Below are 56,434 nucleotides of genomic sequence, written 5' to 3'. Positions count from 1 at the left end.
TCGCCACTACTAACGGAGTCTCTGTTGATGTCCTTTCCTCCAGGTACTTAGATGTTTCAGTTCCCTGGGTTTGCTTGAAACCTCCTATGTATTCAGAAGTCTCATACCTTCTCTTGATAACCGGAAATCCAAAACCTCGCGGTCATGGTCCCGATCATTTCTGGTCGAACACCAAGACACAAGGTCTTGGAGTTCCGGCTATCGAAGGTGGGTTTCCCCATTCGGAAATCCGCGGATCAAAGCTTCTTCGCAGCTCCCCACGGCTTATCGCAGCGTAGCACGTCCTTCATCGCCTCTCAGCGCCAAGGCATCCACCGAACACCCTTAAGGCACTTGATTGCTCTCATTATCAATGTCCACACACTCGGCAGAATGTTGTCCGTACGATTGCCTTGCGGCGCGCACCCTCGATGAATGCTACGTACAGCCGGACATTGACTAGAAAGACCAGCTTGCTTCGTAAGATCGTTCCGATAGCGAGGCGGTCAAGCTTCGCTAAAAGGATCATTTACAACTCGCTTGTCTCTCAAGCGCAGCCTTGTGAGCTACCTTTGAAAGACGCACGAGCGCCGAAATGATCCGGAGATAATGAAGGTTCGCGTAGCAATTGCTTGCTGCACGACCCAACTCGGATCGATCTCCTCTTTACGATGTCAGAAAACACGCAGTTCACTGTCTATCCAGACTAGTGAATGCGAAGTGATGTTTCGCGGACGACGGTGCATGACCTCGGTGATCAAACCATCTGGTGGAGCCAGACGGGATCGAACCGACGACCTCATGCTTGCAAAGCACGCGCTCTCCCAGCTGAGCTATGGCCCCGTAACCAGAAGACGAATGCTCACTCGATGTAAGTGGTGGGCCTGGGAAGACTTGAACTTCCGACCTCACGCTTATCAAGCGCGCGCTCTAACCAACTGAGCTACAAGCCCCTAACGCATATCCCGTTAAGGACCCCGGATCCTGCCATTGCAGGCCCAGCGCGTGTTCGTCCGCGAAGAAAGAGAAACGAAGACGGCGAAATCCCGCCAATGCAGCTCAACGATCTGGCGATCTGTTGGCCACTGATGTTTCTAAAACGATCCGATAGTGAGCCGAAGCTCGCTGAAGGATCATCCTTAGAAAGGAGGTGATCCAGCCGCAGGTTCCCCTACGGCTACCTTGTTACGACTTCACCCCAGTCGCTGACCCTACCGTGGCCGGCTGCCTCCCTTGCGGGTTAGCGCACCGTCTTCAGGTAAAACCAACTCCCATGGTGTGACGGGCGGTGTGTACAAGGCCCGGGAACGTATTCACCGTGGCGTGCTGATCCACGATTACTAGCGATTCCAACTTCATGGGCTCGAGTTGCAGAGCCCAATCCGAACTGAGACGGCTTTTTGAGATTTGCTAGGGGTTGCCCCTTCGCATCCCATTGTCACCGCCATTGTAGCACGTGTGTAGCCCAGCCCGTAAGGGCCATGAGGACTTGACGTCATCCCCACCTTCCTCGCGGCTTATCACCGGCAGTCTCCTTAGAGTGCTCAACTAAATGGTAGCAACTAAGGACGGGGGTTGCGCTCGTTGCGGGACTTAACCCAACATCTCACGACACGAGCTGACGACAGCCATGCAGCACCTGTGTTCCAGGCTCCGAAGAGAAGGTCACGTCTCTGCGACCGGTCCTGGACATGTCAAGGGCTGGTAAGGTTCTGCGCGTTGCGTCGAATTAAACCACATGCTCCACCGCTTGTGCGGGCCCCCGTCAATTCCTTTGAGTTTTAATCTTGCGACCGTACTCCCCAGGCGGAATGCTTAAAGCGTTAGCTGCGCCACTAGTGAGTAAACCCACTAACGGCTGGCATTCATCGTTTACGGCGTGGACTACCAGGGTATCTAATCCTGTTTGCTCCCCACGCTTTCGTGCCTCAGCGTCAGTATCGGGCCAGTGAGCCGCCTTCGCCACTGGTGTTCTTGCGAATATCTACGAATTTCACCTCTACACTCGCAGTTCCACTCACCTCTCCCGAACTCAAGATCTTCAGTATCAAAGGCAGTTCTGGAGTTGAGCTCCAGGATTTCACCCCTGACTTAAAGACCCGCCTACGCACCCTTTACGCCCAGTGATTCCGAGCAACGCTAGCCCCCTTCGTATTACCGCGGCTGCTGGCACGAAGTTAGCCGGGGCTTATTCTTGCGGTACCGTCATTATCTTCCCGCACAAAAGAGCTTTACAACCCTAGGGCCTTCATCACTCACGCGGCATGGCTGGATCAGGGTTGCCCCCATTGTCCAATATTCCCCACTGCTGCCTCCCGTAGGAGTTTGGGCCGTGTCTCAGTCCCAATGTGGCTGATCATCCTCTCAGACCAGCTACTGATCGTCGCCTTGGTAGGCCATTACCCTACCAACTAGCTAATCAGACGCGGGCCGATCTTTCGGCGATAAATCTTTCCCCGTAAGGGCTTATCCGGTATTAGCACAAGTTTCCCTGTGTTGTTCCGAACCAAAAGGTACGTTCCCACGCGTTACTCACCCGTCTGCCGCTGACGTATTGCTACGCCCGCTCGACTTGCATGTGTTAAGCCTGCCGCCAGCGTTCGCTCTGAGCCAGGATCAAACTCTCAAGTTGGACTTGAACTTTGAACCGGCTGATCACAACGTTTGACGAGGTCCCACCATTATCGACCGAAGTCGATGTGCTGCCTGCGATTCACATCGCTGGCAACGATGGTGTTTCCTTTGAAACGTGTACCGCCGAAGTCTTTCGTCCGGTCTCGATCAGAAAAGCCGAAGCCTTTCAGAAGCGAGACCCGCAAGGACTCCGCCGTCCACGTTTCTCTTTCTTCATCTTCACTTGTCAAACAGCCCGGGACCGGAGAGGCCCCAACCTTCCTGAGAGGAAGGGTTCCGACACCCTTACCGACGATGGATGAACTCCAACCGACTGGTGTCGGCTGTTGTGTCACTCAACGAGGTGAGGAGCATCAGTGGCGCGTTCGCTCGCCTTGGTCAGTGACCCGGCGGCGCCGCGCTCAGTGATTGGGGTTATAGGCCCCACCTTCCGGGCTGTCAACGCCAATCGTCAACAAATCGTCGCACAGTGGATCATCGGAAAAATTCTAGCGATTCCAGTCGATTAGAGGAGGCGCCAACGCGCGGATCGAAGCCACCCCGCAGAAAATCTCAAAAAAAGTTTGCGCGCCGGCGGGCTCCGGAGGCCGCTTTGGGGCCCCTCCAGACGCCTCCCCCTGCCCCTTCCCAACGCCACCCAGCGCCCAAGCAGGCAGAGTCCCATCCTAAGCCAGACTGAGCTCGACCTGGACCGGGCCGAGCTCCCGCGCCAGCCACACGGGCCTCTCGGGCCCGGCCGTTCATGAAACTTTTTCCGTATTAGGCGCCGTACTAGAGCCACAATCCCGCGGCGTTCTGATACAGACAAGCTTGAATCGCGGGGATGCCAGTGGGGGCTGCCGGCGGTTTGCGTGGGGTCAGAGGAGGGCGATCAGACGATGAAGCGGCCTTCTTCGGACATTCGAGAGACATCGAGAGATCTTTTTCCGCTTAGCTGTTCGTAAATTCGGCCGGCCCGTCATCGGGGCCTTCTGACCGCGGACGCCTGTGCGGCTTGCCCATTCCTGCGATGCCCCTCGAAGAGGGCGGTCAGGAAGGGGTTTGAAACCGGGCTCTTGGAAATTGGGCTCTTGGAATTGGCCTCTTGGGTCGTTGATTGGGGGACTTGGGTTGAACCACAGGACGTCACGCGGCGCTTATGGGCGTGAGACCGGGATCATCGATCTCGGCCACGAGCCGCCGCTGTCCGTCGATGGTTCGGAAGCCGCCGTCATCGACCGCCGTCGCGTCTCGGTACAATGGTTCAGCGGGACAATTTTGACCGGACTTTGCGGCGCAGCCCTGATCGGCGGCGCCGTTTTCGCTTCCCTCGACGGCGAGATGACCTTCGCCAAGGTTCCGGAACGGGTCGAAGGCGCGCTGCGTGGGGCATTCGGCGCAGCTGACCGCGCCGCCACGCTGCACAAGAGCGATCGCCTGCCGCCACCCAGTGAATCCACCGCCTCGCGCAACATCATGCGCGTCTCGACGGTCGCCCGCGTCGGCAACCGCGACGTGATGCGGGTGCGCCCCTTCGTCCGGATCGCCGGCAATCTGTCGATGACGACGAGCGATCTGTCGGCGAAGATTCCGCCGTTCAACGCCCAGCGTCTTCTCACCGACGTCGGCTCCGATCCGAAGAGTGCGTCGGAAGATCCGAACAATCCCGAAGCCGTCGAGCCCGACGCCGAGGTCTCCTTCGTGACCAAGGACCTGTCGCCGGTGCTGCCGAAAGCCAAGATCTCCGCGGTGGTGGCGCTCGACGACATCCTGATGCGGGTGCGCGATGCCGCCAACTGGCGCGGCAATGGCGGGGTGCGCTACGCCTCGCTTGCCAATGCCGCCGCCGACGTCTCCGGCGCGACCGGTCCGTCCGACATGAAGATGGCCTACGCCACCGAGGTGTCGCCGTCCGATCCCTATGCCGGCTTCGAGACGCGCGTGGTGCCGGAAAACGTCACGCTGCTGCCGAAGACCAAGGAACAGATCACCGGCGGCAATCCCAATGGCGAACGCGTCCATCTGGTCAAGAAGGGCGACAGCGTCGGCTCCGTGCTGCGCGATCTCGGCGCGACGCCTGAGGAGATCAAGGCGATCACTGCGACGCTCGGCCCGCGCGGCCGCGACGGCGGCCTGAAGGAAGGCGAAAAGCTCCGCATCCTGATGGCGCCCGCAAGCCCCGGCGCCCGGCTCCAGCCCTATCGCGTCGTGGTTGCAAACGACACCATGGTGGAAGCGATCGCGGCGCTGTCCGATCTCGGCAAATACGTCGCGGTCGACGTCTCCAGCATGAACACCGTCGCCGACGCTGCGGCCAACGCCAACAGCGACGACGATGACGACGATGACGGTACCGGCGTCCGGCTCTACCAGAGCATCTACGAGACCGCGATGCGCAACAAGGTCCCGATGCCGGTCATCGAGGACATGATCAAGATCTATTCCTACGACGTCGATTTCCAGCGCAAGGTGCAGCCGGGCGATTCCTTCGACGTGTTCTACGCCGGCGAGGACGAGGGCGTGACGTCGAGCGAAAAGAACGACGTGCTGTTCGCTTCGCTCACCGTCGGCGGCGAGACCAAGAAATATTATCGCTATCAGAGCCCCGACGACGGCGTCGTCGACTACTACGACGAGACCGGCAAGAGCGCGAAGAAGTTCCTGGTCAGGAAGCCCGTCAACAACGCCATCATGCGCTCGGGCTTCGGCGGCCGCCGCCACCCGATCCTGGGCTATGTGAAGATGCACACCGGCGTCGACTGGGCCACCGCCTACGGCACGCCGATCTTCGCCTCCGGCAACGGCGTGATCGAAAAGATCGGCACTGAGGGCGGCTACGGCAAGTATGTCCGCATCAAGCACAATAACGGCTACGAGACGGCCTACGGCCACATGTCGGCCTACGCCAAGGGCATGGAAGCCGGCAGGAAGGTCCGCCAGGGCCAGGTCATCGGCTTCGTCGGATCGACCGGCGCGTCGACCGGCCCGCACGTGCACTACGAAATCCTGGTGAACGGCCGCTTCGTCGATCCGCTGCGTGTGAAATTGCCGCGGGGGCGCTCGCTGGAAGGCCCGATGCTCGCAGGCTTCGAGAAGGAACGTGACCGGCTCGATGGCATGATGAGCGGCCGAGGCGGCGCCATCGCGCGCATGTCGGATGCAACGGGCGGACCGTTGCAGGTGACAAACCGCTAAGTCGGCGACCGCCCGACACTGTCCGGACATCTTCGAACATGATTGAACGGAACGCTGCGAAACAGCGGCCGCTTCATCGCGTCACAACGTCAAGTTTCGTTTGCCAAAGCCGTGTGACGGGCGAATACTTTCCAAAAAAACGGGAGGTCTCGCCATGAAGAACAGGCTCGCCTGCGCGGCCCTGATTGCTGCGGTTTTCTGCATCCCGCGCGCATCCGCTGAAAACTGGGAGGTTAGCAGGCTCGTTCCGGGCTCGGCGTTCCATGGCGTGCACGGGCTCGGGATCGACAACGCCGGCCATTTGTTCGCCGGCAGCGTCGCCGGCGCTGCGCTCTATGAGGTCGACATCGCCGGCGGTACCGCCAAGGTTGCAATCCCCGCCCCGGTCGGAATGGCCGACGACATTGCATTCGCGCCCGACGGCACCATGGCCTGGACCGGCTTCCTGGCCGGCGATCTCTACGCGCGCAAGGGCGACGGCCCGATCAGGAAGCTCGCCTCGGGCCTTCCCGGTATCAATTCCCTCGCCTTCCGCAAGGACGGCAGGCTCTACGCCACCACCGTCTTTCTCGGCGACACGCTCTATGAGATCGACGTCGAAGGCGTCAAACCGCCCCGCCAGATCATGGAGAAGATGGGCGGCCTCAACGGCTTCGAATTCGGCCCCGACGACAAGCTCTACGGTCCGCTCTGGTTCAAGGGACAGGTCGCAAAGGTCGACGTCGACAAGGCCGAGCTGACGGTGGTTGCCGACGGCTTCAAGGTCCCGGCGGCAGTGAATTTCGATTCCAAGGGCAATCTCTTTGTGGTCGATACCGCGCTCGGCCAGCTCGTGCGGGTCGATCCCAGGTCGGGCGCCAAGACCGTGGTCGCGCAGCTGAAGCCGTCGCTGGACAACCTCGCCATCGACGACAAGGACCGCATCTACGTCTCCAACATGGCCGACAACGGCATCCAGGAGGTCGATCCGGCGACCGGCCAGGCCAAGCAGATCATCATCGGCAAGCTCGCCCTGCCCGGCGGCATCGGTGTCACCTCGGAGAACGGCAAGGACACGATTCACGTCGCCGACGTGTTCGCCTATCGCACGGTGGACGGGGTGACCGGCGAGGTCACCGAGAAGGCGCGCATGCACGCCGCCGGCGTCACGCTCGAATATCCGATGAGTGCGACGGCGAAGGGCAACGACGTGATCCTGTCGAGCTGGTTCACCGGCACGGTGCAGGTGATCGACGGCAAGACCGGCGCAACGCGCGACATGCTGCATGGCTTCAAGGCGCCGCATGACGCCATCGTGCTCGCGGACGGCAACATCCTGGTGGCCGAGCTTGGCACCAAATCGCTGGTCCGCGTCAGCGGCGAGCACGGCAAGGATCGCACCACACTGATCGGCGACCTCGAGGGCCCGGTGGGGCTCGTCGGTGGGCCGAGCGGCGAGGTCTATGTCACCGAGGCCTTTGCCGGCACCGTCGCCAGGGTCGACAGCAACGGCGAAAAGACCGTGCTCGTCAGGGAGCTGAAAATGCCCGAAGGCATCGCGCGCGCGAGCGACGGCAGGCTGATCGTGGCCGAGGTCGGCGCGAAGCGGTTGATCGCGATCGAGCCGGAGAGCGGCAAGGCTACCGAGATCGCGGCTAACCTTCCAATCGGCCTGACCGGGGCACCTGGAGGGCTGCCGACGCATATTCCGACGGGTGTCGCGATCGGTGCGACTGGCGTCATCTACGTCTCCTCGGACGTGGAGAATGCGATCTACAAGGTAGTGAAGAAATAAGTTTTCGGCGCGTTCCAGTCAGGCGGACTTGGCGAGCCCGCCCGCGGGTTGTTCCTCTGGCCCACGCTGGGCTATGCTTTCCGCACCCGCTGCCCGCGCGTGATAATGAAGTACAGGACCGAGCAGACGCAATCGCGCGAAGCCACGCCGAGCCGCGCACCGGCGTGTCGCCTGCGCGGGTGACGCTGGTTGCGGTCGTTAGTCCCCTTAAGGTTCGCTACTACGTGGCTGTTACGGTCCATTTACCGGCGTCGCTTCTCTCGATGGTTATTTTGGATTTTCCATCGTCAATGGCTTTGGCCGCATCCGTCTTGGCCGTATCCATTGTTCCGTCTCCCACTGCCTCGGGCGCAGGCGGATCATTAAAGGTGACTGCCCCGGCAAACACGCCATTCGTCACGGTAATTTCTATTTTTGCGACTTGCTCATCTTGATCAACAAAGGTCTGCACAAGCGCTTTTGCGTCATCTTTATTCGAAATATCGACGTTCGTAGTAGTCATCGTCATCCCCCATATATACGAACGCAACTACATCGGATCGTGCGTCTTTGCGTGCTCAATCATCTGCAATCTGACGCTCCGATTGCCCGATCCAATTGCATACGCCAAAGCATTTGGAGGACCGCCCTTCGGGGAGCGTAAACCCATTTCAAACAGTCGCGCACTCATTCGTTGCAATCGCTGGGTGCGTTTCGCTCCGCTCGAGAAATACGCGACTACCCTCTTTGTAGTGGGTCCGTTAGGGTCATAGGCACCATGTTTGTGATACTGAGACATGTTCGCCTCCATCAATTGATCGAAACTACATCGGATCTTTGTTTTCACTCGCGCACTTCATCATGTTCAATCGCGCACCCCGGTTATTTGCTCCTATGGAAAAACTGAGGGCGCTCGGAGCGCCTCCCGAAGGACTACGGAATCCTACCGCGAACAAGCATTCGCTCATTCTTGCGAGCCGGTCAGCACGCTTCGGGCCTGGCGCAAAGTACGCCAGCACACGCTTGGTCGTATCTTCGCTCGGTTGGAAAGCGCCTCCCTGGAGAACCATCGCGGCTTCCTTCTGGGTGGCAGCTTCCTTGGCAGCTTCTCCCGCCTCGGCGCTCGCTTTGATCAAGCCGGCCGTCAGTGTGCCCGCACGATAGTAGTCTTCAAGATCATGTAGGGCAGCGGAGAGAGGATAGGTACGTGGAGCGAAGTTCACCTTTGAGATGATGCGGGAGGCGACGATGTCGCGCTTTGCTTCCATCTGGGCCTGCACGATTTGAATGGTCTTGTTTACAAGCAACTCTGAATCGTAAAAGCCCCTGCTTGCATTCACGCCCCCCGCGAGCGCACTCAGGGTTCGCACGGTATTAGCCGGCGTGAACACGGCCCCGGCGGTCGTCAATCCTTGCGTGACCACCGCCGTCGTAAAGCCAAACTCGCCCCGTTCCTTCGTCAGAGCGGTCTCGAACTCGGTGAATTCTGCGTCGATGATGTACATCCGGCGAGCGATGTACTCGTTGCGATAGAATATCCGATCATTGTCGGACCTGGCGAACTCGTAGCTGGTCGCGATACCAGGCAATGCTTCCCGCGCGTTCGCCACCTCTTCGGCAACAGTGTAAATTCGATCTGGCCTTCCGCGGAAGGTTTCGCACCCCGCCAATAACAGTCCAACCAGCGCAATGCCGGCAAACGACCGCCCCACGCGACGCAACTCCGCCACACCACGCATCGCACGCCCCCTTAACTCCCCGGTAAGGATTGTGGCGACGATGGGGCAGGTTGTTCAAGAGGATTCAGACATCCTCCGCGTTAAAGCGTTCTCCGTGTCGCTTTCGAACAACACCCTTTTTGCGTGCGACGCGTCAAAATTGTAGGGACGCGGCCGATTGCGGTAAGGATGCACCGTCGAGGCTGTGCGATCTCCCACCCGGCATCTGCCCCATGCGCAGATCGGCCTGCCAATTGGGGAACTGACACGATGGTCATTTGGTTGAAGTGTCCGGTGCAGCGGCAAAGGGGATGAATGCCATGCAGCCTTTGACACGAGACGACGTCATCAAGGCCGTCGGTGGAGCTGACGACCTGACCATCGCCAGCATCATTGGCACCGGCGCCACCATGGACGAGCTCGCCGAAGCCCAAGCCTGGCTCGCCAACGACGAGCCCATGATCAACGATTTGCGGCCACTGGCGCAGGGGCGGGTACGCGAGCTTGTCGATATCCTGTCGGAACTCGAAGAGGACGACGCCGAAGTTGGACCGGCCGAGCCCGACTCCGCGTTCCCAGCCGGCTAGGGCGTCAACCGGACCGACGAAAACAATTCGCCCCGGAGAAGTGAACCTCTCCGGGGCGATCTGTCGTTTCAGGCCGCGATGACGCTCAGTTCAGCTTCCGCTTCGACACCGGCGCCTCGAACTGGGCGATCTCCGCGGTCTGCGGCGCCTTGCCGTTGAAGGTCAGCACGTTGCCTTCGGAGGAGATCGCGACGGTGTCGCCGTCCCTGACGTCGCCGCCGAGGATCATCTCGGCGAGCGGATCCTGGAGGTAGCGCTGGATCACCCGCTTCAGAGGCCTTGCGCCGTAGGCGGGGTCCCAGCCCTTGGCGGCGAGCCAGTCGCGGCCGGCGGCATCGAGGCTCAGAACGATCTTGCGATCGGCCAAAAGCTTCTGCAGCCGGGCGAACTGGATCTCGACGATCCGGCCCATCTCGCTCTTCTGCAAGCGGTGGAACAGGATGATCTCGTCGACGCGGTTGAGGAATTCGGGGCGGAAATGCGCCCGCACCGTTCCCATCACCTGCTCGCGCACGGCGGCTGTGTCCTCGCCCTCCGGCTGGTTCACCAAAAATTCCGAACCGAGGTTCGAGGTCATGATGATCAGCGTGTTGCGGAAGTCGACGGTGCGGCCCTGGCCATCGGTCAGGCGGCCGTCGTCGAGCACCTGCAGCAGGACGTTGAAGACGTCGGGATGCGCCTTCTCGATCTCGTCGAACAGCACCACCTGGTAGGGCCGGCGCCGCACCGCTTCGGTGAGCGCGCCGCCCTCGTCATAGCCGACATAGCCCGGAGGCGCACCGATCAGCCGCGAGACCGAGTGCTTCTCCATGTATTCGGACATGTCGAGGCGGACCATCGCGGTCTCGTCGTTGAACAGGTACTCCGCGAGCGCCTTGGTCAGCTCGGTCTTGCCGACGCCGGTAGGCCCTAAGAACATGAACGAGCCTGTGGGGCGGTTCGGGTCCTGCAGGCCCGCACGCGAACGGCGCACGGCGGTTGCGACCGCACGCACGGCCTCAGCCTGGCCGACGACGCGGGTGCCGAGCTGCTCCTCCATCTTCAGGAGCTTCTCCTTCTCGCCCTCCAGCATCTTGTCGACGGGCACGCCGGTCCAGCGCGAGACCACCTGCGCGATGTGGTTGGCGGTGACCGCCTCCTCCATCATCTCGCCGGAGCCTTCACGCGCCTCGATCTCCGCGAGCTTCTTCTCCAGCTCCGGAATGCGGCCATAGGCCAGCTCGCCGGCCTTCTGGAATTCGCCGCGCCGCTGCGCATTGGCGAGCTCGACACGAAGTGCGTCGAGCTCGGACTTCAGCTTCTGGGCGTTGGAGAGCTTGTTCTTCTCCGCGCTCCAGCGCGACGTCAGCGCCGCAGACTTCTCCTCGAGCTCAGCCAGCTCCCTCTCCAGAGATTCGAGACGAGTCTTGGAGCCGAGGTCGCTTTCCTTCTTCAGCGCCTCCTGCTCGATCTTGAGCCGGATGATCTCACGGTCGAGCGAATCCAGCTCTTCCGGCTTGGAATCGACCTGCATCTTCAGCCGCGCCGCGGCTTCGTCCATGAGGTCGATCGCCTTGTCCGGCAGGAAGCGGTCGGTGATGTAGCGGTTGGACAGGGTCGTGGCTGCCACAAGCGCAGAATCGGTGATCCGCACGCCGTGATGCTGCTCGTACTTGTCCTTCAGGCCGCGCAGGATCGAGATGGTGTCCTCGACCGAGGGCTCGCTGACGAAGATCGGCTGGAAGCGCCGCGCCAGCGCCGCGTCCTTTTCGACGTGCTTCTGGTACTCGTCGAGCGTGGTCGCGCCGATGCAGTGCAGCTCGCCGCGGGCGAGCGCCGGCTTGAGCAGGTTGGAGGCGTCCATCGCGCCGTCGCCCTTGCCGGCCCCGATCAGCGTGTGCATCTCGTCGATGAAGAGGATGAAAGTGCCTTCGCTGCCGGTCACCTCCTGCAGCACGGCCTTCAGCCGCTCCTCGAACTCGCCGCGGTATTTGGCACCCGCGATCAGGGCGCCGAGGTCGAGCGACAGCAGCTTCTTGTCCTTCAGGCTCTCGGGCACGTCACCGTTGACGATGCGCAGCGCGAGGCCTTCCGCGATGGCGGTCTTGCCGACGCCGGGCTCGCCGATCAGGACGGGATTGTTCTTGGTCCGGCGCGAGAGCACCTGGATGGTGCGGCGGATCTCCTCGTCGCGGCCGATGACCGGATCGAGCTTGCCGTCGCGCGCAGCCTGGGTGAGGTCGCGGGCATATTTCTTCAGGGCGTCATAGGCGTTCTCGGCGGTCGCCGAATCCGCGGTGCGGCCCTTGCGCAGCGCCTCGATCGCCGCATTGAGGTTTTGCGGGGTGACGCCGCCTTTGCTGAGGATCGCGCCTGCCTCGCTGGTCTTCTCCAGCGTGAGACCGAGCAGCAGCCGCTCGACGGTGACGAAGCTGTCGCCGGCCTTCTCGCCGGCCTTCTCGGCCGCGTCGAAGGTGCGGGCGAGCTCGGGCGCGAGGTAGATCTGGCCGGCGCCGCCGCCGGAGACCTTCGGCACCTTGTTCAGGGCCTCCTCGGTCGCCTTCAGGATCGCACGGGAATTGCCGCCGGCACGGTCGATCAGACCGGCCGCGAGCCCTTCATTGTCGTCCAGGAGGACTTTCAGGACGTGAAGGGTGGAGAACTGCTGGTGCCCCTCGCGGACCGCGAGCGACTGCGCGGACTGGATGAAGCCCCTGGAGCGTTCGGTGTATTTGTCGATATTCATCTTTTCTTTCCCTCGGCCTGCCCCTGGGGCCCTCTAAGGCACCCCAAATGGCATCTTCATTGGGTTTCCGATTACCGCATTGACGTTTCTCAACCGGTAACGGTCGTCGTGGACCGGCGTGGCCGCCAGCCTGAGGCAGATGTGGGAAGCGGGTTGCGGATGCGAAAGAGGCGACTTCACAATTTCGTGCGCTGATCGGCCGGCTTGGCGGAGCTGCGTCGAATCCCCTAAGTAGCGGCATGAAAGCCAGCCAGACCGCCGAAATCACCGGCCTCTACCGCTACCCGATCAAGGGCCTGACACCGGAGGCCCTGCCCCGCGTCCCCTTGCGGCGCGGGGAGACGCTGCCCGCCGACCGCCGCTACGCCATCGAGAACGGCCCGAGCGGCTTCGACCCCGAGGCGCCCGAATGGAAGCCAAAAATCCTGTTCCTGATGCTGGCGCGCAATGAGCGCCTGGCCTCCCTCGACAGCCGCTTCGAGGATGCGACCAACCGCCTGACCATCCGCAAGGACGGCCAGATCGTCGCCAGCGGCGATCTGGAGACCGCCGCCGGGCGCGCCGCCATCGAGAGCTATTTCACCGAGAATTTTCAGCCGGAACTGAAGGGTCCGCCGAAGGTGCTCTCGGGCCGCGACCACAGCTTCTCCGACGTCGCCCGCAAGGTCGTGTCGATCATCAATCTCGACAGCGTCCGCGCCATCGAGACCATGCTCGGCGGCACCGCCGTGCACCCGCTGCGCTTCCGCGGCAATCTCTACGTCAAGGGCTGGCCGGCCTGGTCCGAGCTCGACCTCGTCGGCCAGACGCTCGCGATCGGCGAGGCCCGGCTGAAGGTGGTCAAGCGCATCGTCCGCTGCCCGGCCACCAATGTCGACCCGGTGACGGCCAAGCGCGATCTCGAGATCCCGCCGACGCTCTCGCGCCACCTCGGCCACATGGACTGCGGCATCTATGCCGAGGTGATCGAAGGTGGCGAGATCGGGGTGGGCGATGCGGTTGCGGTGGAAGCGCCGAGACTGGTGTGAGCCGACGTCGGCTCGACACACTCCGTCATTGCGAGCGCAGCGAAGCAATCCAGAGATCTGTCCGCTGAGGCAGCCTGGATTGCTTCGTCGCTTCGCTCCTCGCAATGACGACGGCGATGAGCGTCAATTCGGCATCACATACGCATAGATCCGGCCGCGCGAGACCGGCGCCTCGCGGACGCGGTTGCCGTTGTTGCCGGAGATCATGATCGGATTGCCCTGCGCGTCGATGCCGGTGATGATGCCGACATGACCGCCGCGGCGGCCGCGCGACATCACCGCGATGGCGCCGACCTGCGGGCCGGAGACGCGCGTGCCGTACCGTGCGAACGAGTTCGCCATGTCCGAGCCCGTGCCACGATGGCCGGTGTGCTCCAGCACCATGTTCATGAAGCGCGCGCACCACAGGCTGCCGCGCCCGGTCGGATTGCCGCCGAGATAGCGGCGCGCCTCGGACACGAGGCCCGATCCGCCGCCGAAGCCGCCGCTGGCAGCCATGCCGTTATTGCCCGCACCGCCGGCGCTGGCATTCGGATCATAGCTGGCCTGCGTGTCGGCGAAGCCGCCCGCCTGCAACTGCGCCGCGCTGCGCTCGAAGCGCGAGCTGCGTGCATGATGGCGATAGTGATGATGTCTGGCGTGGTGCACGTGAGTGTGCCGCTCTGCGCTATGACGATGATGCGGCCGCGCCGAGGCCGGAGAAACGAATGCGGCGACCGCCGCGAAGAAAACCGCCAGCGCGACAACACAACGCGACAGGCGGAACACAAACAACTCAAACATTCTTCATCCTTCGTTGACACCCCTCTTTCCCGCCGGCCCGTGCCGTGGCCGACATCCGCTGGGGCGTAAAGCTTCCGGATGTGGCGAGAAAAAGACGCAACGCCCGCGAATAGCTGCGATGATTTTGTGCCGGTGCTGGTGCGAAGCTGCCGCATTGCGGACATCAGCATTAACTGCAATCCTGCAAAGGCGGCCCGAAGAGAGGGAAACAGTTAATGCCCCACGCCACGACCTGGGATGACGTCCGCATCTATTTCGAAGAGGCGGGTCAGGGAACGCCGATTATTTTTCTGCACGAGTTCGCGGCCGACCACACCAATTGGGAGCCGCAGATGCGCTACTTCTCGCGCGGCCACCGTTGCATCACCTATTCGGCGCGCGGCTACACGCCGTCGGACGTGCCTGATGGCGAGGTCTACACCTACACGCATTTCTACACCGATGCGCTGGCCGTGCTCGACCATCTCAAGATCGAGCGCGCGCATCTCGTCGGGCTCTCGATGGGCGCCTACTCCTCGCTCCAGATCGGCGTGACCGCGCCGCATCGCGCGCTGTCGATGACGCTCGCCGGCGTCGGCTCCGGCTCGGAGCTCGAGAACTTAGAGGCCTGGCGCAAGCAGTGCCGCGCCAATGCCGAGCAGTTCGAGACGCTGGGCTCCGCTGAAGTGGCGAAGGTCACGCGCGAGGCGCCGAGCCGGATTCCCTTCCTGGTCAAGGATCCGCGCGGCCACGCCGATTTCTACGCCGCGCTGGCGCGCCACGATGCGAAGGGCTCGGCCAACACGATGCGCGGCTTCCAGGGCGGCCGTCCCTCGATCTACACGATGGCGGACACGATCGCGAAGGTCGCTACGCCCGCGCTGATCATCTGCGGCGACGAGGACGACCCTTGCGTCGGGCCGAGCCTGTTCCTGAAGAAGCATCTGCCGGCGGCAGGGCTCGCGATGTTTCCGAAATCGGGCCACGTGCTCAATCTCGAGGAGCCCGCGCTGTTCAACGAAAGCGTGGAGCGGTTCGTGACGCTGGTTGAGGCCGGGCGCTGGCCGGTGCGCGATCCGCGGTCGCTGGCGGCGCATTAGAGCGAGGGCGCCGCCAAGTATTCCGTCATTGCGAGCGCAGCGAAGCAATCCAGAATCCCGCCGCGGGGACAGCCTGGATTGCTTCGTCGCAAGAGCTCCTCGCAATGACGGAGAAACTACTTCCCTCCGCCCCGGCTGAGCAGAAATACGCCCTGCTCGCCGAACATGTTCCACACCCACCAGGGCAGGTTCAGCGGCACCGGGCGGCCGTAGAGATCGAGCGCCACCGAGCGCTCCATCTTGACGTTGATGGCGTCGCACAGCTCGACGAAATCCTTGATGGTGCAGAAGTGGATGTTGGCGGTGTCGTACCAGGTCGCCGGCAAATTCTCCGTGCGCGGCATGTGCCCCCCGATCAGCAGCTGCAGCCGCATCTTCCAGAAGCCGAAATTCGGGAACGAGACGATGGCGCGATGGCCGATGCGCAGCAAATTCTCCAGCACGACCTTCGGCTGCCGCGTCGCCTGCAGCGTCTGCGACAGGATCACGTAGTCGAAGGCATCATCGGGATAGTTGACGAGGTCGGTATCGGCGTCGCCCTGCACCACCGCGAGGCCCTTGGCGACGCAGCGGTTGACGCCCTCGCGCGACAGCTCGATGCCGCGGCCGTCGATGCCGCGAGCCTCGAGCAGCTGAAGCAGGTCGCCGTCGCCGCAGCCGACATCGAGCACTTTCGAGCCCGGCTTGACCATCTCGGCCACCAGCAGATGGTCGGCGCGAACCTGGCCGGACTGCCCGGCCGCAACGCCGCCCAGCGGCAGAACTTCCTGCACTGACATTGCTAGTCACCCCCACCATTCAGTCCGCGCGCCTTGCCGGCCGATTGCAGGAAGGCGCGGGAGATGTCGAAGAACTCGGGCACGTCGAGCAGGAAGGCATCGTGGCCGCGATCGGTCTCGATCTCGGCAAACGACACCCGCGCGCTCGAGGCGTTCAACGCATGCACCAGCGCGCGCGATTCCGAGGTCGGAAACAGCCAGTCGCTGGTGAAGGAGACGACGCAGAACCGCGTCTGGATGCCGGCGAAGGCCTTCGCCAGCACGCCGTCATGGTCGGCGGCGATGTCGAAATAGTCCATCGCGCGCGTCAGATAGAGATAGGCGTTGGCGTCGAAGCGCTCGACGAAGGACGAGCCCTGGTAACGCAGATAGGACTCGACCTGGAAGTCGGCGTCGAACGAGAAAGTCGGAAGCTCGCGATCCTGCATGCGCCGGCCGAACTTCCGATGCAGCGCCGCGTCCGAGAGATAGGTGATGTGCGCCGCCATGCGTGCCACCGCGAGGCCGCGATGCGGATGGATGCCGCGATCGGCATAGCCGCCGTTGTGCCAGTCGGGATCGGCCATCACGGCCTGGCGGCCGAGCTCGTGGAATGCGATGTTCTGCGCCGAGTGCCGCGTCGAGCAGGCGATCGCGAGCGCAGAGAACACGCGGCTCGGATAGGCCGCGGTCCATTGCAGCACCTGCATGCCGCCCATCGAGCCGCCGACCACGGCGAACAGCGTGTCGATGCCGAGCCGGTCGATCAGCATCGCCTGTGCGCGCACCATGTCCGGAATGGTGATGACGGGGAATTCCAGGCCCCACACCTTGCCGGTGGCGGGATTGATCGAGGCGGGCCCGGTCGAGCCCATGCAGCCGCCGATCACGTTGGAGCAGATGATGAAGTACCTGTCGGGATCGAGCGGCCGGCCCGGGCCGACCAGGGTCTCCCACCAGCCGGGCTTGCCGGTGACGGGATGCACATTGGCGACGTGCTGATCGCCGGTCAGCGCATGACAGATCAGGATCGCGTTGGAGCGATCGGCGTTGAGCTCGCCATAGGTCTGGTAGGCGATCTGGAACGGGGAGAGATCGACGCCGCAATCGAGCCGCAGCGGCTGCTCAGCGCCGAAATGCGCGACCAGCGAGCTCGGATGATCGACCTCGTGCGATCGATCGTCGGCACTGATCGCGGGACTTGGAATGGACTTGACGCCAACCATCTGACCATCGACCTCGTTTGCGATCGGACTTCAGACCGCATTGACATCAGGCCATGAAAAACCCGGCCTGAACGATAGGTTCGGCCGGGATCGGAAGCGTCCCCGGCCTGTTTAGCGAGTTTTTTAACGTGGCTGCAAGCCGGCCGGCTCAAATGACCACGGAACAGGCAAAAACCTACCGGCTTGGACGGTTTTCGTCAAGTCGCGGCCCGGATCAGCCAAATTCATCCCTGCCGCGCCGGCCGAGCAGGCCTAATTTCCCTTTGCATTTCTCTTTGCTTTCGTCGCCCTGACTGCCTAATCAGGACGTTGATCGCAGCGGATCGGACCTTACCAATCTCGTTGGCCGGCCCGCATTGGAACGCCTCTCAACAACCACTGTCAGATATGTCCCAACGTCCGCCCGCGCCACCATCATTGCAGGAATTGCGCAAGGAGATCGATGCGATCGACGAGAGCATGCATCGCCTGCTGATGCAGCGCGGCGACATCATCGACCGCCTGATCCAGGTGAAGCAGACCCAGGAGGTCGGCTCGGCCTTCCGCCCCGCGCGCGAGGCCTCCATGATGCGCGAAATCGTGCAACGTCATCGCGGCATCCTGCCGCTCGACACCGTCGAGAGCATCTGGCGCGTCATCATCTCGACCTTCACCTATGTGCAGGCGCCGTTCTCCGTGCATGCCGACATCTCGGTGAGCGAGCCCGCGATGCGCGATTCCGTCCGCTTCCATTTTGGTTTCACGGTGCCCTACGTCGCGCATTTCAGCGCGCAGGCCGCAGTCGAGGCGGTGGCGAAATCCAAGGGCGACCTGGCGCTGGTCTCGGCGACCTCCAGCCGCACACCGTGGTGGCTGGAGCTGGAGGCAGAAGGCGCGCCGAAGATCATCGCGCGGATGCCCTTCGTCGAGCGCGCCGACCATCCGGCCGCGCTGCCCGTATTCGCGATCTCGCGCGTCGCCGACAGCGCCCTGGTGACGGAGGTCGAGACCTTCAGCGTTCGCGTGTCGGGGTGGAATGCCGAGGTCGCGCGCACCCTGTCGCCGCTCGCCGACATCGTGGCGGTGCCCGATACCGCCTTCGACGGCGCGGCGCTGCTGGTCTCGGTCACGGCTGCGAGCAGCATCGACAAAATCAAGGCTGCCCTGATCGAGGCGGGGGCCTCGGTGCGCTCCACGGCCCTCGTCGGCAGCCACGCAACGCGCTATACGGTGGCCCCGACCGGGTCGAAATCGTAAATCGCGTACCGCCTAAAGCCTATCCGGAGTTGAAGATGTCCCGCCCCGTGCCGAACCCCGGCATTCTCGATATTGCGCCCTACACGCCCGGCAAGACCCCGGTGCCGGAGCCGGGCCGCAAGGTGTTCAAGCTCTCGGCCAACGAGACGCCGTTCGGGCCCTCGCCCAAGGCGATCGAAGCCTTCAAGAACGTGGCGGGTCATCTGGAAGACTATCCGGAAGGCACCTCGCGCGTGCTGCGCGAAGCGATCGGCCGCTCGTTCGGCCTCGATCCGAACCGCATCATCTGCGGCGCCGGCTCGGACGAGATCCTCAACCTGCTCGCCCACACCTATCTCGGCCAGGGCGACGAGGCGATCTCCACCACCCACGGCTTCCTGGTCTATCCGATCGCGACCATGGCGGTCGGCGCCAGGAACGTGATCGCGGAGGAGACCAACCTCACCTGCAACGTCGACGCCATCCTGAAGGCGGTGACGCCGAAGACGAAGCTGGTCTGGCTCGCCAACCCCAACAACCCGACCGGCACCTACATCCCGTTCGACGAGGTCAAGCGGCTACGCGCCGGCCTGCCCTCGCATGTGCTGCTGGTGCTGGACGCCGCCTATTGCGACTACGTCTCGCGCAACGATTACGAAATGGGGATCGAGCTCGTCGCCACCACCGAGAACACGGTGGTGACGCACACCTTCTCCAAGATCCACGGCCTTGCGGCGCTGCGCATCGGCTGGATGTTCGGCCCCGAGCACATCATCGATGCGGTCAACCGCATCCGCGGTCCCTTCAACGTGTCGACGCCGGCGATGTATGCCGCGGTCGCCGCGATCGAGGACACCGCGCATCAGGCGATGTCGAAGCAGTTCACCGAGACCTGGCGCAACTGGCTCACGGAGGAGATCACCAAGCTCGGGCTGAAGGTGACGCCGAGCGTCGCCAATTTCGTGCTGATCCACTTCCCGACCGACAAGGGCAGGACCTCGGACGACGCCGATGCCTTCCTCACCAAGCGCGGCCTCGTGCTGCGCGCGCTGAAGAACTACGGCCTGCCGCATTCCCTGCGCATGACCATCGGCACCGAAGAGGCCAACCGCCTCGTCGTCGATGCCTTGCACGACTTCATGGCCGGCAAATGAGCGCGAACCCGCATTTCCAGCGCGTCGCCCTGATCGGCTTCGGCCTGATCGGCGGCTCGATCGCGCGCGCTGCGAAGCTCCAGGGCCTGGCTTCCGAGATCGTCACCACCGCGCGCTCGGAGAAGACGCGCGCGCGGGTGATCGAGCTCGGCATCGTCGACCAGGTGGTGGCCACCAATGCGGAAGCGGTGAAGGATGCCGATCTCGTCATCCTCTGCATTCCCGTCGGCGCCTGCGGGCCGGTGGCGCAGGAGATCGCGCCGCATCTCAAGCCCGGCGCAATCATCTCCGACGTCGGCTCGGTCAAGGGCGCGATCGTCAGGGACATGGCGCCGCACCTGCCGAAGAACGTCCACTTCGTGCCGGCGCATCCGGTCGCGGGCACCGAGCATTCGGGGCCGGATTCCGGCTTCGCCGAGCTCTTCATCAACCGCTGGTGCATTCTCACGCCGCCGGAAGGCGTCGATGCCGCTGCCACCGATCGCCTGCGCGCGTTCTGGGCCGCGATGGGCGCCAAGGTCGAGATCATGACGCCGGATCATCATGATCTGGTACTCGCGATCACCAGCCATCTGCCGCATCTGATCGCCTACACCATCGTCGGCACCGCCGACGAGCTGGCGCAGGTGACAGAGTCCGAGGTGATCAAATTCTCCGCCGGCGGCTTCCGCGATTTCACCCGCATCGCGGCCTCCGATCCGACGATGTGGCGCGACGTATTCCTTGCCAACAAGGAGGCGGTGCTAGAGATGCTCGGCACCTTCACCGAGGATCTCGCCAAGCTGACCCGCGCGATCCGGCGCGGCGATGGCGAGGCACTGTTCGATCACTTCACCCGCACCCGCGCGATCCGCCGCGGCATCGTCGAGATCGGCCAGGATTCGGCCGCAGCCGATTTCGGCCGCCAGCACGGGCAGCTCGCGAAGAAGCCTTAGCCACCCCTCTCTCCTCCGTCATTGCGAGGAGCATAGCGACGAAGCAATCCAGACTGTTTCCGAGGAGAAAGTCTGGATTGCTTCGCTTCGCTCGCAATGACGAGGGCATCAATACAGCTGCGTAGCCCGGATGGAGCGCAAGCGTAATCCGGGACAGTGCCAGCCGTATCGAAGAACCCGGATTGCGCTTCGCTCCATCCGGGCTACGGGAGCCAATCAATACAACGGCGGGATCTGGCCAACCTTGACCGGGCCGAGCAGCACGGCACCGTCGACGAATTTCAGCGGAAAGCTTCTCGCCTTCTTGCCTTCGAGCGTGCTCTCGGTGCCGATCGAGTTGATGCCGGCGGCAACGCCGGCGTTGGCGTTCTGCTTGATGACCTTGCCGAGGCCGGGAACGGCACGGTCGAGCGCGCCAAAGAGATTGTTGAGGTCCTGCGACTTCACACCGGGCGCGACGCGATCCAGCGTTGCCTGCGGCACGCCCTCTTCCAGCATCTTCTCGATCCCGAGCGCGGGGATCACGCGCTCTAGGCCGGTCACCGTCATCTGCAGCTCGCCGTCGAGTCGGCCATTGGCCGACAGGCCGAGCGTGCCGGCCGCGACCGCGATCATCTCACCCTGCTGGATGCGCGACTGCACGATCTCGATATGACCGCCGGCAGCCTGGATCTCGCGGAAGCGCTGCGGCCATGGCTTTGGCGTGAGGTCGGAGAGGCCCGTGATCTTGGCGCGCGTGTCGGCCTCGAACGGCTCGGCGAGCAGGGGGTGAACGCCCTGGATGCTGCCCTGCGCGACATGGAGCACGGTCTCGATCACGGGATGATCGGCCGGCGAGCCATCCGCAAGGCGGCCATGCAGCTCGATCTGCTTGGCGCGCGCGAGCGGCACCTGCACGCTGCCGTCCAGCCGGTTGATGTTGGGATCGTCGAACACGAGGGAGGCGCGCTCCGGCACGGCCGGCAGGCCGACGACGCTGCTGCGGCCCTTGCTCCAGTTCACCACGAAGGTGTTTTGCGTGACGCCGTCGGTGAGCGTCGCCGGTGCCGAAAACTCGGCGATCACGAGCTTGGGATCGTAGACCTGCGCAACGACCAGGATGTTGTCGAGCTTGGCCGTGAACGGCGTCTTGCTGGCGTTCTGCGAGACCAGGGCGACGCTGGCGCCGGAGCACTGGACCTCAAAGCGGAACGGGAAGCCTGCGATCGAGCGCTTGGCGCAATCATAGATGCGGCCGGACTTGGCCTCCTGCGCGCGCCAGGCGTCCGCGGCGACCTCGGCCTGCGACGCGGCATAGAACCAGAAGCAGGTCCACGCGACGGCGAGGATCAGCAGGAGAACGGGTGCGATGAAAAGGCCCCAACGGGAGCGGCGGCCTGTGGCAACGGTCATATCGGACATGCGGCGACCCTTTGGCCCCAGATTCAGGCAAATGTAAGCGGAGCCGGCCCCCGACGAAAGACGGAGAATTCGCTTCGCTTGGGGCCGGGGTTCTGGTAGCCGTGCCCGAAATGTCGGAAATCACCCTCCCCTCCGTCACCACAGCCAAGGGCGACCTCTGGGTGTTCGGCTACGGCTCGCTGATGTGGCGGCCGGGCTTCGAATTCGAGGAGCGCGTCCCGGCGCGGCTGGTCGGCGAGCATCGCGCGCTCTGCGTCTATTCCTTCGTGCATCGCGGCACGCCGGAGAAGCCCGGCCTGGTGCTCGGGCTCGATCGCGGCGGCGCCTGCCGCGGCATCGCCTTCCGCATCGCCGAGAAGAACCGTGTCGACGTCGTCGCCTATTTGCGCGAACGCGAGCAGGTCACGTCGGTCTATCGCGAGGTGATGCGCTCGGTGTGGCTGGAGAATGATGCGCGCCAGCGCGTCTCGGCGCTCGCCTATGTCGTCGACCGCGGCCATGTGCAATATGCCGGACGCCTGTCGCTTGCCGATCAGCACCGCCACGTCGTCCAGGGCCACGGCCAGTCCGGCGCCAACCGCGACTATGTGACGGCAACGGTGAAAGCCATCGAGGCCGAAGGTTTTCGCGACACGCAATTGCATCAGCTCGCGACGATGCTGCATGGTGATGCGCATCCCCTGCACGCGCCAGCTCCCGAAGATCGAGAGAGCCGCTAACTCTCCGACGGCGCGTAGCTCGGCGCGCTGCCGATCATCTGCTCCTGCTCTTTCCGCCCCGCTTCGACGAGGCGGCCAGTCGCGTCCTCGATGACCGTCTGCACGCGGGAAAGAAACTCGTCCTTCGGCAAGCCCGGCGGCAGCGGATCGAGGAACTCGACCACCAGCGTGCCGGGATAGCGCATGAAGGTACGGCGCGGCCAGAACAGGCCGGAGTTGAGCGCGATCGGCAGGCATTGCACGCCGCAGGACGAATAGATCTGCGCAAAACCTGTCTTGTAGTCGGGCGGCGCGCCCGGCGCGCGGCGCGTGCCTTCCGGAAAGATCACGAGCTGCTTTCCGCTGCGGACCGCATCGCGCGCCCGCCGCGTCATGTCGAGCAGCGCCTTCACGCCGGCATTGCGATCGATCGCGATCATCCCGGTCTTGACCAGGAACTGGCCGAACACCGGGATCTGCATGAGCTGGCGCTTGAGGATGAAGATCGGACGATTGAAGAAGCCTGGCAAAACGAACGTTTCCCAGAACGACTGGTGCTTCGCTGCGATCACCAGCGGTCCCTGCGGGATCTTCTCAGTCCCCCGGAATTCCACCTTGATGTTGCAGATCACGCGCATCAGGAAAAGCGTCGCCTTCGCCCACCATTGCGCGACCGTGAGCATGGCACGCGGCGGCAATGCGAAGGTCGGCAGCGCCACGATCGCGAGGCAGACCAATACGGCGTAGAACAGCACGTTGAACACGAGCGAGCGCAGGAAAATCAGAAACATCGACGATCCGATTAATTTGCCGGTCAATTGGCTTGGGCGGTGGCGGGCCGCTTCGGCTGGTGACCTGCAGGCTGCTCCGACATCTCGGGCGAAAGGTCAATCCCGAAATCCTCCAGCCGCACCCTGAGCTCGGCGGCGATGTACTTGACATATTCGGACAAGAGCAGCCGCAGGGTGGACGCCGAGGTCCACCACGGCTCCTCGCGCCATTTGTCGCCGACCACCACGAACGGAATCAGCGTGATCTCCGGCATCGCGTGCGAGAATTCCACCAGCGCGCGCGGCATGTGATAATTCGAGGTGACCACGATCAGCGACTTGAATCGTCGCCCCTCGGCCCAGCGCCGCGCCTCCGCAGCATTGCCGCGGGTCGTCAGCGCGGTGCGATCGAGGTCGACGCAGCAGGTCATGAAGGCCTGGTTCTCCGGCAAGGTCCGCGAGATGTCGTTTGCCGTCGAGGTCGGATGCACGCCGGAGATCAGCAGCCGCTTGCCGTAGCCGGCGGCCAACAGCTCCATCGCGTCCGACACCCGCGAGGAACCGCCGGTCAGGACGACGATGCCATCGGCCTTGCGGTCCGGCGCAATTTCGGCGCCGCGCATCTGCGACAGGAACGCGACGAAGCCCGCCGCCGCAGCGACGAAAGCGAGCGCAATCGTCGACACGATTGTCGCGCGCAGCCAGCCGCGCGGCAGTTTCGGCGATCGATCGTCGGTCGGCGAGGTCATGCGATGTCGGTGATCCCTTCCCTGGATGATTTTAGGACGTTTTGAGGCGAAGTGGAGTCCGGTTTCTTCACCCTCTCCCCTTGTTGTGGGAGAGGGTGGCTCGCCGCAAAGCGGCGAGACGGGTGAGGGGTCTGTCTCCGCAAACACGATGTGCGCGCGCGGATACAGACCCCTCATCCGGCGCCGTAGCCGAAGCTTCGCTTCGGCGTTCTTTAAGAACGGCGGCCGAAGGCCGCCTATGCCACCTTCTCCCACAAGGGGAGGAGGAAGAAAGCAACTCAATCGATATCATTCAACGTCGCGAACAGCGTCTGGCGCGAGGCTACCGCCGTGATGGCGCCGATCAGGACCGCCTGCACTGCGAGCACGACATAGCCGGACGGCCGCAGCGAGAAGGTGCCCAGCAAGGCCGCGAACTGATCCCCGACCGGGGTGCCCGAGAACCAGCCGGCGACCGACTCGGAGAAGCCGAACACCAGCATGGCGGCGCCGCCGCCGATCACGCCGCCTTCGAGGCCGAGTCTGAGGAAATGCCGCAGGAAGCGGTTGGCGATGTAGCGGTCGCCGGCGCCGACAAAATGCAGCACCTCGACGATCGGACGGTTCGCCGCCATGGCGCCGCGGGTCGCGAACGACACCGAGATGATGGTCGCGATGATGACGAGCGCGAGGATGCCGAGGCCGGCGAGCACGGTGGCATTGGTCATCGAGCGCATGCGCTCGATCCAGGCGCGGTGATCGTCGACGCTGGCGCCCGGCGCCACTTGCGTCACGCGGGCGCGCAGGGCGCCGAGATCGAGCGGCGTTCCCGGCTGCACCCGCGCGATGATCATGCGCGGCACCGGCAGATCGTCCATCGACAGCCCCGTGCCGAGCCACGGCTCGAGCAGCTTGCCGCTCTCGTCCTTGCTGAACGGCTTGACCTCGACGATGCCGGGCTGCGCGCGCATCGCCTCGGTCACGGCCGCGCTGTCGCGGTCGAGATCACGCCCCGATTGCGGGCGGACCTGGATGGTGATCTCGCTTGCGACCTCCGACTGCCATTCCGCGGCGGAGGCGCTGACCAGCAGCACGGTGCCAGTGGTCATCGACGCCAGGAAGGTCATGATGGCGACGACGGCGACCAGCGCGCGGCCCTGGATCGAGGCGCGCGGCACGATCGGCGACATGTTGCGCGCCTTGGCCGGAAGCTGCGGACGCTCCTGTCCGAGGTCGACCAGCACGCCGCGCTCGTCGGTCTTACTCATAGACGTGCAGCCGTCCCTGATGCAGCACCAGCCGCCGCGCCTCGTACTGGTCCATCAGGCCGATGTCGTGGGTTGCGATGATGACGGCGGTGCCGGATTTGTTGAGCTCGATGAAAAGCCGCAGCAGGCGGCGGCCGAGCGTCGGATCGACGCTGCCGGTCGGCTCGTCCGCGAGCAGCAGCTGCGGCCGCGAGATCACCGCGCGCGCGATCGCGGCGCGCTGCTTCTCGCCGCCGGAGAGAATGGGCGGCAGTGCATCCATGCGGTCGCCGAGGCCGACCCAGCGCAAGAGATCGATGACCTCCTTGCGATAGCTCGACTCGCTGCGGCCCATGACGCGGAACGGCAGCGCGACATTCTCGTAGGTCGTCATGTGGTCGAGCAGGCGGAAATCCTGGAGCACGATGCCGATACGCTTGCGCAAGTCCGCGATCTCGTCCTTGCCGAGCTGCGAGATGTCGTGGCCGAACAGATTGACGAGGCCGCGCGTCGGCCGATGCGACAGGAACAACAGGCGCAGCAGCGAGGTCTTGCCGGCGCCGGACGGGCCGGTGAGGAACTGGAAGGAATGCGCCGGGATCTGGAAACTGAGGTCGCGCAGGATCTCCGGCCCCAGACCGTAACGCAATCCGACATTTTCGAACCGAACCAAGCTCAGCTCCGTTCGAGAGGGGGCGATAGACGCGACGCGGCGCGCTGCCTTACGCGATCAACGGTTTTTGCGACCGTTATGGTTTCCGGTTCGTTAACGGTCGCCTTGTAGCATCCAGTGCAACCGGCGCTCCGGCTCATCAAGACCAGTCCATGCATCAAGGCTCGTCCATGCATATCGTCTGCCCCCATTGTACGACATCCTACGCCATCAAGCCCGCGAGCCTGGGGGCGAACGGACGGACGGTCCGCTGCTCCCGCTGCAAGGAGACCTGGGTCGCCTATGCCGAGGATGCCATCGAGGAGGCGTCCGTCCCGGCCATGGCCGCGGCCAGCCGGGCCGACGACCAGTCCGACCTCGCCGAGCAGTGGAACTCCTACGCCAAGGACGACGGCGCCACCGATGCGCCCGTGGTCGACAGCCCGTCGATTGCCTGCGACTGGCCCGACGAAGGCGCCAGGGAGATTGAGGACGAGTGGTCAGCGGCGGCCCGGGCCGCCGAGGAAGAAGCCGCGGGCGCACAGCACCAATCCTGGTTCCGCAGCCTGTTCAGCCGGCGCGGCGCGCGGGTCCAGCGTCCGGTCCCGACTGGGGCGCCGCGAAAATCCTATTTCGGCCTGCCGACCGCCTGCGCCGCCATGGCCGCGCTGGTGCTGGCCCTGATCATGTGGCGCGGCGACGTGGTGCGGCTGCTGCCGCAGACGGCGGCCTTCTACAAGATGGTCGGGCTCGAGGTGAATTTGCGCGGGCTGGCCTTCAAGGACGTCAAGCTCTCCAGCGAGACCGTCGACGGTAAGCAGGTGCTGGTAATCGAGGGCGTGATCGTCGGCCAGGGCAAGAAGCCGCTCGATATCCCGCGGCTGCGCTTTGCCGTGCGCGACGCCCAGGGCGCGGAGATCTACGCCTGGAATACCGTGCTGGAACAGACCGTGCTGCAGCCCGGCGAGCGCGCCTTCTTCCGTTCGCGCCTGGCCTCGCCGCCGCCGGAGGGCCGCAATATCGACGTTCGCTTCTTCAACCGGCGCGACATCGCCGGCGGCAGCGTATAGTCGCCGCGCGGGAGGTTGATCCCAAGGTTGGTCTCATGTCGAAAATCCTGATCGCCGACGACGAGGATTCGATGCGCACGCTGGTGGCGCGCGCCATCGCCATGGATGGCCACGAGACCGTGACCGCACAGGACGGCGCCGAGGCGCTGGAGATCCTGACCCGCGAGGACGGGGCGTTCGACCTGCTGCTGACCGACATTCAGATGCCCGTCATGGACGGCATCGCACTGGCGCTGTCCGCCGCGCGCGATTTCCCCGACCTCACCATCCTGCTGATGACCGGCTTTGCCGACCAGCGCGAGCGCGCCTCGAACCTCAATGCGCTGGTGCATGACGTCGTGACAAAACCGTTCTCGGTCGCGGATATCCGTACGGCGGTAGCGGACGCACTGGCGGCGAAGAAGGGGTAGCGGTCGACGGTATCGCCACATCGTCATTGCGAGGGTTGTGGCACGGTCGTAGCCCGCATGAGCGCAGCGACATGCGGGACCGGCGGCCCCGGATATCGCTTCGCTCATCCGGGCTACAAGAAGGCTATCGCCTCAAAAATCCTTCAGCAGCCGCTCGATGTAGTCGAGCTCGATCTGCGGGCGCGAGGGATCGCCTAGGCGGCGGCGGAGCTCTTCGAGGATGCGGCGGACACGTTGGGCGTCGATCTCGCCGGGGATCTTGACGGTGTAATCGTCGCCGAACTCACGGCCATGAAGCGGCCGGCCGAGCGGGTCGGTCTGATTGCCGCCGCTCTGCTGGCGGCCGGCCCGGTTGCCGGGACCATCGCCCTGCCCGTCGCCATCGCCCTGCTGCATCGCCTCGGCCATCTTCTGCGCGCCCTTGCGCAGCGCATCGAGCGCCTTGCCCTGCGAATCCACGGCACCGTCCGCGTTGCCCTCGCCGAGCTTCGATCCGGCATCGCCCATGGCGCCGTCGGCGGCGTCGAGGCTGCCGTCATCGTCGCCCTGGTCGCCGTCCTGATCGCCATCCTGGCCGGACTGTCCCGGATCGCCCTGCTGGCCCTTCTGCCCCGGCTGACCCTTCTGGCTCTTTTGTCCCTTCTGCGTGAGGCCGCGTTTGGCGAGCTCGTCCTGCAGCTTCTTCAGGCGGTCGCGCAGCGCCTGCTGGTCCTGCTGCAGGTCCGACATCGACTGGTCGCCCTGCTTGCCGCGCGAGCGGTCACGCCGGGAATCCTGGCCCTGCTTGAACGTCTTGTCGCGCAATTGCTGCTGCTTGCGGATCATGTCGCTGAGCTCGTTCAGCGCCTGCTCCATGTCGCTGTCGCCGGACTGCCCGGGCTGCGCCATCTGGAGATTTTCCATGATCTGCGCGAGCTGCTCGAGCATGCGCTGGGCCGCCTCGCGATTGCCCTCGCGCGCCGCCTTCTCGATCTGCTTCAGCAGCTCGTCGAGATCGCGCTGCGTGATGACGTTGCGATCACGGCTGGAGGATTGGCTCCGTTCCGTCGCCCGCTTGTATTCCTCGAGCTTCTGGATGGAGTCGGACTGATTGCTCAGGCTCTTGCCGGATTCCTTCTGCCTGAGGCTGTCGCCGGAATCCTGCATCGCCTTCTCGGCGCTGTCGAGCAGCGCATCGGGATCCTGATCCAGCTGGGCAGCGGCCGGCGAGACGCCGCCCAACAGGACGGCGAGGCAGGCGATCGAGATCGCCTTGAAGACTGGCACGCGCGCTAGCTTCCGCATTTCCGGTCCCGCGTAAACTGGTTGGCCCCGTCATTGCCCGCCTTGGCCCGGTTGCTCGCCGACTTCCGATAGGCCTGGAGCTGCTGGCGAAGCGCGTCCTGCTGCTGCGCCAGCTCCTCGAGCTGCTCCGCCGTCGCCTTCTGGGTCTTCTGTCGCAGCTCGATCGCCTTGTCGAGGATGAGCTGAACCTCCGCCGGGAACGGCTGCCGGGGGCCGAGCGGATTCTGCTCGGCGCGCCGGGCGAGATCGCGCACCTTGCCGGCCATGGCCTCGCGGAGCTTCTGCGTCAGCACCTTGATCTCGTCCTCGCTGGCGCCGCGCTCCAGCGCCCGCTTCAGCGCGTCCTGCGCCGAGCGCAGCGCGGCGTTGACGCTGCCGGCGACACCGTCATCCTCGATGGTGACCGCGAACGCCCACATGCTCGCCACCACCTCGCGCAGCGCATCGTCGGTGCGGGCCGCCTCGAGCTGGGCAGCGAGGCTACGCAGGCCGAGATAGCAGCCGGCATCCGGCGTGAACAATTCGGGCGCGATCATCAGCGCGTCGAGCGCGGCGTAGACGTCGGAATTCTTGTTGGCGTCGAGCGCGAGGATGCGGCGCTGCTCGATCAGCGCGCGCGCGAGCGAGTTGGTGAACAGGCGCTCGGGCAGGCGCATGTTGAACGGCTCGCTCCTCGCCTCGTTGCCGGCCTCGTCCTTGGCCGTGAGCGTCAGCGTCACGTCGGCGCCGGCATAGGGATCCTCGCTGAGGTCCTTCACCGTCTGGCCGACGCCGTTGCGGGTGCGCGCGTTCGGCAGCACCAGCGGGAATTGCGGCGGCTGGAACAGCGGCCGCGCCGCGGCCTTGCTGTCGTCCTTGCCATCGCGCAAACCGATTTGCGCCTCGGCGCCGGTGACGCCGTAATCGTCCTCGATCTTGTAGGAGAGCTGGAGTCCGCCGCGGGCCTGGCGCTCGGGATCCTTGGCGAGCGCGATCGTCGGCGCACGATCGGGCGTCGCGGCAAACGCCCATTGCGGCTGGCCGGAGGGCGCACGGACATGCGCGGTGCCGTCGGCGGTGATGGCGAAATGCTTCTCGTTGGTGCCCTTGGGCGTGGCTTCGGTGGGGGCGACCTCCTTGAGGCCGCCGGAGACGACGACATCGAGGCTGCCGCCGGACGAGCGCACGATCAGCGTCGAGCCGGCGGGCACGGCGAGCGGACCGCTCGCCGGCAGCGCTGCAGCTTCCTTGTTGGCGGCCGACAGGATCACCGGCGGCTTGCCGGTGTAGAGCGGCGGCGTGACCCAGGCATCGACGCGAACATTGGTCGGCGCCAGCACACCGTTCCAGTCGAAGGCGGCCCCGACGCGCATCGCGCGTTCGTCGCCGGCCGCGAAGAAGGTTGCAACCAGCATCACCATGACCAGCGCCCGTAGCGCCCAGGGATCGTGAAGCGCGAGCCGCGGGCGCGGCAGACCGGCCCGGATGCGCTTCAGCGAAGCCAGCGTACGCTCGCGCTGCGCCTGCCACAGCGCCTTCGCGATCGGATCCTGCGAGGTCAGGGTGTCTGTTAGCGTGGTCGCCGGGCGGTGACGGATGCCGGAGCCGCGGTCAAGCCGGCTCAGCGCTTCCTCGCGGCTCGGCCAGCGGAACCGAAGCAGGGGGAACAGCGCGGCGATCGCAATGCCGGCAAAAATGACGAGACCGACGGCGCGGGCCAGGAACGGCAGCGCCAGCCAGAGACCGGCCCAGGACACCACCAGGAACAGGCCGATGACGGTCAGCAGCCGCGCGAGATTTGGCCAGGCACGCTCCCACGCGATGGCATAGATGGCCCTGTCGAGGGCCTGCGCCAGCTTCAGCCGCGACAGAGCGTCGCCATCGCGGTTCGGGTCTGACGGGTCGGGGGTGACGCCGTTCAATCAGCTCTCCAGGTTGCCCGGTAGAGAGAAGCGTACCACAACGGCAGCACTGAGGCATCCGTTCCTGTACGGGAGACACCCCTTTTCCCGCATAACACGAGGACGTGACTGGTCCGCCGCAACCCCGTAATTTCCGCGGCGCCACCTGAGGGAGACGAGAGGAAACGCCATGGATAAGAAAATGCACGACAAGGGCCTCGAGGTCCGCAAAGCGGTACTGGGAGAAGCCTATGTCAACAACGCCCTGAAGAACGTCGACGATTTCAACCGTCCGTTCCAGGAGATGCTGAACGAATATTGCTGGGGCACGGTGTGGGGCCGCGAGGAGCTGCCGCGCAAGACCCGCAGCATGCTCAACATCGCGATGATCGCGATCCTCAACCGCCAGCACGAGTTTCGCGCGCATCTGAAGGGCGCGCTGACCAACGGCGTCACCCGCGACGAGATCCGCGAGATCCTGATGCAGGTCGCCATCTACGGCGGCATGCCGGCCGCCGTCGACAGCTTTCGCATCGCGCGCGAGGTGTTCGCGGAGATTGATGGGAAGGCGTGAGGCAGGCGTGTGAGTGAGGGACGCAACGTTCCTCCTCATCGTCGTCCCGGACAAGCGAAGCGCAGCGTGGCGCTGATCCGGGACCCATAACCACAGGGAGATGTGGTTACGGGGACTCGGAGTGACCGCTTACGCGCAACGACTTCTCCCTGGGGTTATGGGTCCCGGGCTCATCGCTTCGCGATGCCCCGGGACGACGAACGGAAAATGTGACTCCGCTCTCACGCGCAACAACAAACAAAGGGAAACACCATGGACATCGGATTCATCGGGCTCGGAAACATGGGTTTCCCGATGGCGCGGCGGCTGATCGAGGCGGGACACAGGCTCGTTGTGTTCGATGCGCGCAAGGAGGTCACGGACAAGCTGGTGGCGCGCGGCGCCATCGCTGCGACCTCGCCGAAGGACGTCGCCGATCAGGTCGAGACCGTGATGGCGAGCCTGCCGTCGCTGCAGGCTTCGCTTGACGTTGCAACCGGCGCGAACGGCGTGATCGAGGGGAGCCGCGCAAAGCGCTTCATCGATCTCTCCACCGTCGGCTCGGCGATGGCTTCGAAGATTCACGGCCTGCTCGCCAAGCGCGGCATCGTGCAGATCGACTCTCCCGTCTCCGGCGGCGTCGGCGGCGCCGAGAAAGGCACGCTGGCGGTGATGGTCTCAGGGCCGAAGGCGGAGTTCGCGCTGCTCAAGCCCGCGCTCGACGTGATCGGAAAAGTGTTCTTCATCGGCGAGAAGCCGGGCGCGGCGCAGACCATGAAGCTCGCCAACAATTTCCTGTCGGCCACGGCGATCGTGGCGACCTCGGAAGCCGTGGTGATGGGCGTGAAGGCCGGGCTCGATCCCGCCGTCATGATCGACGTCATCAATGCCGGCTCCGGCATGAACACCGCGAGCCGCGACAAGTTTCCGCGCTCGGTGCTGCCGCGCACGTTCGATTTCGGCTTCGCCACGGGATTGATGGTGAAGGACGTGCGGCTGGCGCTGGAAGAGATGAAGCAGCTCGGCCTGTCGATGGAGGTCGCCGACGCCGTAGGGCGGCTGTGGGAGACCGTGATCAGCGCGGAAGGCGCGGAGTCGGATTTCACCGCGGCGATCAAGCCGATCGAAAAGAAGGCGGGGGTCGTGGTAGGCGGGAAAACGGGCGGATTGGCGGGGAAGTAGCGCCTCAAATTCTCCTCGTCGTCCCGGGGCGCGCGCAGCGCGAGCCCGGGACCCATAACCACAGGGAGACGTTTGGCGAAGACTCGAAGTTACCGGCTTCGCGCGACAACCGCTCCCTGTGGTTATGGGTCCCGGCCTTCGCCGGGAGCGGCCTTATCGCCCCTCACCGCCTCACAGCCACGGCGCGGGCGTATCCATCGCGATCAGCTGCTCGACCTCGATGCGCGGGCGCACCACGGCGTACTGGTCGCCCTTCACCAAGACCTCGGGCACCAGCGGGCGCGTGTTGTAGGTGCCGGCCTGCACGGCGCCGTAGGCGCCGGCGGTCATGATGGCGAGGAGATCGCCCGCCTTCGGCGTCGGCAGCGTGCGGTCGAGCGCGAGATAGTCGCCGGTCTCGCAGACCGGCCCGACCACGTCAGCCGTGATCGTGGCCGCATCCTTCGCCGGTTGCGTCACCGGCAGGATGTCGTGATGGGCCTCATACAGCGTGGGGCGGATCAGATCGTTCATCGCGGCGTCGATGATGACGAAATTCTTGCCGTCGCCGTGCTTCACATAGATCACCTTGGCGACCAGGATGCCCGCATTGCCGACGATCATGCGGCCCGGCTCGAACATCAGCGTGCAGCCGAGATTGTGGCTGACGCGCTTGACCATGGCGGCATAGGCGGCGGGCGCCGGCGGCGCCTCGCGGTCCATGTAATAGGGAATGCCGAGACCGCCGCCGAAATCGACGTGGCTGATGTCGTGGCCATCGCTACGCAGCGTCTGCACGAATTCGGAGAGAATGCGGAACGCCGTCTCCATGCCGGAGAGATCGGTGATCTGGCTGCCGATATGCACGTCGGTGCCGGTCACCTGGATTCCAGGCAGCTTTGCCGCGCGCGCATAGACCTCGCGGGCATGCACGATCGGGATGCCGAACTTGTTCTCGGACTTGCCGGTGGAAATCTTGGCATGCGTGCCGGCATCGACATCGGGATTGACGCGCAACGAGATCCGCGCGGTCTTGCCCGTCTCGGTCGCAAGGCGCGAGAGCAGTTCGAGCTCCGGCTCGGATTCGACGTTGAGACAGAGGATGTCGGCGGCCAGTGCGGCCCTCAGTTCGTCTTCCGTCTTGCCGACGCCGGAGAACACGATCTTGCTGGCGGGAATGCCGGCGGCCAGCGCGCGCTTCAATTCACCGCCCGAGACCACGTCGGCGCCGGCGCCGAGCTTTGCCAGCGTGCGCAGCACCGACTGGTTGGAGTTCGCCTTCATGGCGTAGCAGACCAGCACCTTCTCGCCGGCGAAAGCCTCGGTGAAGACGCGGTAATGCCGCTCCAGCGTCGCGGTCGAATAGCAATAGAACGGCGTGCCGACCGTTGCGGCCAGCTCGGACAGATTCACCGCCTCGGCGTGCAGCACGCCGTTGCGATAGTCGAAATGGTTCATGGCGTTGGCTCAGTTACCCCAGCCTACCGGCCGGGCTTGTCGTCCAGGAGCGGGTCGAGAATAAACGATTTCTTGCTGCCCTTGGGAGCCGCAGGCGCGGCGTCCGCACCATAGGTGGGATTGAACAGGCTCGGCGTCCTCTGGGCTTCGGTCTCGGTGTCGGTGGGCGCGGCGACATTGGCCGTGGACGCGCTGGACGCGGTCGGCGGCAGGTCGAGCGGCCCTTTGCGGCCGCAGCCGGCAAGCGCGAGCGCCGTCAGGCTCAAGACAATGATGGCCCACCCCGAGCCGGCCGGGCGAAACTTTGACGTCACGACGAAATCCCCACTACGCGGGCCGCACCATACAGAGATTGGCGCGCTCTGGCGAGAGCCGGATGACCATGAAACATAAGCGAAATTTTGCCCTCAGCCCAATTTTCGCTCTTTTTCCAGCCGCTTCGCCCAGGCCTTCGCCTGAGAGGCCACGTTCTTCGGCGCGGTGCCGCCGAAGCTGGTGCGGCTCTTCACGGACGATTCGACCGAGAGCACACCGAGCACGTCCTTGGTGATCTTCGGCTCGATTGCCTGCATCTCCTTCAGCGGCAGCTCGTGCAGCGCCATGCCGCCCTCGGCGGCCTTGGCCACGATGCGGCCGGTGACGTGGTGGGCCTCGCGGAACGGCATCTTCAGCGTCCGCACCAGCCAGTCGGCCAGATCGGTCGCCGTGGCATAGCCCTCGCCGGCGGCCGCCTTCATCTTGGCCTCATCGGGCACGAGGTCGCGGACCATGCCGGTCATGGCCCGGACTGCCAGCGACAGTGCGGCAAAGCCCTCCATGGCGCCCTGCTTGTCTTCCTGCATGTCCTTTTGATAGGCGAGCGGCAGGCCCTTCATCACGATCAGGAGGCCGTTGAGCGCGCCGATGACGCGGCCGGTCTTGGCGCGCACGAGCTCGGCGGCATCCGGATTGCGCTTCTGCGGCATGATCGAGGAACCGGTGGTGAACTTGTCGCTCAGCCGGATCAGACCGACCAAGGGCGAGGTCCAGATCACGACCTCCTCGGCAAAGCGCGACATGTGCACGGCGCAGATCGACGCAGCCGACAGCGTCTCCAGCACGAAATCGCGATCGGAGACCGCGTCGAGCGAGTTCGCCATCGGGCGGTCAAAGCCGAGCGCCTTCGCGGTGGCATGGCGATCGATCGGGAACGAGGTGCCGGCCAGCGCGGCGGCGCCGAGCGGCGATTCATTGAGCCGCTTGCGCGCGTCCTGGAAACGGCCGCGGTCGCGCGCGGCCATCTCGACATAGGCGAGCAGATGATGGCCGAAGGTCACGGGCTGCGCGGTCTGCAGATGGGTGAAGCCGGGCATCACGGTGCCGGCATGCTCCAGCGCGCGCTGGACCAGTGCCTGCTGGAATGCGGCGAGCGCCGCGTCGGTCTCGTCGAGGACGTCGCGGACATAGAGACGGAAGTCGGTCGCGACCTGGTCGTTGCGCGAGCGTGCGGTGTGCAGGCGGCCGGCCGCGGGACCGATCAGCTCCGACAGGCGGCTCTCGACATTCATATGGATGTCCTCGAGCGCGCGCTTGAATTCGAAGCCGCCCTTGCCGATCTCTGACAAAATCGTGTCTAGACCCTTGCCGATATTTTTCGCATCAGAGGCCGTGATGATGCCCTTCGCGGCGAGCATCGCGGCGTGGGCCTTGGACGCGGCAATGTCCTGGGCAAAGAGGTGACGATCGACGTCGATGGAGACGTTGATCTCTTCCATGATCTCATCGGGACGCTCCGAGAACCGGCCGCCCCACATCTTGTTGCTCATGATCCCCTGCTCACGCCTTGCTTTGCCGCACGTTTGCTGGCCGAGGCCAGCCGTATTAAGAGGCCCCTGATAGCCATATCTGCGACCGGATGACAAACGATATGCTCGACAAAAAGCCCTCCGCCACGCGCCGGATACCCCTCGTCATCGCCACCGTGGCGATCGGCGGGCTGGCCGGCTTCGCCGCGCTGTACGGGCTGGGCCTGAGCCGGGCTCCTGGCGGCGATCCGACCTGCAAGCCGGCGGTGGCGATGGCGCAAAAAATCGCCCCGCTCGCCCATGGCGAGGTGGCGGCGCTGACCATGGCGACCGCGCCCCTGAAGCTGCCCGACCTGGCCTTCGAGGACGCCGACGGCAAGCCGAAGAAACTGTCCGATTTCCGCGGCAAGACGCTGCTGGTGAACCTCTGGGCCACCTGGTGCGTGCCGTGCCGGAAGGAGATGCCGGCGCTGGACGAGTTGCAGGGCAAGCTGTCAGGCCCGAATTTCGAGGTGGTGGCGATCAACATCGACACCCGCGACCCCGAAAAGCCGAAAACCTTCCTGAAAGAGGCCAATCTAACCCGGCTCGGTTATTTCAACGACCAGAAAGCCAAGGTTTTCCAGGATCTTAAGGCGATAGGCCGGGCGCTGGGCATGCCGACCTCGGTGCTGGTCGACCCCCAAGGCTGCGAGATCGCGACGATCGCGGGGCCGGCGGAATGGGCGAGCGAGGATGCGCTGAAGCTGATCCGCGCCGCGACCGGCAAGGCCGCTGCGTCGCTTTAAGCCGTCACGTTGAGATTGCCGCCAACGCCGGGGCCGACATTGGCCAGGGAAGGCTGACCCGCGCCGAGCAGGGTCAGGACGGTGGATTTCTCCATGTCCATGTTCTGCTTGGTCAGCGTCGCCGCAATATTCGACTGCAGCGCGCCTTGCTGAGCGGCCAGCATGGTGCTGACCATCGCCATCATGTCCATTACGCGAACCCTCGTACCGGCTGTAACCTAGACGCGAGGGGTTAATGGGACATGAATTGTCACGAAGCGGATGCGCGGCCGCAGGGCGACGGTGCCGTAGGGTGGGCAAAGGCGCATTTGCGCCGTGCCCACCACCTCACCATGGTCGCAAAAAATGCGTGGGCACGCTTCGCTTTGCCCACCCTACGGCACCAGGAAATGGGTCAGCGCGTCGGAACCGGCTTGGCGCCGCGGTAGTCGTAGAAGCCACGCTGGGTCTTGCGACCGAGCCAGCCGGCCTCGACGTATTTCACCAGCAGCGGGCACGGGCGGTACTTGGAATCGGCGAGGCCCTCGTGCAGCACCTGCATGATCGACAGGCAGGTATCGAGACCGATGAAATCGGCAAGCTCGAGCGGGCCCATCGGATGGTGCGCGCCGAGCTTCATCGCAGCGTCGATCGCCTCGACATTGCCGACGCCTTCATACAGCGTGTAGATCGCCTCGTTGATCATCGGCAGCAGGATGCGGTTGACGATGAAGGCCGGGAAATCCTCGGAGACCGCGACCTGCTTGCCGAGCTTGGCGACGAATTCCTTGGCCGCCTCGAAGGTCGCATCATCCGTGGCGATGCCGCGGATCAGCTCGACCAGCTCCATCAGCGGCACCGGATTCATGAAATGAATGCCGATGAAGCGCTCGGGCCGGTCGGTGGCGGCAGCAAGACGGGTGATCGAGATCGAGGACGTGTCGGAGGCGACGATCGCCTCGGGCTTCAAGATGGCGCAGAGCTCGTGGAAGATCTTGCGCTTGACCTCCTCCTTCTCGACCGCGGTCTCGATCACGAGATCGCAATCGGCGAGGTCGTCGAACTTCTCGGCGGCCACGATGCGCGAGAGCGCCTGGGTCTTGGCCTCCTCGGTGACGACCTTCTTGGAGACCTGGCGGGCCAGATTGCCGTTGATGGTGGCCATGCCCGACTTGAGGCGGTCGGCCGAAACGTCGTTGAGCACCACGTCGAAGCCGGCGAGCGCCGCAACATGCGCGATGCCATTGCCCATCTGACCCGCGCCGATCACGCCGACCTTCTTGATCACTGCCGCCATAATGTCATCCACCGGAACGGCGCGCAGATCGCGCCCTGCCTATCCCCTGAGCCGGGAGGTCTGATTTGACCAGTAGCCTGATTTAATCAGAACCTTGGCTCGAAACCTAGATTGGATCGCTTCGAAGGCGTGCCCCACGCCAAAGAAAACGCTCAAAAATGAAACACCGGCCGGAGTTTATACCTCCGGCCGGTGTTTTGAACGCGGTTTACTTGCCGAGCTTGCCGAGTTCGGCGGTCAGCTCCGGAACCGCCTGGTAGAGGTCGGCGACCAGGCCGTAATCGGCGACCTGGAAGATCGGCGCGTCCTCGTCCTTGTTGATCGCGACGATCACCTTGGAGTCCTTCATGCCGGCCAGATGCTGGATTGCGCCGGAAATGCCCACGGCGACATAGAGCTCGGGGGCCACGACCTTGCCGGTCTGGCCGACCTGCCAGTCGTTCGGGGCATAGCCGGCGTCCACCGCCGCACGCGAGGCACCGACACCGGCGCCCAGCTTGTCGGCGAGCGGCTCGATGTACTTTGCGAAGTTTTCCCGGCTCTGCATGGCGCGGCCACCGGAAACGATGATCTTGGCCGAGGTCAGCTCGGGACGGTCGCTCTTGGCCACTTCCTCACCGACGAAGGACGACAGGCCGGGATCGGCCGCCGCCGCCACGGTCTCGACCGGAGCACTGCCGCCTTCGCCTGCCGCGGCGAAGGTGGAGGTGCGGACCGTGATGACCTTCTTGGCGTCCTTCGACTTCACCGTCTGGATGGCGTTGCCGGCATAGATCGGACGCTCATAGGTGTCGGGGGCGACCACCTTGATGATCTCCGAGACTTGCATGACGTCGAGCAGGGCGGCGACACGCGGCATCACGTTCTTGAAGCGCGAGGTCGCGGGCGCGACGATCGCGTCATAGGACGGGGCCAGCGAGACGATCAGCGCGGCCAGCGGCTCGGCGAGATCATGCGCGTAGAGCTCGCCGTCGGCGAGCAGCACCTTCTTCACGCCGGCGAGCTTGGCAGCGGCATCCGCCGCGGCCTTGGCGTTCTGGCCGGCCACCAGCACCTCGACGTCCGCGCCGAGCGCAGCAGCCGCGGTGAGGGTCTTGTTGGTCGCATCCTTGAGCGACGCATTGTCGTGTTCGGCAATCAGAAGCGTCGTCATCAGAGCACCCCGGCTTCGTTCTTGAGTTTCGACACCAGCTCGGCGACGTCCTTGACCTTGACGCCCGCCTTGCGGCCCGCCGGTTCAGTCGTCTTCAGAACCTCGAGGCGCGCGGCGACATCGACGCCGTAATCGGCAACGGTCTTCTCCGCGATCGGCTTCTTCTTGGCCTTCATGATGTTCGGCAGCGAGGCGTAGCGCGGCTCGTTGAGACGAAGATCGGTGGTGACGATCGCCGGTCCCTTCAGCTTGACGGTCTGCAAGCCCCCGTCGACTTCGCGCGTGACCTTGAAGTCAGAACCTTCAACCTCGAGCTTCGAGGCGAAGGTCGCCTGCGACCAGCCGAGCAGCGCGGCCAGCATCTGGCCGGTCTGGTTGCTGTCGTCGTCGATCGCCTGCTTGCCGAGGATGATGAGGCCAGGCTGCTCTTCGTCCGCAACCTTCTTCAGGATCTTGGCGACGGCGAGCGGCTCGACGGTGCCTTCGGCCTTCACCAGGATGCCGCGGTCGGCGCCCATGGCAAGACCGGTGCGGATCGTCTCCGACGCCTGCGCCGGTCCAATGGAGACCACCACGACTTCGGTCGCCTTGCCGGCTTCCTTCAGACGCAGCGCTTCCTCGACCGCGATTTCGTCGAACGGATTCATCGACATCTTGACGTTGGCGAGTTCAACGCCCGATCCATCGCCCTTGACGCGGACCTTGACGTTGTAATCGACCACCCGCTTTACCGGCACTAAGACCTTCATCGATCCTCTTTCACTCAATTTGGGAGGGGGATTATCAACTGGCGCGGAACCTAAAGGCCTGATCCGGCCCGGTCAACGCGCGAAGCGGCCAATTTTTAGACCTTAGAAATGCACCGCTCAAATGGGTCAGCGGTTCTGGCCCGGAACCCAGAGCACGTCCCCGGCGCCGTTGTGGTTAGCGGCTCGGCTCGCCACGAACAGGAAATCCGACAGGCGGTTCATATACTGGATGCCAGCCGCGCTGACCGGCTCGCCCGGTCGGGCTGCCAGTTCCACGATGACGCGTTCCGCCCTGCGGCATATCGTGCGCGCGACATGGAGATAGGCTGCGGCCGGAGTGCCGCCGGGGAGCACGAAGGAGGTCAGCGGCGCGAGCTTGTCGTTGAGCGCGTCGATGTCGCGCTCGAGGCGCTCGACCTGGCTCGCGACCACCCGCAGCCGCTCCGCTTTGCCCTCACGCTCGGGCACGGCGAGATCGGCGCCGAGGTCGAACAGGTCGTTCTGGATGCGGCCGAGCATCGCATCGAACTCGGGCATGTCATGGGTGTGAAGCCTGACCACGCCGATTGCGGCATTGGTCTCGTCGACGGTGCCATAGGCCTCGATGCGCAGATCGTATTTCGGCCGGCGCTCGCCCGAGCCGAGCGCCGTCGTGCCGTCGTCACCGGTCTTGGTATAGATGCGGTTCAATACCACCATGTTCAGCGTCCCATCGCCCAGACTGCGGCCATGGCGATGACGATCGCCACGAACTGCAGCAGAACCCGCCAGCGCATCAGCTTCTGCGAGGTGTTCGGCGAGCCGCCGCGCATCATATTGACGAGACCGAGCAGCAGCACCAGTGCCACGGCGCCGACCGCGATCGGCAGGATGAAAGTACTCAGGATAGATGCCATCTGAGGGTAGATAACACCGTGGGCGGCGGTTCGCCATGGCGTTCCCGATCTGGCTTTTAAGCCAATAATATCAGAAGCTGGCTGGATGAATATCGATCCGATGCAGCCGTCCTTCACCTCTCCCCGCCTGCGGGGAGAGGTCGAATTCGATCGCAGATCGAATTCGGGTGAGGAGGGCTCTCCGCGGATCCGGCTCTCACCGTCCACGCGGAGACTCCCCCTCACCCGCCGCGCTCAGGCGCGCAAGTGCGCTGCCGAGCGCGTCGGCCTCTCCCCGCAAGCGGGGCGAGGCGAACCGCGCTGCAAGCAGGGTACGATTACATCGGCCGCCACTGCGGGTGCCACGTGAAAGCGATCCGCTACATCTACTGCGTGCTGGAGGATGCGTTCTATACGTTCCTGGCCGACGACGGCTGGGCGATCGCGAGCCATATCGCGCTGTCGACGCTGATGGCGCTATTTCCGTTCCTGATCGTGCTGACCTCGCTCGCCGGCTTCTTCGGCTCCAAGGAGCTCGCCGATCAGGCCGCCAGCCTGATGCTCGAGGTCTGGCCCAAGCAGGTCGCCGATTCGATCTCGGGCGAAATCCACGACGTGCTGACCACCACCCGCACCGGCGTGCTGACCATCGGCGCGGCGCTGTCGGTCTACTTCGCCTCGAACGGCGTCGAGGCGCTCCGCGTCGCGCTCAACCGCGCCTATGCCGTGGTGGAGATGCGGCGCTGGTACTGGCTGCGGCTGGAATCGATCGGCTACACGCTGGTCGCGGCCTTCACCGCGCTCGCCATGGCATTCCTGATCGTGCTCGGTCCGCTCTTCATCGAGGCGGCGCGGCGCCATATCCCGCTGTTCGTCGAATCCAACGAAAGCATCCTCACCTGGCTGCGCTACGGCATCACCATCGGCGCATTGGTGGTGGCGCTGGTGATCCTGCATGCCTGGCTGCCCGCGGGCCGGAGGAGGTTCTTCCAGATCCTGCCCGGCATCTTCTTCACCATCGTGGCGTCGCTGATCTCAGGCATCGTCTTCGGACAATATCTGGCGCGCTTCGCCAACAATTACGTGACGATGTATGCGGGGCTCGCCTCGGTGATCATCGCGCTGGTGTTCCTGTATTTCATCGCAGCGATCTTCGTTTACGGCGGCGAGCTCAATGCCGCGATCATCAAGTCGCAGCTTCCTCACGGCGTGTCGCTTCAAGCAGCGCAGTCGCTAGAGCCCGCGGAGACACAGGCTTGACCAGGAAAGCGTCGGCGCCGGCTTCACGCGAGGCCGCCTCGTCCTCGCCGCGCCCGGAGACCCCGATGATGGGGATTTGAGCCAGCGGCGCCGGCATGGTGCGGATCCGCCTGATCGCCTCGACGCCGTCGATCCCAGGCAGCACCATGTCCATCAGCACCGCATCGAAGGCGCCCTGCTCCAGCCGGTTCACGGCATCCTCGCCACGGCCGATGAACTCGGCATGATGGCCGAGCTCGGTGAGGATGGTGTTGAGTACGACGCGGCCGAACGGATTGTCCTCGACGCTGAGCACGCGCAGCGCAGACAACGCGTCCTCCCCGGCTTCGCCTTTCGATTTGCGCGACCTGGCCGGCCCTGCCGCATCCAGCGACACCGTCAATGTGAAGGTGGCGCCGCCGCCACTGCGCGGCGCAACCGAGATGTCGCCGCCCATCGCGCGCGCCAGTTGCTTCACCGAGGACAGCCCGAGGCCGGCGCCGCCGAAACGCGAGGCGATGGTGACATTGGCCTGGGTGAAGGGGCGGAACAGCCGCTTGATCTCGGCCATGGTGAGGCCGATGCCGCTGTCGGACACCGCGAAGGCCACGCCGACCTTGCCCTTGCTCTTCTTGGCAGGACGCCAGGGCGCCACCGCCAGCGCCACGCCGCCCTGCTCGGTGAACTTCACCGCATTGTCGATCAGGTTCTCGAGCGCGGCGCGCAGGCGGACGGGATCGCCGACCACCAGCCCCGGCAGCTTGTCGGCAATATCGACCTGGGCCTGCAGCCCCTTGGCCGCGGCGCGCCCGGCGAGCGAATCGCCGGTGCTGCGTGCGAGCGCCCGCAAGTCGAACAGATCGTGCCGCAGCGTGCTGCCGGCCTTCCCGGCGCCCTTGCCCGTCTTGGCAGCGTCCACGAACAGCGTGGCAAGGCTCGCCAGATGCTCGGCGCCGGCCTTGATGGTGTCAGCCCAGCGCCGCTCCCGCTCCCCGAGATCAGAGGTCGCGAGCAGATCGCTGATCGCGAGAATGCCGGTCAGGGGGGTGCGGACCTCGTGGGCAAAGGCGGCGAGCGCCGCCTGGACCACATCTGGCGCGGCGGCCTTGGTGGCGCGCTTGCGCGACCGCCCCGCCGCCCCGGACCGTTTCCGAGGCGGTCGCGTGGACGTCCGCGTAGTGCGCACCGCGCGCGTTTTCGCCGCCATAATTCCCCTTCGAAGTATCCCCTTCGAACCCGGGCTATGCGGCGAGCATGGCACGACGGAACCCTCGGAGTCACGGCAGCGTTTGGCTAACCCCCAGAGAAACTTAACCTAATCCCACCAGCTGGCGAATGCCGGCAGGTGTGATGCCCGCGCTGCGCAACTCCCGCAGCCCCGTCGAGCGGCTGGATTTCGACAGCTTCCGTCCCTCCTCATCACGAATCAGCGCGTGGTGGCGGTAGGCGGGTTCCGGCAGGCCAAGCAGGACCTGGAGGAGGCGGTGGACCGACGTCGCATGAAACAGGTCCTGGCCCCGCACGATCTCGCTGACGCCCTGAAGCGCGTCGTCAACGACCACCGACAGATGGTAGCTGGTCGGCGTCTCCTTGCGGGCCAGGATCACGTCGCCCCAGGCCTCCGGTCGCGCCGGGACGGTGCCGTTCTCGCCGTCGGCTCCCTCGCCGAGCTCGTTCCAGCTCAGGCCATCGACGCGGCGGCCGGCGGCCGCCATGTCGAGCCGGAGCGCGTAGGGCGCGCCCGAGGCGATCAGTCGTGCCCGCTCGCCTGAGGACAGCGATTTGGCGTCACCGGGATAAAGCGGTGCGCCGTCGGGATCGCGCGGCCACGGCCCGTCGGCCTCTCGCGCGGTCACCAGCCTTGCGATCTCGGCGCGGCTTTCAAAGGCGGGATAGACGAGGTCCAGCGCGGAGAGTCTTTCGAGCGCAGCGCGATAGTCGGACAGATGCTCCGACTGCCGCCGCACCGGCGTCTCCCAGGCGATCCCGAGCCAGGCGAGGTCCTCGTAGATCGCGGCTTCATATTCCGGCCGGCAGCGCGTCGCATCGATGTCCTCGATCCGCAGCAACAGCCGCCCGCCGGTCTCGCGCGCCCGATCGAAGTTGAGCAGCGCGGAATAGGCGTGGCCGAGATGCAGGAGGCCGTTCGGGCTCGGGGCAAATCGGAAAACGGGTGGCATGAATTCTCTCAAGACTCGTCATTGCGGGCTTGACCCGGCAATCCATCTTCCATGACTCTGTTACGATAGGAGATGGATGGCCGGGTCAAGCCCGGCCATGACGCCGGAGAGAGCTTACCGAGCCACATGACCATCCATCTCGAATCCCAGTCCGACCTCGAAGAAGCCGTCCACGCGCTGATCAAGCGCGATCCACGGCTCAAGCCCGTGCTCGAGACCGCGGGCATGCCGGCGTTGCGGCGGCGCGAGCCGGGCTTTACCGGGCTCGCGCACATCGTCTGCGGCCAGCAGCTTTCAACCGCCAGCGCATCGGCGATCTGGGGGCGGTTGTCCGCCGCCTTTGATCCGTTCGACCATGATGCCGTGCGCCGTGCCCGCACCGACCGGCTGGGGCGGCTCGGCCTATCCGCCGCCAAGATCAAGACGCTGAAGCATCTGGCACGCGAGATCGGTGCGCAGCGGCTGAACCTCGACGTGCTGGCGGAGGAAGATGCCGACGCCGCGCACCACACGCTGATCTCGCTACCCGGCATCGGGCCGTGGACGGCGGATGTCTATCTGTTGTTCTGCCTCGGCCATGGCGATGCCTGGCCGGCCGGCGACCTCGCCGTCCAGGAGGGCATCAAGATTGGCCTCGGCCTCAAGGCGCGGCCGACGGAGAAGCAGATGGCGCCACTCGCCGAGCCCTGGCGTCCCCTGCGCGGCGCGGCGGCGCATCTGTGGTGGAGCTATTATCGCGCGGTGAAGAAGCGCGAGGGCGTGCTCGCCGGCCAAGCCTGATCATCACAAGTTTATCGTGTCCCGGACGCGGTGCGGCACGAAGTGACGCGCCGCAGAGCCGGGACCCCTGAGCTTCGCGAGATGGATGCATGGGCCCCGGATCAGCAGCGCATCACTGCGTGCTGCGCTGCGTCCGGGGCACGAGACCCTACCCTCGCAGCCGCTCGCGGTCGGCGCGGGCACACTCGGCCACGAAGTCGACGACGGCGCGCACCGCGGACAGCTCGACCAGATCGGGATGAGCGAGCAGCCAGAGGTCGGCGACGCTGACGAGCTTCTGCGGCGCGACGCGCACGAGGTCCGGATAGCTTTCCGCGACGAAGCAGGACAGCGCGGAGATTCCGATCCCCGCGCGCACCGCCGCCAGCATGTCGCCTTGCGACGAGCAGCGCATCACCATGGTGCCCTGGCGCGTGATCGCATCGCTCCAGCGCGCCAGCTGCGCGTTGGAATCCTGGTCGGCAAAGCCGATCACGCGGTGCCCCTTCCACTCGCCGCTGCGCTCCGGCAGGGAGCGGCCGGCGGCATAGTCGCGCGAGGCATAGAAGCCGGTGCCGAGCCGGCCGATCTTGCGGCCGACCAGGTTTTCCTCGCCGCTGTCGACCGGGCGCAGCACCACGTCGGCCTCCCGGCGGCGCACGCTGGCCGGAAACGGATGGGTGATGATCTCGAGCCGGATATGGTCATGCGCGCCCAGAAAGGACGGCAGCCGCGGCATCAGCCAATGCGAGGCCAGCGTCGCGCCGATCGACAGCTTGACCGTGCCGCGCGCCTTGCGCCCGCCGGCGCCAACGGCCGCCTCGGCCCGGAGCGCGGCAGCCGCCATGGCTTCCGCGTGCTCGCGCAGCGTACGTCCGTCGGCGGTGAGCACGAAGCCATCCGCGGCACGCGCCAGCAGCTTGGTGCCGAGCTGCGCCTCCAGCGCCGCGACCTTGCGGCTGACGGTCGGATGGCTGGCGTGCAGACGCTTTGCCGCAGCCGTGAAGCTGCCGGTATCGGCAACCGCGACGAAGGTCTTGCAGAGATCCCAGTCCACCGGCGGCTCCGTTCAAATCTGAATATGCGCATGTTCAATATTGAACGATCCCGCGCCCGCCGTTCAACCCTATAGTGCGGTCAAACCGCCAGGCAGGACACTCTGCCGGCGCGACAAATCGACATGGAAGCGCTCACCATCGGCCGCAAGGACCGGCGATGCGCGTTATCAGGAGGATCGGATGGCACTGCCCGCCCTGCTCAAGAACAATCTGGAGCTGCCCGTCGTCGGCTCGCCGCTCTTCATCGTCTCCGGACCGGAGCTGGTGATCGCCCAGTGCAAGGCGGGAATCGTCGGCTCGTTTCCCGCGCTCAATGCCCGGCCGGTCGAGAAGCTCGACGAATGGTTGAGCCGGATCGAGGACGAGCTCGGCGAATACAAGTCGCGCAATCCCGGCAAGAAGGTCGCGCCCTACGCCGTCAACCAGATCTGCCATGCCTCCAACGACCGGCTGATGAAGGACATGGAGACCTGTGTGAAGCACAAGGCGCCCATCATCATCACCTCGCTGCGGCCGCCGGCGGAGATCGTCGAGGCCGCGCACTCCTATGGCGGTCTCGTGTTCCACGACGTCATCAACGTCAAGCACGCGCGCAAGGCCGCCGAGCAGGGCGTCGACGGCCTGATCCTGGTCTGCGCCGGCGCCGGCGGACATGCTGGCACGCTGTCGCCCTTCGCCCTGGTGCGCGAGGTCAAGCAATGGTTTGGCGGCGCGATCCTGCTGTCGGGCGCGATCAGCGACGGCTTTGGCATCGCCTCCGCGCTGACGCTGGGCGCCGACCTCGCCTATATGGGCACGCGCTTCATCGCCACGCAGGAAGCCAACGCCGACGAAGCCTACAAGTCGGCGCTGACGCAGCATGCCGCGCACGACATCATCTACACCAACCTGTTCACCGGCGTGCACGGCAATTACCTCGGGCCCTCGATCGCCGCCGCCGGCCTCGATCCGGACAATCTTCCCGCCGCCGATAAGTCGAAGATGAATTTCGGCTCCGGCGGCAACATGAAATCCAAGGCGTGGCGCGACATCTGGGGATCGGGCCAGGGCATCGGCCAGATCATGGACGCACCGCCGGTCGCAGAGCTCGTCGGCCGGATGAAGGGCGAATTCGATCAGGCCCGGCAGGACTTCCTGATGCGCGCCAGCGCCTGACGGCTGAGACTGACAGAAAGAAAAACGGGAGGACATCATGAAGCTGGCAGCCGCGCTGATCGGCCTGTCGTTGCTGACGCTCGCAACCGGGACCGCCCGTGCCGAAGGCGGCGACGAGATCCGCATCGGACAGACCCTGCCCTATAGCGGCCCGGCCTCCGGCTTCGGCGCGATCGGACGGACGCAGGAGGCGTTCTTCGAGAAGGTCAATGCCGAAGGCGGCATCAACGGCCGCAAGGTCAAGTTCATCACGCTGGACGATGCCTATTCGCCGCCGAAGACGGTGGAGCAGACCCGCAAGCTGGTGGAGCAGGACGAGGTGCTGATGATGTTCGGCTCGCTCGGCACCGCCACCAACAGCGCCGTGCAGCGCTACCTCAACGGCAAGAAGGTGCCGCAGCTGTTCGTGCTCTCAGGCGCGACGAAATGGGCCGATCCGCAGAAATATACATGGACCATGCCCGGCATGGCCGCCTACGAATCCGAAGGCGTGGTCTATGCCAAGCACGTGCTGCGCACCAAGCCCGGCGCGAAGATCGCGATCCTGTCCCAGAACGACGATTTCGGCCGCGACTATGTCGCCGGCTTCAAGCGCGCGCTCGGCGAGAAAGGCGCCAGCATGATCGTGGCGGAGCAGACCTACGAGACCAGCGCGCCGACGATCAGCTCGCAGCTCTCGACGCTGAAGGCATCGGGCGCCGACGTGCTGTTCGGCGTCGTGCTCGGCAAGTTCACCTCGCAGATGATCAAGGGCGTGGCCGAGATCGGCTGGAAGCCCGAGCTGTTCTTCGTGCCGACCTCGGCCTCGTCGATCTCGTTCCTCGAGCCGGCCGGGCTCGACAACGCGGTCGGTCTGATCTCGTCGAGCAACCAGAAGGACACGATGGACCCGCAATGGGCCAGCGATCCCGGCGTGAAGGAGTACTTCGCCTTCATGAAGCAGTACATGCCGACCGCGGACCTCTCCAATTCCAACTACGCTGCCGGCTACCACTATGCGACGCTGCTGATGACGGTGCTGAAGGCATGCAAGGATGATTTCAGCCGCGACAACATCATGCGTCAGGCCGCATCGCTCAAAGAGGTGAAGCTGCCGCTGCTGCTACCGGGCATGTCTGTCACCACCGGCCCCGATGACTATCTGCCGTTCCAGCAGCTGCAGCTCCGCCGCTTCAACGGCAAGAGCTGGGTCGGGTTCGGCGACGTGCTGGACGATCGCTAGACTGGAACAAGGTAAGGACACGCCATGATCATCAGCGGCGAACGGCGAATCGGCTACGACGAGATCCAGATCCGCATCAGACTGGCGGCGAGCGGGCTCCGCGCTCTCGGCCTTGCCGAGGGCGTTCCGGTCGCCATGATGCTGCGCAACGATTTCGCGCTGTTCGAGGTGGTCGCGGCCTCTGCCGCGCTGGGCAGCCCGGTGGTGCCGATCAACTGGCATCTCAAGGCCGAGGAGGTCCGCTACATCCTGACCGACAGCGGGGCGAAGATCCTGGTCTGCCATGCCGATCTGCTGCCGCAGATCCGCGCCGGCCTGCCCGAGGATGTCCACCTGCTCGTCGTCGCGACGCCGCCCGAGCTCGCGGCGACTTTCGCCGTTCCGCCCGAGCTGACCGAAGTCCCGGCGGGCCTGACCGATTGGGACCGCTGGCGCGGCGGTCATCCGGAAAATCAGGAGCCGCCGCGCCGGGCCGCGGCGATGATCTACACGTCGGGGACCACGGGCATGCCGAAGGGCGTGCGGCGGATGCCGATGCAGCCCGAACAGGCGGCCGCCTCCGAGCGCGTCGGCGCGATCGCCTATGGCATCAAGCCGCGGGACAACCAGGTCGTGCTGATCAACGGCCCGATGTATCACTCGGCGCCGCACTCCTACGGCATGCTGGCGTTCCGCAGCGGCTGCACCATCGTCCTTCAGGCGCGGTTCGACGCCGAGGAGCTGCTGGCGCTTATCGAGCGCCACCGGGTCACGCACATCCACATGGTGCCGACCATGTTCGTCCGGCTGCTGCGGCTGCCCGAGGCTGTAAGACGGCGCTACGATCTCTCCTCGCTGCGCTTCGTGGTGCACGGTGCCGCGCCCTGCCCGCCCGAGGTGAAGCGCGCCATGATCGAGTGGTGGGGACCCGTGATCAACGAATATTTCGGCTCGACCGAGACCGGCATCCCGGTGTGGCACTCGGCCGAAGAGGCGCTGAAGAAGCCGGGCACGGTCGGCCGCGCGATCGAAGGCGGCATCGTCAAGATTTTTCGCGATGACGGCAGTCTCTGCGGTGTCAATGAGGTCGGCGAGATCTACATGCGCCAGACGGCGGTGCCCGATTTCGACTATCACGGCAAGGCGCAGGCGCGGGCAGAGGCCGGGCGCGACGGTCTCGTCAGCGTCGGCGACGTCGGCTATCTCGACGAAGACGGCTATCTGTTCCTGTGCGACCGCAAGCGCGACATGGTGATATCAGGCGGCGTCAACATCTATCCCGCCGAGATCGAGAACGTTCTGATCGCAATGCCCGGCGTGCGCGACTGCGCCGTGTTCGGTATCCCCGACGCCGAATTTGGCGAGCGACTGTGCGCCTGCATCGAGCCGGAGACGGGCGCGCAGCTCTCCACCGCCGCGGTGCAGGCCTTTCTGCGCGAGCGATTGGCCAACTTCAAGGTGCCGAAGGAGGTCCAGTTCCTGGATGCGCTGCCCCGCGAGGCGACCGGGAAGATCTTCAAGCGCAAGCTGCGCGATCCCTATTGGGCGGCGTGATCAGGTCCGCGTCCCGGCTCGGTGATCGATGCCGCGGCAAGCATGCCGCCGGCGATCAGCGAGCGTCGCCTAAAGGGCACGCGAAGGGGCGACGCGTACCGAGTTGCAAAGATGCGTCAACGGGACGTATCGGCCATGGTTCCTGCGCATCGTCACGTCACGTGATGTTCGTAACGGCGCCCATTGCCGCACCCACTGCGCGTTGCTTAGGCGCGCTTTGATCGCCATCGCGGAGCAACCAATCGGAATCTCGTCTGTTGTCGCCCGGCACAATCAACCGTCGGAGGACAACAATGTCACGTCTACCCATTCTCGCCGCAACGCTCCTGCTGCTCGGGTCAGTGCCCGTCAGCGCACAGTCGCAGCCCGCGCAAAGCGGGCCGGGCAACAACGCGATCAACAGTTCCGATCATAACAATTCGAACGCCCCGGTCGCGGGCCGCAACAGCTTCACCGAAGGCCAGGCGAAATCGAAGATCGAGGCCGCCGGTTATTCCAACGTATCCGTCCTGCAGAAGGACAACGACGGCGTCTGGCGCGGCAAGGCCGACAAGGCCGGGACCAAGACCGACGTGAGCGTCGACTTCCAGGGCAACGTGAACCCCATTAAGTAAGCGGAGGATGCAACATGACCACCACCATTTCCCGACTCTATGACAACTATTCGGATGCGGAACGTGCAGTCACCCGTCTCGAGGCCGCGGGGGTGCCGCACTCCGACATCAGTATCGTCGCCAACAATTCCGACAACTGGTACGGCACCTCGACCCGCAAGGTCGATCGCGATCGCGACGGCGTCGACGACCGCGCCGAAGGTGCGGGCACGGGTGCCGGCGTCGGCGCGGGTCTCGGAGGCGCGGCGGGCCTGCTGGCGGGACTGGGATTGATGGCTATTCCTGGACTCGGACCCGTCGTCGCTGCCGGCTGGCTGGCATCGACCGCGGTAGGCGCGGCGGCCGGCGCTGCCACTGGCGGCATCGTCGGTGCGCTGACTGAGGCCGGCGTGTCCAGGGACGATGCGTCTCGCTACGCCGAGGGCGTCCGCAGGGGCGGAACGCTGGTTTCGGTGAAGGTCCCCGATCAGGACCGCTCGCGTCTCGATGCCCTTCTGCACGAGAGGTCGGTGAACCTGCAGGACCGGAGCGCTGCCTGGAAAAAGTCCGGCTGGACCAGCTTCGATGCCGCCAGCCCGCCGCTGTCCCCCGATGATGTCGGGCGCGAACGCGAGTTGTATGGCGCGGGCACCCGAAGATAGTTGGCTTGCCACCTGTAGAGTGACAGGCAATTCCACTCGCAAAGAAAGGCTCCGCTGAAGTGGAGCCTTTCCCTTGTGCATGCCCCGCAGCAGCAAACAGCGTTTAAAACTATGTTGAGGTTGCAAACGGGGCGCGCATAGCCGATGAGATGCCGGTGCGGATCAGAGCCGGGATCGACATCATGACAGCCACCGACTTCATCGTTGCACGGGACAATCTCGAAACCTGCAAGACGATCGCAACCGGGCTTCCCGCGGCAGACGCGCTCCCGCAGGACGCACTGCTCGTCAAAGTCGAGCGCTTTGCGTTCACCGCCAACAACATCACCTATGCGGTGATGGGCGACGAACTGAAATACTGGCAGATCTTTCCCGCGCCGCAGGGTTTTGGCAACATTCCGGTATGGGGCTTTTGCGAGGTGATCGCCTCGAAACATCCGAACGTGCCGGTTGGCGAACGCCTGTTCGGCTATTTCCCGATGGCGACGCATCTCGTGATCGAGGCGACCGACGTCAGCAAGCGGGGCTTGCGCGACGGCGCCGCGCACCGGCAGGGCGTTGCGCCCGTCTACAATGCCTATGCGCGCGTCGGCGGCGACCCCGCTTACGCGGGGCGGCAGGGCGATTACCAGGCGCTGCTGCGGCCGCTGTTCATGCTGTCGTTCCTGGTCGACGACTTCCTCGCCGAGAACGACGATTTCGGCGCACGCGCCGTGCTGCTGTCGAGTGCCTCGAGCAAGACCGCATTCGGCCTTGCACATCTGCTTCACACGCGCGGCCGCAAGGCGATCGGCCTGACCTCGTCAAGCAATACCGGCTTTGTCACCTCGCTCGGCTGCTATGACGAGGTCGTCACCTATGACCGCGTGACGTCGCTGCCGTCGGACGCACCGGTTGCCTTCGTCGACATGGCCGGCAACAGCGCGCTGCGCACCACGCTGCACCGACATTTCGGCGACCAGATGAAATGCTCGGTACGCGTCGGATTGACGCATCGCGCGACCGATGCCGACGAAGGCGTCCTGCCCGGCGCAAAGCCGCGCTTGTTCTTCGCGCCCGACCACATCCGCAAGCGCGCCAAGGAATGGGGTCCGGGCGGCATCGAGCAGCGCCTTGGTGCGGCCTGGGCCGGCTTCGCGCCGATGTTGGAGCGATGCTTGACCGTGATCGAGAGCCGTGGGCCCGAGGCAGTGCGGCAGGTCTATCTCGACACGCTGCAGGGCCGCATTCCGCCGGAGCAGGGCCATATGCTCTCGCTGCTCGGGTAAAGCGCTTTTGACATGGATTGATCCGGTATAGCGTTCGATCTCAGAGGAAACGCCGCGAAGACGGCCACGAGGTCGCCAATGCTGGACAGGACGAAGGATATTTCCGTCGCCGCACAGGCCTGGCTCGACGATTTCGAGCGGACGCTGGGCAAACCCGATCGCGAAGCACTCACCCGCCTATTCGTCGCCGAATGTTTCTGGCGCGATGTGCTGGCACTGAGCTGGAACCTGCAAACGATCGCCGGCCACGATGCAGTCGCTCGGGCGCTGACAGCACTCGCACCAAAGGCCGCGCCGGCCAATTTCAAGATCGCACCGAACCGCGCGCCGCCGCGCTGGGTGACGCGCGCCGGCACGAACAACATCGAAGCCATCTTCAGTTTCGAGACCGCGATAGGCCGCGGCAGCGGCATCGTGCGGCTCATCCCTGATGCCGCCGACGGCGACCGCCTGAAGGCATGGACGCTGCTCACCGCGCTCGACGAATTGAAGAGCTTCGAGGAGCAGCTCGGCACCTTGCGGCCGCGCGGTCAGGCCTATTCGCGCGATTTCCGCGGACCGAACTGGCTCGACCTGCGCAACGCCTCGCGCGACTATTCCGATCGCGATCCGGCCGTGCTGGTGGTCGGCGGCGGCCAGGCCGGGCTCGCGATTGCGGCGCGGCTGAAGCAGTTGAAGGTCGACACCCTGATCGTCGATCGCGGGATGCGGATCGGCGACAATTGGCGCAAGCGCTATCACGCGCTCACCCTGCACAATCAGGTGCAGGTCAATCACCTCCCCTACATGCCGTTTCCGCCGAACTGGCCGGTCTATATCCCCAAGGACAAGCTCGCCAACTGGTTCGAAGCCTATGTCGATGCCATGGAGCTGAACTTCTGGACCGGCACAGAGTTCGAGGGCGGCTCTTACGAAGAGACCAAGGGCCACTGGACCGTCACCCTGCGCCGCGCCGACGGCAGCAGACGCACCATGCATCCGCACCATGTGATCATGGCGACCGGGGTCAGCGGCATCGCCAATATCCCCGACATTCCGACCCTAGACAATTTCAAGGGCACGCTGGTGCATTCCAGCCGCTACGAGGACGGCGAGAACTGGACAGGCAAGCGCGCCATCGTCATCGGCACCGGCAACAGCGGCCACGACATCGCACAGGATCTGCATTCCAGTGGCGCCGAGGTGACGCTGGTGCAGCGTTCGCCGACGCTGGTCACCAATATCGAGCCGTCGGCGCAGCTGGCCTACGCGACCTACAATGAGGGTACGCTCGAGGACAACGATCTGATCGCGGCCTCGATGCCGACGCCGCTCGCCAGGAAGACGCATGTGATGCTGACCGAGCAGTCGAAGCAGCTCGACAAGGAGCTGCTCGACGGCCTCTCGCGCGTCGGCTTCAAGCTCGACTTCGGCGAGGCCGGCACCGGCTGGCAGTTCAAATACCTCACCCGCGGCGGCGGCTATTATTTCAACGTCGGCTGCTCCAACCTGATCGTCGAGGGCGCGGTCAAGCTCAGGCAGTTTTCCGACATCGAGCGCTTCCTCGCCGAGGGCGCGCGGATGACGGACGGCTCGACCATTGCCGCCGATCTGATCGTGCTCTCCACCGGCTACAAGCCGCAGGAATATCTGGTGCGGAAATTGTTCGGCGACGCAATCGCCGACCGCGTCGGCCCGATCTGGGGCTTTGGCGACGGCTTCGAGCTGCGCAACATGTATGCGCGCACGAAGCTGCCCGGCCTCTGGTTCATCGCCGGCAGCCTCGCGCAATGCCGCATCAACTCGAAATACCTCGCGCTCCAGATCAAGGCGATCGAGGAAGGGATGCTGGGGCGCGAGGTGAGTGCAACTTGAGCCCCCGTCATTGCGAACCACCGGGTCCGCGCACAGCGCGGCCCGATGACAGGCTCCGCGAAGCAATCCAGACCGTCTCCGCGGAAGGATTCTGGATTGCTTCGCTGCGCTCGCAATGACGACGCGGATGCAGGCGAGCACGACAGAGACAGCGAGAGGAAGGGACACCCATGCCAGCCATTCTCGGCAGCGGCGAGCACCGCTACCGCGTCGTCGAAAATTTCGCCAAGCTTCCCGACGGCTGGACGCTGACCGACGTCGCCTCGGTCGCGGTCGACAGCAAGGACCGAATCTACGTGTTCAACCGCGGCGCCCATCCAATGGTGGTGCTGGACCGCGAGGGCAATTTCCTCCGCAGTTGGGGCGAAGGCCTGTTCTCCCGTGCGCACGGCCTGCATATCGATGCGGACGACAATCTCTACTGCACCGACGACGGCGACCACATGGTGCGCAAATGCACCACCGACGGCAAGGTACTGCTGACGATCGGCATCCCCGCAAAGCCGGCGCCGTTCATGAGCGGCGAGCCATTCCACCGCTGCACCCACACCGCATTGTCGCCGAAGGGCGAGATCTACGTCTCCGACGGCTATGGCAATGCGCGCGTGCACAAGTTCACGCCCGACGGCAAGCTGATCAAGAGCTGGGGCGAGCCGGGCACCGATCCCGGCCAGTTCAACATCGTGCACAATATCGCGACCGATGCCGACGGTTGGGTCTATGTCGCAGACCGCGAGAACCATCGCGTGCAGGTGTTCGACGGCGAGGGCAGATACGAGACGCAGTGGAACAATTTGCACCGGCCCTGCGCGCTGTGCTGCTGCGGCGGGGCCAAGCGCCCAACCTTCGTCATTGGCGAGCTCGGCCCCGGCCTCGACATCAACCGCAACGTGCCCAATCTCGGCCCGCGGCTGTCGATCGTCGATGCGCAGGGCAAACGCATCGCGCGGCTCGGTGGCGAGGAAGGTCCGGGTGTTGCCAGCGGCAGGTTCCTGGCGCCGCACGGCATCGCGCTGGATTCGAAGGGCGACATCTATGTCGGCGAGGTCGGCGTGACCAACTGGAAGGCGAGCTTTCCGGACGAGGAAATGCCCGCCGTGGTGCGTGCGACGCGGTGCCTGCAGAAGCTGGAGCGGGTGCCGGAATGAGGTATCAGCGACCGCCCGGCGGTTCCGGCCGGCCTCGCCGGCCCCTCGCCGAATCACGGCGTTTTTGGGCGCTTCGCCACCCCGCCGCCGCATTGGCTGAGGCTGAATAAGTCTCTCGGCGGGCTTCACAATCCCGTCACGCTGCATGTAGTATGTCAGTACATGCTGCTTCGCAGCGTACATTGGAGGCCGGGAGCGTTACTTGAACGCACATGTCTCGCAAGGCAGTTGGCCGGTGTTGGTGCTGAATGCGGACTTCCGGCCGCTGAGTTACTACCCACTGTCTCTGTGGTCGTGGCAGGACGCGATCAAGGCGGTGTTTCTCGACCGCGTCAACATCGTTGCACATTACGATCAGGCGGTTCGAAGTCCGACGTTAGAGATGCAGTTACCGAGCGTCGTCTCGCTCAAATCCTTCGTCAAGCCGACCACCCATCCCGCCTTCACCCGTTTCAACGTCTTCCTCCGCGACCGCTTCAATTGCCAATATTGCGGCTCGCCCGAAGACCTCACCTTCGATCACATCATCCCGCGCAGTAAAGGCGGCCAGACCACCTGGGAGAACGTGGTCGCGGCATGCTCGCCGTGTAACCTGCGCAAGGGCAACCTCACTCCGGCGCAAGCCAAGATGTTTCCGCGCCAGAGCGCGTTCGCGCCGACCGTGCACCAGCTCCACCGCAACGGCCGGCTGTTCCCGCCGAACTATCTGCACGACAGCTGGCTGGATTATCTGTACTGGGATACGGAGCTGGATCCGTAGGGTCTGGTCTCACACCCCAATCGCATTCCGCGCCACCACGTCGCGATAGAACGCCGCGCTCAGCTTCGGCACCCTCGCCTGTGTCTCGAAGTCGACCCGATACAGGCCGAACCGCTTCCCGTAGCCGAAGATCCATTCAAAATTGTCCATCAGGCTCCAGAGGAAATAGCCGCGGATCGGCACACCCTCGCTGATCGCGCGCTGCATCTGGGTCAGGTAGTTGCGCAGGAACATGATGCGGTCGAGGTCGTAGACCTGGCCGTCGGCGGCGATCCTGTCCTCGGACGAGGTGCCGTTCTCGCTGATGTAGATCGTCTC

The 56,434-nt window shown here is 64.7% G+C and carries 51 protein-coding genes, 2 tRNA genes, 2 rRNA genes and 1 riboswitch (2 of these 56 only partly in view); of the genes, 25 read left to right on the top strand and 30 right to left on the bottom strand.

Features of this window, described 5'->3' with window-relative positions:
• From N2603_RS08025 to N2603_RS08010, 4 genes are all read right to left on the bottom strand, one after another.
• Positions 1-339 (bottom strand): 23S ribosomal RNA (locus tag N2603_RS08025); it reaches 2,507 nt to the left of the window's first position.
• A 407-nt stretch (positions 340-746) separates the two neighbouring features.
• Positions 747-822: transfer RNA gene (locus N2603_RS08020), tRNA-Ala, on the bottom strand.
• A 33-nt stretch (positions 823-855) separates the two neighbouring features.
• A tRNA-Ile gene (locus N2603_RS08015) sits at positions 856-932 on the bottom strand.
• A 190-nt stretch (positions 933-1,122) separates the two neighbouring features.
• Positions 1,123-2,611 (bottom strand): 16S ribosomal RNA (locus N2603_RS08010).
• Together the 16S and 23S rRNA genes with 2 tRNA genes alongside form the textbook arrangement of a ribosomal RNA operon.
• A 1,112-nt stretch (positions 2,612-3,723) precedes the next feature.
• Here N2603_RS08010 and N2603_RS08005 point away from each other — a divergent pair.
• Positions 3,724-5,787, top strand: coding sequence for a M23 family metallopeptidase (locus N2603_RS08005; RefSeq protein ID WP_260388320.1), 2,064 nt, complete (start codon positions 3,724-3,726; stop codon positions 5,785-5,787).
• A 154-nt stretch (positions 5,788-5,941) separates the two neighbouring features.
• A complete protein-coding gene (locus N2603_RS08000) occupies positions 5,942-7,561 on the top strand; it encodes an NHL repeat-containing protein (RefSeq protein ID WP_260388319.1) in 1,620 nt (539 codons plus the stop codon).
• Between the two features lie 220 nt (positions 7,562-7,781).
• On the opposite strand, the gene N2603_RS07995 is transcribed toward N2603_RS08000, so the two are convergent.
• Both N2603_RS07995 and N2603_RS07990 read right to left on the bottom strand, forming a co-directional pair.
• Positions 7,782-8,063: a hypothetical protein gene (locus N2603_RS07995; protein WP_260388318.1), complete on the bottom strand. Its 282-nt coding sequence runs from the start codon at positions 8,061-8,063 to the stop codon at positions 7,782-7,784.
• 301 nt (positions 8,064-8,364) lie between these two features.
• Positions 8,365-9,279, bottom strand: a complete 915-nt coding sequence (locus N2603_RS07990; protein ID WP_260388317.1) for a hypothetical protein — start codon at positions 9,277-9,279, stop codon at positions 8,365-8,367.
• A gap of 299 nt (positions 9,280-9,578) precedes the next feature.
• On the opposite strand from N2603_RS07990, the gene N2603_RS07985 reads away from it, so the two are divergent.
• The gene (locus N2603_RS07985; RefSeq protein ID WP_260388316.1) at positions 9,579-9,845 is read left to right on the top strand and encodes a hypothetical protein; all 267 of its coding nucleotides are present in this window, start codon (positions 9,579-9,581) and stop codon (positions 9,843-9,845) included.
• 85 nt (positions 9,846-9,930) lie between these two features.
• Here N2603_RS07985 and clpB read toward each other — a convergent pair whose 3' ends face one another.
• Complete coding sequence (gene clpB, locus N2603_RS07980) at positions 9,931-12,570, bottom strand: ATP-dependent chaperone ClpB (protein ID WP_260388315.1); 2,640 nt, start codon at positions 12,568-12,570, stop codon at positions 9,931-9,933.
• A gap of 239 nt (positions 12,571-12,809) precedes the next feature.
• Here clpB and N2603_RS07975 point away from each other — a divergent pair, with 239 nt between their 5' ends.
• Positions 12,810-13,598 (top strand): MOSC domain-containing protein, encoded by a 789-nt coding sequence (locus tag N2603_RS07975; RefSeq protein WP_260388314.1) that lies wholly within the window; start codon positions 12,810-12,812, stop codon positions 13,596-13,598.
• Between the two features lie 123 nt (positions 13,599-13,721).
• Here N2603_RS07975 and N2603_RS07970 read toward each other — a convergent pair whose 3' ends face one another.
• Entirely contained in the window at positions 13,722-14,381 is a 660-nt protein-coding gene (locus N2603_RS07970) for a TIGR02594 family protein (protein ID WP_260388313.1), read from the bottom strand.
• Between the two features lie 215 nt (positions 14,382-14,596).
• Here N2603_RS07970 and N2603_RS07965 point away from each other — a divergent pair, with 215 nt between their 5' ends.
• Positions 14,597-15,460 (top strand): alpha/beta fold hydrolase, encoded by an 864-nt coding sequence (locus tag N2603_RS07965; RefSeq protein ID WP_260388312.1) that lies wholly within the window; start codon positions 14,597-14,599, stop codon positions 15,458-15,460.
• 116 nt (positions 15,461-15,576) lie between these two features.
• On the opposite strand, the gene metW is transcribed toward N2603_RS07965, so the two are convergent.
• Positions 15,577-16,239, bottom strand: coding sequence for a methionine biosynthesis protein MetW (metW, locus tag N2603_RS07960; RefSeq protein WP_018646552.1), 663 nt, complete (start codon positions 16,237-16,239; stop codon positions 15,577-15,579).
• A 2-nt stretch (positions 16,240-16,241) separates the two neighbouring features.
• On the bottom strand, positions 16,242-17,444 hold the full coding sequence (metX, locus tag N2603_RS07955; protein WP_018646551.1) for a homoserine O-acetyltransferase MetX: 1,203 nt from the start codon (positions 17,442-17,444) through the stop codon (positions 16,242-16,244).
• 90 nt (positions 17,445-17,534) lie between these two features.
• Positions 17,535-17,614: riboswitch (SAM riboswitch) on the bottom strand.
• A 217-nt stretch (positions 17,615-17,831) separates the two neighbouring features.
• Here metX and N2603_RS07950 point away from each other — a divergent pair.
• From N2603_RS07950 to N2603_RS07940, 3 genes are read left to right on the top strand one after another with little or no spacing between them, the layout of a single operon-like run.
• The gene (locus N2603_RS07950) at positions 17,832-18,680 is read left to right on the top strand and encodes a chorismate mutase (RefSeq protein WP_260388311.1); all 849 of its coding nucleotides are present in this window, start codon (positions 17,832-17,834) and stop codon (positions 18,678-18,680) included.
• A gap of 35 nt (positions 18,681-18,715) precedes the next feature.
• Positions 18,716-19,813, top strand: coding sequence for a pyridoxal phosphate-dependent aminotransferase (locus tag N2603_RS07945; protein WP_260388310.1), 1,098 nt, complete (start codon positions 18,716-18,718; stop codon positions 19,811-19,813).
• Entirely contained in the window at positions 19,810-20,748 is a 939-nt protein-coding gene (locus N2603_RS07940) for a prephenate/arogenate dehydrogenase family protein (RefSeq protein ID WP_018646548.1), read from the top strand. Before N2603_RS07945 ends, N2603_RS07940 begins: the two co-directional genes overlap by 4 nt.
• Positions 20,749-20,964: 216 nt before the next feature.
• Here N2603_RS07940 and N2603_RS07935 read toward each other — a convergent pair whose 3' ends face one another.
• Positions 20,965-22,149, bottom strand: coding sequence for a DUF2125 domain-containing protein (locus N2603_RS07935; RefSeq protein WP_260388309.1), 1,185 nt, complete (start codon positions 22,147-22,149; stop codon positions 20,965-20,967).
• A gap of 110 nt (positions 22,150-22,259) precedes the next feature.
• Between N2603_RS07935 and N2603_RS07930 the strand changes: the two genes are divergently transcribed.
• Positions 22,260-22,868: a gamma-glutamylcyclotransferase gene (locus N2603_RS07930; RefSeq protein ID WP_260388308.1), complete on the top strand. Its 609-nt coding sequence runs from the start codon at positions 22,260-22,262 to the stop codon at positions 22,866-22,868.
• Here N2603_RS07930 and N2603_RS07925 read toward each other — a convergent pair.
• The 4 genes from N2603_RS07925 to ftsE all read right to left on the bottom strand — a co-directional run bounded on the left by N2603_RS07925 (position 22,865) and on the right by ftsE (position 26,265).
• Positions 22,865-23,638 (bottom strand): lysophospholipid acyltransferase family protein, encoded by a 774-nt coding sequence (locus tag N2603_RS07925; RefSeq protein ID WP_260388307.1) that lies wholly within the window; start codon positions 23,636-23,638, stop codon positions 22,865-22,867. The genes N2603_RS07930 and N2603_RS07925 overlap by 4 nt on opposite strands.
• A gap of 23 nt (positions 23,639-23,661) precedes the next feature.
• Positions 23,662-24,366 (bottom strand): YdcF family protein, encoded by a 705-nt coding sequence (locus tag N2603_RS07920; RefSeq protein WP_260388306.1) that lies wholly within the window; start codon positions 24,364-24,366, stop codon positions 23,662-23,664.
• Between the two features lie 278 nt (positions 24,367-24,644).
• The gene (locus tag N2603_RS07915) at positions 24,645-25,613 is read right to left on the bottom strand and encodes a cell division protein FtsX (RefSeq protein WP_018646543.1); all 969 of its coding nucleotides are present in this window, start codon (positions 25,611-25,613) and stop codon (positions 24,645-24,647) included.
• Entirely contained in the window at positions 25,606-26,265 is a 660-nt protein-coding gene (gene ftsE, locus N2603_RS07910; protein ID WP_018646542.1) for a cell division ATP-binding protein FtsE, read from the bottom strand. The genes N2603_RS07915 and ftsE overlap by 8 nt, the downstream gene beginning before the upstream one ends.
• Before the next feature lie 170 nt (positions 26,266-26,435).
• Between ftsE and N2603_RS07905 the strand changes: the two genes are divergently transcribed.
• Together N2603_RS07905 and N2603_RS07900 are read left to right on the top strand one after the other, a co-directional pair.
• Positions 26,436-27,314 carry an MJ0042-type zinc finger domain-containing protein gene (locus tag N2603_RS07905; RefSeq protein WP_260388305.1) on the top strand — a complete coding sequence of 293 codons (879 nt, stop codon included), beginning with the start codon at positions 26,436-26,438 and terminating at the stop codon, positions 27,312-27,314.
• 35 nt (positions 27,315-27,349) lie between these two features.
• The gene (locus N2603_RS07900) at positions 27,350-27,724 is read left to right on the top strand and encodes a response regulator (protein ID WP_166818684.1); all 375 of its coding nucleotides are present in this window, start codon (positions 27,350-27,352) and stop codon (positions 27,722-27,724) included.
• A gap of 132 nt (positions 27,725-27,856) precedes the next feature.
• On the opposite strand, the gene N2603_RS07895 is transcribed toward N2603_RS07900, so the two are convergent.
• Together N2603_RS07895 and N2603_RS07890 are read right to left on the bottom strand one after the other, a co-directional pair.
• Positions 27,857-29,008, bottom strand: coding sequence for a DUF4175 family protein (locus N2603_RS07895; RefSeq protein ID WP_018646539.1), 1,152 nt, complete (start codon positions 29,006-29,008; stop codon positions 27,857-27,859).
• On the bottom strand, positions 28,996-30,909 hold the full coding sequence (locus N2603_RS07890) for a TIGR02302 family protein (protein WP_260388304.1): 1,914 nt from the start codon (positions 30,907-30,909) through the stop codon (positions 28,996-28,998). Before N2603_RS07890 ends, N2603_RS07895 begins: the two co-directional genes overlap by 13 nt.
• Before the next feature lie 169 nt (positions 30,910-31,078).
• On the opposite strand from N2603_RS07890, the gene N2603_RS07885 reads away from it, so the two are divergent.
• On the top strand, positions 31,079-31,462 hold the full coding sequence (locus tag N2603_RS07885; RefSeq protein ID WP_008567285.1) for a carboxymuconolactone decarboxylase family protein: 384 nt from the start codon (positions 31,079-31,081) through the stop codon (positions 31,460-31,462).
• Positions 31,463-31,714: 252 nt separating this feature from the next.
• The gene (locus tag N2603_RS07880) at positions 31,715-32,623 is read left to right on the top strand and encodes an NAD(P)-dependent oxidoreductase (RefSeq protein ID WP_260388303.1); all 909 of its coding nucleotides are present in this window, start codon (positions 31,715-31,717) and stop codon (positions 32,621-32,623) included.
• A gap of 171 nt (positions 32,624-32,794) precedes the next feature.
• On the opposite strand, the gene lysA is transcribed toward N2603_RS07880, so the two are convergent.
• From lysA to argH, 3 genes are all read right to left on the bottom strand, one after another.
• Positions 32,795-34,060 carry a diaminopimelate decarboxylase gene (lysA, locus tag N2603_RS07875; RefSeq protein WP_260388302.1) on the bottom strand — a complete coding sequence of 422 codons (1,266 nt, stop codon included), beginning with the start codon at positions 34,058-34,060 and terminating at the stop codon, positions 32,795-32,797.
• A gap of 23 nt (positions 34,061-34,083) precedes the next feature.
• The gene (gene lptM / locus N2603_RS07870; protein WP_018646535.1) at positions 34,084-34,374 is read right to left on the bottom strand and encodes an LPS translocon maturation chaperone LptM; all 291 of its coding nucleotides are present in this window, start codon (positions 34,372-34,374) and stop codon (positions 34,084-34,086) included.
• Positions 34,375-34,467: 93 nt separating this feature from the next.
• On the bottom strand, positions 34,468-35,865 hold the full coding sequence (gene argH / locus N2603_RS07865; RefSeq protein WP_260388301.1) for an argininosuccinate lyase: 1,398 nt from the start codon (positions 35,863-35,865) through the stop codon (positions 34,468-34,470).
• A 101-nt stretch (positions 35,866-35,966) separates the two neighbouring features.
• On the opposite strand from argH, the gene tlpA reads away from it, so the two are divergent.
• Positions 35,967-36,632: a thiol:disulfide interchange protein TlpA gene (gene tlpA / locus N2603_RS07860; RefSeq protein WP_260388300.1), complete on the top strand. Its 666-nt coding sequence runs from the start codon at positions 35,967-35,969 to the stop codon at positions 36,630-36,632.
• Here tlpA and N2603_RS07855 read toward each other — a convergent pair.
• From N2603_RS07855 to N2603_RS07830, 6 genes are all read right to left on the bottom strand, one after another.
• Positions 36,629-36,823, bottom strand: a complete 195-nt coding sequence (locus tag N2603_RS07855; protein ID WP_027562813.1) for a putative motility protein — start codon at positions 36,821-36,823, stop codon at positions 36,629-36,631. The two genes, tlpA and N2603_RS07855, sit on opposite strands and share 4 nt — an antisense overlap.
• A 203-nt stretch (positions 36,824-37,026) precedes the next feature.
• Entirely contained in the window at positions 37,027-37,908 is an 882-nt protein-coding gene (locus tag N2603_RS07850; RefSeq protein ID WP_018646531.1) for a 3-hydroxybutyryl-CoA dehydrogenase, read from the bottom strand.
• A gap of 208 nt (positions 37,909-38,116) precedes the next feature.
• Complete coding sequence (locus N2603_RS07845; protein ID WP_260388299.1) at positions 38,117-39,061, bottom strand: electron transfer flavoprotein subunit alpha/FixB family protein; 945 nt, start codon at positions 39,059-39,061, stop codon at positions 38,117-38,119.
• The gene (locus tag N2603_RS07840) at positions 39,061-39,810 is read right to left on the bottom strand and encodes an electron transfer flavoprotein subunit beta/FixA family protein (RefSeq protein WP_018646529.1); all 750 of its coding nucleotides are present in this window, start codon (positions 39,808-39,810) and stop codon (positions 39,061-39,063) included. The genes N2603_RS07845 and N2603_RS07840 overlap by 1 nt, the downstream gene beginning before the upstream one ends.
• 126 nt (positions 39,811-39,936) lie before the next feature.
• Complete coding sequence (locus tag N2603_RS07835) at positions 39,937-40,509, bottom strand: cob(I)yrinic acid a,c-diamide adenosyltransferase (protein ID WP_018646528.1); 573 nt, start codon at positions 40,507-40,509, stop codon at positions 39,937-39,939.
• Between the two features lie 2 nt (positions 40,510-40,511).
• Positions 40,512-40,706 carry a twin transmembrane helix small protein gene (locus N2603_RS07830; protein WP_018646527.1) on the bottom strand — a complete coding sequence of 65 codons (195 nt, stop codon included), beginning with the start codon at positions 40,704-40,706 and terminating at the stop codon, positions 40,512-40,514.
• A gap of 345 nt (positions 40,707-41,051) precedes the next feature.
• Here N2603_RS07830 and N2603_RS07825 point away from each other — a divergent pair, with 345 nt between their 5' ends.
• The gene (locus N2603_RS07825; protein ID WP_260388298.1) at positions 41,052-41,945 is read left to right on the top strand and encodes a YihY/virulence factor BrkB family protein; all 894 of its coding nucleotides are present in this window, start codon (positions 41,052-41,054) and stop codon (positions 41,943-41,945) included.
• Here the strand turns inward: N2603_RS07825 and N2603_RS07820 are convergent.
• Together N2603_RS07820 and gluQRS are read right to left on the bottom strand one after the other, a co-directional pair.
• Positions 41,872-43,131 carry an ATP-binding protein gene (locus N2603_RS07820; RefSeq protein ID WP_260388297.1) on the bottom strand — a complete coding sequence of 420 codons (1,260 nt, stop codon included), beginning with the start codon at positions 43,129-43,131 and terminating at the stop codon, positions 41,872-41,874. The genes N2603_RS07825 and N2603_RS07820 overlap by 74 nt on opposite strands.
• Before the next feature lie 103 nt (positions 43,132-43,234).
• Positions 43,235-44,104 carry a tRNA glutamyl-Q(34) synthetase GluQRS gene (gluQRS, locus tag N2603_RS07815; RefSeq protein ID WP_260388296.1) on the bottom strand — a complete coding sequence of 290 codons (870 nt, stop codon included), beginning with the start codon at positions 44,102-44,104 and terminating at the stop codon, positions 43,235-43,237.
• 126 nt (positions 44,105-44,230) lie between these two features.
• On the opposite strand from gluQRS, the gene N2603_RS07810 reads away from it, so the two are divergent.
• Positions 44,231-44,884: a DNA-3-methyladenine glycosylase family protein gene (locus N2603_RS07810; RefSeq protein WP_260388295.1), complete on the top strand. Its 654-nt coding sequence runs from the start codon at positions 44,231-44,233 to the stop codon at positions 44,882-44,884.
• 148 nt (positions 44,885-45,032) lie between these two features.
• Here the strand turns inward: N2603_RS07810 and N2603_RS07805 are convergent, their stop codons facing one another.
• Positions 45,033-45,920: a LysR family transcriptional regulator gene (locus N2603_RS07805; RefSeq protein ID WP_260388294.1), complete on the bottom strand. Its 888-nt coding sequence runs from the start codon at positions 45,918-45,920 to the stop codon at positions 45,033-45,035.
• Positions 45,921-46,101: 181 nt separating this feature from the next.
• Between N2603_RS07805 and N2603_RS07800 the strand changes: the two genes are divergently transcribed.
• The 9 genes from N2603_RS07800 to N2603_RS07760 all read left to right on the top strand — a co-directional run bounded on the left by N2603_RS07800 (position 46,102) and on the right by N2603_RS07760 (position 56,116).
• Positions 46,102-47,076, top strand: coding sequence for an NAD(P)H-dependent flavin oxidoreductase (locus N2603_RS07800; RefSeq protein WP_260388293.1), 975 nt, complete (start codon positions 46,102-46,104; stop codon positions 47,074-47,076).
• Positions 47,077-47,113: 37 nt separating this feature from the next.
• Positions 47,114-48,298 (top strand): ABC transporter substrate-binding protein, encoded by a 1,185-nt coding sequence (locus N2603_RS07795; RefSeq protein ID WP_260388292.1) that lies wholly within the window; start codon positions 47,114-47,116, stop codon positions 48,296-48,298.
• A gap of 24 nt (positions 48,299-48,322) precedes the next feature.
• Positions 48,323-49,831 (top strand): acyl-CoA synthetase, encoded by a 1,509-nt coding sequence (locus N2603_RS07790; RefSeq protein WP_260388291.1) that lies wholly within the window; start codon positions 48,323-48,325, stop codon positions 49,829-49,831.
• Between the two features lie 293 nt (positions 49,832-50,124).
• The gene (locus tag N2603_RS07785) at positions 50,125-50,445 is read left to right on the top strand and encodes a hypothetical protein (protein ID WP_260388290.1); all 321 of its coding nucleotides are present in this window, start codon (positions 50,125-50,127) and stop codon (positions 50,443-50,445) included.
• Positions 50,446-50,459: 14 nt separating this feature from the next.
• The gene (locus N2603_RS07780; RefSeq protein WP_018646518.1) at positions 50,460-51,086 is read left to right on the top strand and encodes a general stress protein; all 627 of its coding nucleotides are present in this window, start codon (positions 50,460-50,462) and stop codon (positions 51,084-51,086) included.
• Positions 51,087-51,268: 182 nt separating this feature from the next.
• Positions 51,269-52,354: a DUF2855 family protein gene (locus N2603_RS07775; protein ID WP_260388289.1), complete on the top strand. Its 1,086-nt coding sequence runs from the start codon at positions 51,269-51,271 to the stop codon at positions 52,352-52,354.
• A gap of 78 nt (positions 52,355-52,432) precedes the next feature.
• Positions 52,433-54,208 carry a flavin-containing monooxygenase gene (locus tag N2603_RS07770; protein ID WP_260388288.1) on the top strand — a complete coding sequence of 592 codons (1,776 nt, stop codon included), beginning with the start codon at positions 52,433-52,435 and terminating at the stop codon, positions 54,206-54,208.
• 170 nt (positions 54,209-54,378) lie between these two features.
• A complete protein-coding gene (locus N2603_RS07765; RefSeq protein ID WP_260388287.1) occupies positions 54,379-55,356 on the top strand; it encodes a peptidyl-alpha-hydroxyglycine alpha-amidating lyase family protein in 978 nt (325 codons plus the stop codon).
• 202 nt (positions 55,357-55,558) lie between these two features.
• Positions 55,559-56,116 carry an HNH endonuclease gene (locus N2603_RS07760; protein WP_018646514.1) on the top strand — a complete coding sequence of 186 codons (558 nt, stop codon included), beginning with the start codon at positions 55,559-55,561 and terminating at the stop codon, positions 56,114-56,116.
• 9 nt (positions 56,117-56,125) lie between these two features.
• Here the strand turns inward: N2603_RS07760 and N2603_RS07755 are convergent, their stop codons facing one another.
• Positions 56,126-56,434, bottom strand: partial view of a GH1 family beta-glucosidase gene (locus N2603_RS07755; protein WP_260388286.1) — the 3' portion only. 1,146 nt of this gene lie beyond the right edge of the window; 309 of the gene's 1,455 nt are visible here — the last part of the coding sequence; its start codon lies beyond the right edge, outside the window; it ends in the stop codon at positions 56,126-56,128.

This window comes from Bradyrhizobium huanghuaihaiense, from assembly GCF_025200885.1.
Lineage (GTDB): Bacteria > Pseudomonadota > Alphaproteobacteria > Rhizobiales > Xanthobacteraceae > Bradyrhizobium > Bradyrhizobium huanghuaihaiense.
Note: the sequence above shows the minus strand (reverse complement) of the source record. Positions and strands in the feature narration are given on the sequence as shown.

Excerpts from the sequence above, each read along its gene's own strand:
- N2603_RS08000 (WP_260388319.1), top strand. The coding sequence starts at position 5,942 with ATGAAGAACAGGCTCGCCTGCGCGGCCCTGATTGCTGCGGTTTTCTGC.
- N2603_RS07995 (WP_260388318.1), bottom strand. The coding sequence starts at position 8,063 with ATGACTACTACGAACGTCGATATTTCGAATAAAGATGACGCAAAAGCG.
- N2603_RS07990 (WP_260388317.1), bottom strand. The coding sequence starts at position 9,279 with ATGCGTGGTGTGGCGGAGTTGCGTCGCGTGGGGCGGTCGTTTGCCGGC.
- N2603_RS07985 (WP_260388316.1), top strand. The coding sequence starts at position 9,579 with ATGCAGCCTTTGACACGAGACGACGTCATCAAGGCCGTCGGTGGAGCT.
- clpB (WP_260388315.1), bottom strand. The coding sequence starts at position 12,570 with ATGAATATCGACAAATACACCGAACGCTCCAGGGGCTTCATCCAGTCC.
- N2603_RS07975 (WP_260388314.1), top strand. The coding sequence starts at position 12,810 with ATGAAAGCCAGCCAGACCGCCGAAATCACCGGCCTCTACCGCTACCCG.
- N2603_RS07970 (WP_260388313.1), bottom strand. The coding sequence starts at position 14,381 with ATGTTTGAGTTGTTTGTGTTCCGCCTGTCGCGTTGTGTTGTCGCGCTG.
- N2603_RS07965 (WP_260388312.1), top strand. The coding sequence starts at position 14,597 with ATGCCCCACGCCACGACCTGGGATGACGTCCGCATCTATTTCGAAGAG.
- metW (WP_018646552.1), bottom strand. The coding sequence starts at position 16,239 with ATGTCAGTGCAGGAAGTTCTGCCGCTGGGCGGCGTTGCGGCCGGGCAG.
- metX (WP_018646551.1), bottom strand. The coding sequence starts at position 17,444 with ATGGTTGGCGTCAAGTCCATTCCAAGTCCCGCGATCAGTGCCGACGAT.
- N2603_RS07950 (WP_260388311.1), top strand. The coding sequence starts at position 17,832 with ATGTCCCAACGTCCGCCCGCGCCACCATCATTGCAGGAATTGCGCAAG.
- N2603_RS07945 (WP_260388310.1), top strand. The coding sequence starts at position 18,716 with ATGTCCCGCCCCGTGCCGAACCCCGGCATTCTCGATATTGCGCCCTAC.
- N2603_RS07940 (WP_018646548.1), top strand. The coding sequence starts at position 19,810 with ATGAGCGCGAACCCGCATTTCCAGCGCGTCGCCCTGATCGGCTTCGGC.
- N2603_RS07935 (WP_260388309.1), bottom strand. The coding sequence starts at position 22,149 with ATGTCCGATATGACCGTTGCCACAGGCCGCCGCTCCCGTTGGGGCCTT.
- N2603_RS07930 (WP_260388308.1), top strand. The coding sequence starts at position 22,260 with ATGTCGGAAATCACCCTCCCCTCCGTCACCACAGCCAAGGGCGACCTC.
- N2603_RS07925 (WP_260388307.1), bottom strand. The coding sequence starts at position 23,638 with ATGTTTCTGATTTTCCTGCGCTCGCTCGTGTTCAACGTGCTGTTCTAC.
- N2603_RS07920 (WP_260388306.1), bottom strand. The coding sequence starts at position 24,366 with ATGACCTCGCCGACCGACGATCGATCGCCGAAACTGCCGCGCGGCTGG.
- N2603_RS07915 (WP_018646543.1), bottom strand. The coding sequence starts at position 25,613 with ATGAGTAAGACCGACGAGCGCGGCGTGCTGGTCGACCTCGGACAGGAG.
- N2603_RS07905 (WP_260388305.1), top strand. The coding sequence starts at position 26,436 with ATGCATATCGTCTGCCCCCATTGTACGACATCCTACGCCATCAAGCCC.
- N2603_RS07900 (WP_166818684.1), top strand. The coding sequence starts at position 27,350 with ATGTCGAAAATCCTGATCGCCGACGACGAGGATTCGATGCGCACGCTG.
- N2603_RS07895 (WP_018646539.1), bottom strand. The coding sequence starts at position 29,008 with ATGCGGAAGCTAGCGCGCGTGCCAGTCTTCAAGGCGATCTCGATCGCC.
- N2603_RS07885 (WP_008567285.1), top strand. The coding sequence starts at position 31,079 with ATGGATAAGAAAATGCACGACAAGGGCCTCGAGGTCCGCAAAGCGGTA.
- N2603_RS07880 (WP_260388303.1), top strand. The coding sequence starts at position 31,715 with ATGGACATCGGATTCATCGGGCTCGGAAACATGGGTTTCCCGATGGCG.
- lysA (WP_260388302.1), bottom strand. The coding sequence starts at position 34,060 with ATGAACCATTTCGACTATCGCAACGGCGTGCTGCACGCCGAGGCGGTG.
- argH (WP_260388301.1), bottom strand. The coding sequence starts at position 35,865 with ATGAGCAACAAGATGTGGGGCGGCCGGTTCTCGGAGCGTCCCGATGAG.
- tlpA (WP_260388300.1), top strand. The coding sequence starts at position 35,967 with ATGCTCGACAAAAAGCCCTCCGCCACGCGCCGGATACCCCTCGTCATC.
- N2603_RS07855 (WP_027562813.1), bottom strand. The coding sequence starts at position 36,823 with ATGGACATGATGGCGATGGTCAGCACCATGCTGGCCGCTCAGCAAGGC.
- N2603_RS07850 (WP_018646531.1), bottom strand. The coding sequence starts at position 37,908 with ATGGCGGCAGTGATCAAGAAGGTCGGCGTGATCGGCGCGGGTCAGATG.
- N2603_RS07845 (WP_260388299.1), bottom strand. The coding sequence starts at position 39,061 with ATGACGACGCTTCTGATTGCCGAACACGACAATGCGTCGCTCAAGGAT.
- N2603_RS07840 (WP_018646529.1), bottom strand. The coding sequence starts at position 39,810 with ATGAAGGTCTTAGTGCCGGTAAAGCGGGTGGTCGATTACAACGTCAAG.
- N2603_RS07835 (WP_018646528.1), bottom strand. The coding sequence starts at position 40,509 with ATGGTGGTATTGAACCGCATCTATACCAAGACCGGTGACGACGGCACG.
- N2603_RS07830 (WP_018646527.1), bottom strand. The coding sequence starts at position 40,706 with ATGGCATCTATCCTGAGTACTTTCATCCTGCCGATCGCGGTCGGCGCC.
- N2603_RS07820 (WP_260388297.1), bottom strand. The coding sequence starts at position 43,131 with ATGGCGGCGAAAACGCGCGCGGTGCGCACTACGCGGACGTCCACGCGA.
- gluQRS (WP_260388296.1), bottom strand. The coding sequence starts at position 44,104 with ATGCCACCCGTTTTCCGATTTGCCCCGAGCCCGAACGGCCTCCTGCAT.
- N2603_RS07810 (WP_260388295.1), top strand. The coding sequence starts at position 44,231 with ATGACCATCCATCTCGAATCCCAGTCCGACCTCGAAGAAGCCGTCCAC.
- N2603_RS07800 (WP_260388293.1), top strand. The coding sequence starts at position 46,102 with ATGGCACTGCCCGCCCTGCTCAAGAACAATCTGGAGCTGCCCGTCGTC.
- N2603_RS07795 (WP_260388292.1), top strand. The coding sequence starts at position 47,114 with ATGAAGCTGGCAGCCGCGCTGATCGGCCTGTCGTTGCTGACGCTCGCA.
- N2603_RS07790 (WP_260388291.1), top strand. The coding sequence starts at position 48,323 with ATGATCATCAGCGGCGAACGGCGAATCGGCTACGACGAGATCCAGATC.
- N2603_RS07785 (WP_260388290.1), top strand. The coding sequence starts at position 50,125 with ATGTCACGTCTACCCATTCTCGCCGCAACGCTCCTGCTGCTCGGGTCA.
- N2603_RS07780 (WP_018646518.1), top strand. The coding sequence starts at position 50,460 with ATGACCACCACCATTTCCCGACTCTATGACAACTATTCGGATGCGGAA.
- N2603_RS07775 (WP_260388289.1), top strand. The coding sequence starts at position 51,269 with ATGACAGCCACCGACTTCATCGTTGCACGGGACAATCTCGAAACCTGC.
- N2603_RS07770 (WP_260388288.1), top strand. The coding sequence starts at position 52,433 with ATGCTGGACAGGACGAAGGATATTTCCGTCGCCGCACAGGCCTGGCTC.
- N2603_RS07765 (WP_260388287.1), top strand. The coding sequence starts at position 54,379 with ATGCCAGCCATTCTCGGCAGCGGCGAGCACCGCTACCGCGTCGTCGAA.